49 protein-coding genes and 3 pseudogenes (1 of these 52 running past the window's edge) are annotated in these 57,671 nt (G+C 53.3%); 26 read left to right on the top strand and 26 right to left on the bottom strand.

Features of this window, described 5'->3' with window-relative positions; translation table 11 throughout:
* The 4 genes in view from UC15_RS05195 to tssG are tightly spaced (each overlapping or abutting the next) and all read left to right on the top strand, a layout consistent with a single transcriptional unit that may run on beyond the window.
* On the top strand, positions 1-718 hold the end of the coding sequence (locus UC15_RS05195; protein WP_112287444.1) for an ImcF-related family protein. The gene continues 2,651 nt to the left of window position 1, outside the view; only the last 718 of its 3,369 coding nucleotides appear in the window; its start codon lies beyond the left edge, outside the window; it ends in the stop codon at positions 716-718.
* Positions 684-1,238 (top strand): type VI secretion system lipoprotein TssJ, encoded by a 555-nt coding sequence (gene tssJ, locus UC15_RS05190; protein WP_232829818.1) that lies wholly within the window; start codon positions 684-686, stop codon positions 1,236-1,238. Before UC15_RS05195 ends, tssJ begins: the two co-directional genes overlap by 35 nt.
* Entirely contained in the window at positions 1,238-3,013 is a 1,776-nt protein-coding gene (gene tssF, locus UC15_RS05185; RefSeq protein WP_112287442.1) for a type VI secretion system baseplate subunit TssF, read from the top strand. Before tssJ ends, tssF begins: the two co-directional genes overlap by 1 nt.
* Positions 2,977-4,062 (top strand): type VI secretion system baseplate subunit TssG, encoded by a 1,086-nt coding sequence (tssG, locus tag UC15_RS05180; RefSeq protein WP_112287455.1) that lies wholly within the window; start codon positions 2,977-2,979, stop codon positions 4,060-4,062. The genes tssF and tssG overlap by 37 nt, the downstream gene beginning before the upstream one ends.
* Before the next feature lie 44 nt (positions 4,063-4,106).
* On the opposite strand, the gene UC15_RS05175 is transcribed toward tssG, so the two are convergent.
* The 6 genes and pseudogenes from UC15_RS05175 to UC15_RS05150 form a co-directional block, all read right to left on the bottom strand.
* The gene (locus tag UC15_RS05175) at positions 4,107-4,877 is read right to left on the bottom strand and encodes an ABC transporter ATP-binding protein (protein ID WP_112287454.1); all 771 of its coding nucleotides are present in this window, start codon (positions 4,875-4,877) and stop codon (positions 4,107-4,109) included.
* 24 nt (positions 4,878-4,901) lie between these two features.
* Positions 4,902-5,768: an ABC transporter ATP-binding protein gene (locus UC15_RS05170; protein ID WP_112287453.1), complete on the bottom strand. Its 867-nt coding sequence runs from the start codon at positions 5,766-5,768 to the stop codon at positions 4,902-4,904.
* On the bottom strand, positions 5,740-6,645 hold the full coding sequence (locus UC15_RS05165; protein ID WP_112287441.1) for an ABC transporter permease: 906 nt from the start codon (positions 6,643-6,645) through the stop codon (positions 5,740-5,742). Before UC15_RS05165 ends, UC15_RS05170 begins: the two co-directional genes overlap by 29 nt.
* Complete coding sequence (locus tag UC15_RS05160) at positions 6,642-7,658, bottom strand: ABC transporter permease (RefSeq protein ID WP_112287452.1); 1,017 nt, start codon at positions 7,656-7,658, stop codon at positions 6,642-6,644. The genes UC15_RS05165 and UC15_RS05160 overlap by 4 nt, the downstream gene beginning before the upstream one ends.
* Before the next feature lie 41 nt (positions 7,659-7,699).
* Complete coding sequence (locus UC15_RS05155; protein WP_369964171.1) at positions 7,700-9,343, bottom strand: ABC transporter substrate-binding protein; 1,644 nt, start codon at positions 9,341-9,343, stop codon at positions 7,700-7,702.
* A gap of 52 nt (positions 9,344-9,395) precedes the next feature.
* Positions 9,396-10,549, bottom strand: a pseudogene (locus UC15_RS05150) (mandelate racemase family protein).
* A 400-nt stretch (positions 10,550-10,949) separates the two neighbouring features.
* Between UC15_RS05150 and exoX the strand changes: the two are divergent.
* Positions 10,950-11,612: an exodeoxyribonuclease X gene (exoX, locus tag UC15_RS05145; RefSeq protein WP_112287440.1), complete on the top strand. Its 663-nt coding sequence runs from the start codon at positions 10,950-10,952 to the stop codon at positions 11,610-11,612.
* Positions 11,613-11,627: 15 nt separating this feature from the next.
* Here the strand turns inward: exoX and UC15_RS05140 are convergent, their stop codons facing one another.
* A complete protein-coding gene (locus tag UC15_RS05140) occupies positions 11,628-12,533 on the bottom strand; it encodes a LysR family transcriptional regulator (protein ID WP_112287439.1) in 906 nt (301 codons plus the stop codon).
* Between the two features lie 134 nt (positions 12,534-12,667).
* Between UC15_RS05140 and UC15_RS05135 the strand changes: the two genes are divergently transcribed.
* Genes UC15_RS05135 through UC15_RS05125 form a run of 3 tightly spaced genes read left to right on the top strand, consistent with a single transcriptional unit; the run spans position 12,668 to position 15,049 of the window.
* Positions 12,668-14,086, top strand: coding sequence for an MFS transporter (locus tag UC15_RS05135; RefSeq protein WP_112287438.1), 1,419 nt, complete (start codon positions 12,668-12,670; stop codon positions 14,084-14,086).
* A 31-nt stretch (positions 14,087-14,117) separates the two neighbouring features.
* Positions 14,118-14,357 carry a DUF1272 domain-containing protein gene (locus UC15_RS05130; protein ID WP_112287437.1) on the top strand — a complete coding sequence of 80 codons (240 nt, stop codon included), beginning with the start codon at positions 14,118-14,120 and terminating at the stop codon, positions 14,355-14,357.
* Between the two features lie 47 nt (positions 14,358-14,404).
* Entirely contained in the window at positions 14,405-15,049 is a 645-nt protein-coding gene (locus UC15_RS05125) for a hypothetical protein (protein ID WP_112287436.1), read from the top strand.
* A 75-nt stretch (positions 15,050-15,124) separates the two neighbouring features.
* Here UC15_RS05125 and UC15_RS05120 read toward each other — a convergent pair whose 3' ends face one another.
* The 6 genes from UC15_RS05120 to rhaS (UC15_RS05095) all read right to left on the bottom strand — a co-directional run bounded on the left by UC15_RS05120 (position 15,125) and on the right by rhaS (UC15_RS05095) (position 24,982).
* Complete coding sequence (locus UC15_RS05120; protein WP_112287435.1) at positions 15,125-17,524, bottom strand: glucose/quinate/shikimate family membrane-bound PQQ-dependent dehydrogenase; 2,400 nt, start codon at positions 17,522-17,524, stop codon at positions 15,125-15,127.
* A gap of 181 nt (positions 17,525-17,705) precedes the next feature.
* The gene (gene pqqU / locus UC15_RS05115) at positions 17,706-19,859 is read right to left on the bottom strand and encodes a TonB-dependent receptor PqqU (RefSeq protein WP_112287434.1); all 2,154 of its coding nucleotides are present in this window, start codon (positions 19,857-19,859) and stop codon (positions 17,706-17,708) included.
* Positions 19,860-20,709: 850 nt separating this feature from the next.
* On the bottom strand, positions 20,710-21,753 hold the full coding sequence (locus tag UC15_RS05110) for a hypothetical protein (RefSeq protein WP_112287433.1): 1,044 nt from the start codon (positions 21,751-21,753) through the stop codon (positions 20,710-20,712).
* 140 nt (positions 21,754-21,893) lie between these two features.
* The gene (locus UC15_RS05105; RefSeq protein ID WP_112287432.1) at positions 21,894-22,475 is read right to left on the bottom strand and encodes an LUD domain-containing protein; all 582 of its coding nucleotides are present in this window, start codon (positions 22,473-22,475) and stop codon (positions 21,894-21,896) included.
* A 54-nt stretch (positions 22,476-22,529) separates the two neighbouring features.
* Positions 22,530-23,969 (bottom strand): aldehyde dehydrogenase, encoded by a 1,440-nt coding sequence (aldA, locus tag UC15_RS05100; protein WP_112287431.1) that lies wholly within the window; start codon positions 23,967-23,969, stop codon positions 22,530-22,532.
* 194 nt (positions 23,970-24,163) lie between these two features.
* Positions 24,164-24,982, bottom strand: coding sequence for an HTH-type transcriptional activator RhaS (gene rhaS, locus UC15_RS05095; protein WP_112287430.1), 819 nt, complete (start codon positions 24,980-24,982; stop codon positions 24,164-24,166).
* A 411-nt stretch (positions 24,983-25,393) separates the two neighbouring features.
* On the opposite strand from rhaS (UC15_RS05095), the gene rhaS (UC15_RS05090) reads away from it, so the two are divergent.
* The 6 genes and pseudogenes from rhaS (UC15_RS05090) to UC15_RS05065 form a co-directional block, all read left to right on the top strand.
* Positions 25,394-26,386, top strand: a complete 993-nt coding sequence (rhaS, locus tag UC15_RS05090; protein ID WP_112287429.1) for a rhamnose ABC transporter substrate-binding protein — start codon at positions 25,394-25,396, stop codon at positions 26,384-26,386.
* 67 nt (positions 26,387-26,453) lie between these two features.
* Positions 26,454-27,968, top strand: coding sequence for a sugar ABC transporter ATP-binding protein (locus UC15_RS05085; RefSeq protein WP_112287428.1), 1,515 nt, complete (start codon positions 26,454-26,456; stop codon positions 27,966-27,968).
* Positions 27,965-28,978 carry an ABC transporter permease gene (locus UC15_RS05080; RefSeq protein WP_112287427.1) on the top strand — a complete coding sequence of 338 codons (1,014 nt, stop codon included), beginning with the start codon at positions 27,965-27,967 and terminating at the stop codon, positions 28,976-28,978. The genes UC15_RS05085 and UC15_RS05080 overlap by 4 nt, the downstream gene beginning before the upstream one ends.
* Positions 28,979-29,034: 56 nt before the next feature.
* Positions 29,035-29,997 carry an ABC transporter permease gene (locus UC15_RS05075; RefSeq protein WP_112287450.1) on the top strand — a complete coding sequence of 321 codons (963 nt, stop codon included), beginning with the start codon at positions 29,035-29,037 and terminating at the stop codon, positions 29,995-29,997.
* A gap of 173 nt (positions 29,998-30,170) precedes the next feature.
* Complete coding sequence (panE, locus tag UC15_RS05070; RefSeq protein WP_112287426.1) at positions 30,171-31,094, top strand: 2-dehydropantoate 2-reductase; 924 nt, start codon at positions 30,171-30,173, stop codon at positions 31,092-31,094.
* A 43-nt stretch (positions 31,095-31,137) separates the two neighbouring features.
* Positions 31,138-31,233 (top strand): annotated as a pseudogene (locus UC15_RS05065) (type VI secretion system tube protein Hcp); the annotation flags it as partial.
* Between the two features lie 21 nt (positions 31,234-31,254).
* On the opposite strand, the gene UC15_RS05060 reads toward UC15_RS05065, so the two are convergent.
* Positions 31,255-31,599, bottom strand: a complete 345-nt coding sequence (locus UC15_RS05060; protein ID WP_112287425.1) for a DUF1493 family protein — start codon at positions 31,597-31,599, stop codon at positions 31,255-31,257.
* Complete coding sequence (locus tag UC15_RS05055) at positions 31,584-32,048, bottom strand: STM2901 family protein (protein ID WP_112287424.1); 465 nt, start codon at positions 32,046-32,048, stop codon at positions 31,584-31,586. Before UC15_RS05055 ends, UC15_RS05060 begins: the two co-directional genes overlap by 16 nt.
* A 210-nt stretch (positions 32,049-32,258) precedes the next feature.
* On the opposite strand from UC15_RS05055, the gene UC15_RS05050 reads away from it, so the two are divergent.
* Positions 32,259-32,741, top strand: coding sequence for an Hcp family type VI secretion system effector (locus UC15_RS05050; protein WP_112287449.1), 483 nt, complete (start codon positions 32,259-32,261; stop codon positions 32,739-32,741).
* Positions 32,742-32,764: 23 nt separating this feature from the next.
* On the opposite strand, the gene UC15_RS05045 is transcribed toward UC15_RS05050, so the two are convergent.
* From UC15_RS05045 to UC15_RS05025, 5 genes are all read right to left on the bottom strand, one after another.
* Positions 32,765-33,070, bottom strand: a complete 306-nt coding sequence (locus UC15_RS05045) for a DUF1493 family protein (protein ID WP_232829817.1) — start codon at positions 33,068-33,070, stop codon at positions 32,765-32,767.
* Positions 33,070-33,519: an STM2901 family protein gene (locus UC15_RS05040; RefSeq protein WP_112287423.1), complete on the bottom strand. Its 450-nt coding sequence runs from the start codon at positions 33,517-33,519 to the stop codon at positions 33,070-33,072. The genes UC15_RS05045 and UC15_RS05040 overlap by 1 nt, the downstream gene beginning before the upstream one ends.
* A 163-nt stretch (positions 33,520-33,682) precedes the next feature.
* The gene (locus UC15_RS05035) at positions 33,683-34,216 is read right to left on the bottom strand and encodes a cytochrome b (protein ID WP_112287422.1); all 534 of its coding nucleotides are present in this window, start codon (positions 34,214-34,216) and stop codon (positions 33,683-33,685) included.
* A gap of 210 nt (positions 34,217-34,426) precedes the next feature.
* Positions 34,427-34,834 (bottom strand): H-NS family nucleoid-associated regulatory protein, encoded by a 408-nt coding sequence (locus tag UC15_RS05030; protein ID WP_112287421.1) that lies wholly within the window; start codon positions 34,832-34,834, stop codon positions 34,427-34,429.
* Between the two features lie 535 nt (positions 34,835-35,369).
* The gene (locus UC15_RS05025; RefSeq protein WP_112287420.1) at positions 35,370-36,254 is read right to left on the bottom strand and encodes a LysR family transcriptional regulator; all 885 of its coding nucleotides are present in this window, start codon (positions 36,252-36,254) and stop codon (positions 35,370-35,372) included.
* Positions 36,255-36,354: 100 nt separating this feature from the next.
* Between UC15_RS05025 and UC15_RS05020 the strand changes: the two genes are divergently transcribed.
* From UC15_RS05020 to UC15_RS05010, 3 genes are all read left to right on the top strand, one after another.
* The gene (locus UC15_RS05020; protein ID WP_112287419.1) at positions 36,355-37,746 is read left to right on the top strand and encodes an aldehyde dehydrogenase family protein; all 1,392 of its coding nucleotides are present in this window, start codon (positions 36,355-36,357) and stop codon (positions 37,744-37,746) included.
* A 284-nt stretch (positions 37,747-38,030) separates the two neighbouring features.
* The gene (locus UC15_RS05015) at positions 38,031-38,336 is read left to right on the top strand and encodes a DUF1471 domain-containing protein (RefSeq protein ID WP_112287418.1); all 306 of its coding nucleotides are present in this window, start codon (positions 38,031-38,033) and stop codon (positions 38,334-38,336) included.
* A 281-nt stretch (positions 38,337-38,617) separates the two neighbouring features.
* The gene (locus UC15_RS05010) at positions 38,618-42,331 is read left to right on the top strand and encodes an autotransporter domain-containing protein (protein WP_112287417.1); all 3,714 of its coding nucleotides are present in this window, start codon (positions 38,618-38,620) and stop codon (positions 42,329-42,331) included.
* 63 nt (positions 42,332-42,394) lie between these two features.
* Here the strand turns inward: UC15_RS05010 and UC15_RS05005 are convergent, their stop codons facing one another.
* From UC15_RS05005 to UC15_RS25910, 3 genes and pseudogenes are all read right to left on the bottom strand, one after another.
* Positions 42,395-43,303, bottom strand: a complete 909-nt coding sequence (locus UC15_RS05005; RefSeq protein WP_112287416.1) for a LysR family transcriptional regulator — start codon at positions 43,301-43,303, stop codon at positions 42,395-42,397.
* An 81-nt stretch (positions 43,304-43,384) separates the two neighbouring features.
* Positions 43,385-44,413, bottom strand: coding sequence for an aldo/keto reductase (locus tag UC15_RS05000; protein WP_112287415.1), 1,029 nt, complete (start codon positions 44,411-44,413; stop codon positions 43,385-43,387).
* Positions 44,414-44,535: 122 nt separating this feature from the next.
* Positions 44,536-44,703 (bottom strand): annotated as a pseudogene (locus UC15_RS25910) (LysR family transcriptional regulator); the annotation flags it as partial.
* 100 nt (positions 44,704-44,803) lie between these two features.
* On the opposite strand from UC15_RS25910, the gene UC15_RS04995 reads away from it, so the two are divergent.
* Positions 44,804-45,526: a putative quinol monooxygenase gene (locus tag UC15_RS04995; RefSeq protein ID WP_112287414.1), complete on the top strand. Its 723-nt coding sequence runs from the start codon at positions 44,804-44,806 to the stop codon at positions 45,524-45,526.
* A 444-nt stretch (positions 45,527-45,970) separates the two neighbouring features.
* Entirely contained in the window at positions 45,971-46,231 is a 261-nt protein-coding gene (locus UC15_RS04990; protein WP_112287413.1) for a helix-turn-helix transcriptional regulator, read from the top strand.
* Positions 46,232-46,302: 71 nt separating this feature from the next.
* Here UC15_RS04990 and fabV read toward each other — a convergent pair whose 3' ends face one another.
* Positions 46,303-47,499, bottom strand: a complete 1,197-nt coding sequence (gene fabV / locus UC15_RS04985) for an enoyl-ACP reductase FabV (RefSeq protein WP_112287412.1) — start codon at positions 47,497-47,499, stop codon at positions 46,303-46,305.
* A 306-nt stretch (positions 47,500-47,805) separates the two neighbouring features.
* Between fabV and UC15_RS04980 the strand changes: the two genes are divergently transcribed.
* From UC15_RS04980 to UC15_RS04965, 4 genes are all read left to right on the top strand, one after another.
* Positions 47,806-49,317, top strand: coding sequence for a sugar porter family MFS transporter (locus UC15_RS04980; RefSeq protein ID WP_255563907.1), 1,512 nt, complete (start codon positions 47,806-47,808; stop codon positions 49,315-49,317).
* 215 nt (positions 49,318-49,532) lie between these two features.
* Positions 49,533-49,826 (top strand): helix-turn-helix transcriptional regulator, encoded by a 294-nt coding sequence (locus tag UC15_RS04975; RefSeq protein WP_112287411.1) that lies wholly within the window; start codon positions 49,533-49,535, stop codon positions 49,824-49,826.
* Complete coding sequence (locus tag UC15_RS04970) at positions 49,811-50,122, top strand: HipA N-terminal domain-containing protein (RefSeq protein ID WP_112287410.1); 312 nt, start codon at positions 49,811-49,813, stop codon at positions 50,120-50,122. Before UC15_RS04975 ends, UC15_RS04970 begins: the two co-directional genes overlap by 16 nt.
* A complete protein-coding gene (locus UC15_RS04965; protein ID WP_112287409.1) occupies positions 50,119-51,147 on the top strand; it encodes a type II toxin-antitoxin system HipA family toxin in 1,029 nt (342 codons plus the stop codon). Before UC15_RS04970 ends, UC15_RS04965 begins: the two co-directional genes overlap by 4 nt.
* A 28-nt stretch (positions 51,148-51,175) precedes the next feature.
* Here UC15_RS04965 and UC15_RS04960 read toward each other — a convergent pair whose 3' ends face one another.
* Both UC15_RS04960 and UC15_RS04955 read right to left on the bottom strand, forming a co-directional pair.
* On the bottom strand, positions 51,176-52,630 hold the full coding sequence (locus UC15_RS04960) for an NAD-dependent succinate-semialdehyde dehydrogenase (RefSeq protein ID WP_112287408.1): 1,455 nt from the start codon (positions 52,628-52,630) through the stop codon (positions 51,176-51,178).
* 8 nt (positions 52,631-52,638) lie between these two features.
* Positions 52,639-53,907, bottom strand: a complete 1,269-nt coding sequence (locus UC15_RS04955; protein ID WP_112287407.1) for a 4-aminobutyrate--2-oxoglutarate transaminase — start codon at positions 53,905-53,907, stop codon at positions 52,639-52,641.
* Positions 53,908-54,053: 146 nt separating this feature from the next.
* Between UC15_RS04955 and UC15_RS04950 the strand changes: the two genes are divergently transcribed.
* Positions 54,054-55,598 (top strand): PLP-dependent aminotransferase family protein, encoded by a 1,545-nt coding sequence (locus tag UC15_RS04950; protein WP_112287406.1) that lies wholly within the window; start codon positions 54,054-54,056, stop codon positions 55,596-55,598.
* A 105-nt stretch (positions 55,599-55,703) separates the two neighbouring features.
* Positions 55,704-56,824, top strand: a protein-coding gene (locus tag UC15_RS04940) for an IS3 family transposase (protein ID WP_112287405.1) whose coding sequence is annotated in 2 segments (ribosomal slippage) — positions 55,704-55,962 and positions 55,962-56,824 — 1,122 coding nt in all. Because the reading frame shifts where the segments join, the coding sequence is not laid out codon by codon here.
* Positions 56,825-57,671: the final 847 nt, after the last annotated feature.

Here is a 57,671-nt window from a genome sequence, read left to right as displayed (position 1 = left end):
CGGACGCTACCCGTTCGATAACACCAAAAATGACGCGGATTTCACCCAGCTGGCTCACTATCTGACGCCGGATACCGGCCTGATTGACCAGTTTATTACCCAGCAACTGGCCGGCGTGCTGGAAAAACAGGGTGACAGCTGGGTACCGAATCCGCTCAACACCCAGGGAATGAGCATCAACCCGGACTTCCTCAGCGCAGTTAACCAGCTGAGCCAGCTCGGCCGCCGCGTCTTCCCGCAGGGTAAACCCGGCGTGACCTTTGAGCTGCAGATCCGCCCGACGCGCAACGTGGTGGAAACTGACCTGCAGATAGACGATGCCACCCTGAAGTACTTTAACCAGCTGCCGGGCTGGCAGACGTTCCGCTGGCCAGACGCCGCCAGCGATCATCCACAGGTGTCCCTGACGTACTCACCGGTCGCGGCATCGGGGAAAAGCGCCGACGCCTTCCAGAGCTATTTTCAGGCGGACGGCGGCTGGGCCTGGCTGCGTTTACTCGATAAGGCGCAGGTTGAACAGCTCGACAGCAGCCGCTATCGCCTGAGCTGGCAAACTGTCACCAGAGAGACGCTGAACGTGGTGTTACGCACCCAAAGCGGCGGTGGCCCGCTGGAACTGCTGACCCTGCGACGCTTTACGTTGCCAGCCCAAATATTTAACTCTCCGGGCATGGCCACGGACAATGCGGAGGACACAACGCGCCATGACGCCCAATAATTTGCAGCGACTAAGACGCGGCACCGCGCTGTTATTACTGCCCTTACTGATAAGCAGCTGCGGCCTGACGCAGCACGTGGGCAACGGCGCCTCTTCGGTCGCAGAGGCCCTGTTCTACCGTAAAATAGATACTCTGCACCTGAAGCTGACCTCCCGTGCCGCGCTCAACAGCAACGAAGGCGGCGAGGCGCTGCCGACGGTGGTGCGCGTTTATCAGCTCAAAGACCGTAAAACCTTTGATACGGCCAGCTACGCCGCCCTGCTCAGGCAGGACAACACCGTGCTGGCCGCTGACCTGCCCGACCGGCAGGTTGTCCAGGTGATGCCGGACGCAGAGGCGACGGTGGCCGTGCCGCTGCATGCCGACGCAAAGTTTGTCGCCGTGGTGGCCCTCTTTATGGCACCGGATGTCACAAACAACACCTGGCGGCTGGTTCTCGAACGCAATGACCTCGATGACAGTAAAGACCGGATCGTTGAGCTCAATGACAACCGGCTGCAGCTCAGGAAAAATCAGTAATGGAAGACAATTTCTTAAAATATTTTGACGGCGAAATGCGCTACCTGAAGGAAGCCGGGCTGGAGTTTGCGCAAGAATTCCCGGAACTGGGGCGGGCGTTAGGTCTGGACAGCAGTCCGGTTCCGCGCGATGACTCGGTGGAGCGGTTGTTTCAGGGCTTTTCGCTGATGATGGCGAAACTGCGGCAGAAGATTGATGACGATATTCCCGAGCTCACTGAGCCGCTGCTCTCGCACCTGCTGCCGGTGATCAACCGCACCCTCCCCTCCACGGCGATTGTCGAACTGACACCGGCGGCGCCGGAGCTGCACGTGCGTGAGGAAATATTGCCTGCTGAGAGCGATCTGTTAACCCGGCCGTCAGGCAACGCCCGTCAGCGTTGTATCTACCACACGACCCGTGACCTGCAGATGCATCCTTTTGCACTCGACAACGTTTCGTTATTCACCCTGCCCGAAGGCCAGCAGGCGCTGAAACTGCGCTTTACCCTGCCCGCCCTCACTGAAATCCGCCGCGCCGACTGGCAGAACATCAGCCTGTACCTCAACGGCGACCGCGTGCTGCAGTCGGCGCTGTATCTGGCTCTCAGCCGTCAGGTAAAGCGGGTGAACGTGCGGTTCTGGCAGGAATCGACAGAGCTGATGCAGGTAGACGTGCAGTTTTTGCCGCGCTGGCAGGCAGAAAACGACGCCTCAATCTGGCCGGAAAGCGACAGCCCGGCACTGTGCGGCGAGGTGCGCCCGTGGCTGGAGTATTTCACTTCCCCTGAGCGATATTTCTTTATCCAGCTGCGCGGACTGGAAAACCTGACCTTTCCGGCCAACACTACCTCCTTTGATATCGAGGTGACGCTCAGCGAACGCTGGCCGTACGATTTAGCCGTACCGCCGGACGCCATCCGCATGCACTGCGTGCCGGTGATTAACCTGTTCCGTCTGCTGGCCCAGCCGCTGTCCGTGACCACCGCGGTCAGTGATTACCGCCTGCGGCCACACCGGCTCAGCGACGGCAACACCGAAATCTACGCGGTTAATGAGGTCGCGGAAGTGACCGAAGACAACGCCGAATTCAGCTACGTGCCCTACAGCCAGTTTCGTCAGAAAGGCGGGATGCTGAAATACGCTAAAAACTGGCCCGACCGTTATTATCACACCCGCATGTACCGCGGAACGTCCGGGCTGAACGAGACCATTTTAATGCTCGGAGGCCGCACTCACGAGGCGCAGAACGGCCTGAAAATGCGCCTGAACATGACCTGTACTAATGGCGCCTGGCCGCGTATGGCGTTGCAGGAGAGCGTATTCGACGGTGAGACCGCCCTGGGTAATCTTGAGCTGAAGTGTGCCACCCGCACGCGTCCCTCCATGCCGCATTACCCGCCGACCGCTGAACTTTACCAGTGGCAGGTGCTGTCACTGCTGCATCCGCAGGCCATCGCCGGTCTGATGGAAACCGACACGCTGCGTCACGCGCTCAGCCTGCTGGACTGGACGCATGACCCGGACAATGCCCGACGCATTGCGGGCATTACGCAGGTGAGCTATACGCCGTCTCACTACCCCGCCGAAGGCTGGCACGGCGTGGCTATCCGCGTAACGCTTGATGAACATCAGTTCTGTGGCCAGGGCGATGCATTGCTGTTTTGCGAAATTCTGGAGCAGTTCTACACCCAGTACGCCGATGTCCGCCGGTTCATTCAGCTGACGGTGACGCTCAGTCAGTCCGGGATACAATGGGCATGGCCGGAACGCCGCCTGACGCGGGTGCTGTTCTGATGATGCCAGATGATTTTGATGACCATGCTAAAAAGAAAGAGAACGTCCTGAAGGAATTCTGGCGGGACAAGGACGGTAACGACCGGGTGCACGCCTTTAACTTCTACCGTTTCTGCCAGTTGCTGGAAAAACAGCTGACCGGGAGTAAACCGCCTGGCAGCACCTTCTCGCCGAAAAACGACGCGGTGCGTTTTCGCCCGCATCCCGGGATGGGATTCCCGGTCAGCGAACTTAAAGCCGTAGAAACGAGCGAAGAACGCCCTGATGCGCCGCCGACGGTACGCACCACCTTCATGGGACTGTACGGCGTGGACTCGCCGCTGCCGACCGGCTACATCGATGACATCGCTCAGCAGCGCGAAGGTCACGAGGCACTGGAAGCCTTTTTAGACATCTTTAACCACCGGATGATGATGCAGTTTTACCGAATCTGGAGAAAGTACAGCTACCCCGCCACCTTTGAGGACGGCGGTACCGACAAAACGTCACGCAGCCTGATGGCCCTGACCGGCATCACCGACAGCGGCGACGTGCCCGCCTCGCGTTTACTGGCATTGCTACAGCCGCTGGTCAGAACTACCCGCACGGCGGAAGGTATCACCAGCGTGATCCGCACGCAGGCACCGAATACGCAGGTCACCGTGAAACCGCACATAGTGACCCGGATGCTGGCAGGCAAACGGGCGAGATTCTCGTTTTCAGAGCAACAAAAGTTAGGCGATCATCTGGTTCTTGGCAGTCATACGGAGGACGCCAACTATTGCATCGGCGTGGAAATGTTTACCGAAGACGCGGCTGAGGCTAAAGGCTGGTTGCCAGGCGGCCAGCTGCGGGAAGACGTGTTTACCCTGCTGCGCGTGTACCTGGGGTGTGATTACGACGCCAGCCTGACACTGACGATTCCGATGAAGCTCGCACCGCTGCCACGCCTGGGTGACCCTATGCTGATGGCGGGGTATAACGTGGTGATGGGGTTACGGGAAGATAATCTGGATGACATGCCGGAGCAGGTGATAATGAAACTGGGTAGGATCAGGGCTAAGAGATAAAAAGGCCGCTGCATCACTGCCGCTATAGTGGCCTTTCCTCCTTCCTACAGCATCACTTTCGCCGCCATTTCACGGCTGTAGTCGCGGCTGGCGTCGACCAGCACGCGGGTGTAATCATCCGTAATATCGCCGCGCAGCAGGGCATCGGTTTCCAGTGTTTCGAGGATTTTGCCGTATTTCATCACCGCGACGCGCTGGCAGAGATGGGCGATCACACCCAAATCGTGCGTGACCATCAGATAAGTCAGCCCTTCCTCTTTTTGAAGATCGAACAGCAAATTGAGGATTTCCGCCTGTACCGACACATCCAGTGCTGAGGTCGGTTCGTCGAGAAGTAACACGCGCGGTTTGAGGATCAGTGCCCGCGCAATCGCCACGCGCTGGCGCTGTCCGCCGGAAAGCTGATGCGGATAGCGGCTGCGGAATGCGCGGTTTAAACCGACTTTCTCCAGAATGGTATTAATGCGTTGATCACGCTGGTCGATACGGTGAATTTGCAACGGCTCTTCCAGAATATCGCCGATGGTGTGGCGCGGATGCAGCGAACCGTACGGATCCTGAAACACCATCTGCACCAGACGGCAGCGGTCGCGACCAATGCGGTGTTCGAGCTGCTGGCCATCGATTTCCAGCTCGCCCTTCCAGTGAGTAAACAACCCCGCCAGACATTTCAGCACCGTGGTTTTACCGGAACCGGATTCGCCCACCAGCCCGAAAATCTCGCCTTCACGCACGGCGATATTCACATCCGTCAGCACCTGCGTGGTTTTCGCGCCTTCGCCAAACGTCAGGTTCAGGTTACGCACGTCAATCATGGTTTTAGCTGTCATGTCGGCTCCTTAGTCTGTCAGCCAGCTGGCCTGCCGTTGCATTACCGGCAGCGGATAACGACGGTTATCCATGTCCGGCAGCGCGTTCAGCAGGCCACGCGTGTACGGGTGCTGCGCGTTATCGAGATCAGTGGCGGCGATGGATTCCACGATGCGTCCGGCGTACATCACCAGCACACGGTCGCAGAAACTGCGCACCAGATTGATGTCGTGACTGATAAATATCAGTCCCAGACCGCGCGTTTTCACCAGGTCGTCGAGCAGCGCCAGCACCTGTAAACGCACGGACACATCCAGCGCCGAGGTCGGTTCATCGGCGATCACCATTTCGGGGTCGGTGATCAGCATCATTGCAATCATGATGCGCTGTCCCTGCCCGCCGGATATCTCATGCGGGTACAGGCCGTACACCCGTTCCGGATCCCGGATGCGCACCACGTCGAGCATGTTCAGCACTTTGCGTTTGGCATCCTGATACGAACATTTGTGGTGCGACCGCCACGCTTCGGCGATTTGATCGCCCACGCACAGCACCGGATTCAGTGAGTATTTTGGGTCCTGCATAATCATCGAAATCCGTTTGCCGCGTACCTGACGCATCTGCTTCGGGCTGGCGCGCAGCAGATCGACATCGGCGAACTGCATTTTGCTGGCGGTGATCTGCGCTTTTAAGGGATGCAGATGCAACAGCGCACGACCGACGGTGGATTTACCCGAGCCGGATTCGCCGACAATCGCCAGTTTTTCGCGTCCGAGCTGGAAAGACACGCCGCGTACCGCCTGCGTCACCTGACGGCCATTCACAAAGCTGACGTGCAAATCCTGCACATCGAGTAACGCCGGAGCGTCAGTCATTTCGGGGATCGAGGATGTCACGAAGGCCATCTCCTAAAAAGTTGAACGCCAGGCTGTTAATCAGGATCGCCAGACCGGGAATGGTCGCCACCCACCAGCACTCCATCATGTACGTACGGCCACTGGAAATCATCGCGCCCCACTCCGGATCCGGCGGCTGTGCGCCAAGCCCGAGAAAGCCCAGACCGGCGGCAGTCAGAATGATACCGGCCATATTCATGGTGATACGGATGATCACCGACGGCAGGCACAGCGGCACAATGTGACGCCACAAAACCCGCAGCGGACTCGCGCCCTGCAACCGCACCGCCGAGATAAAATCAGCCTGTCGCAGCGAGAGCGTTTCGGCACGTGCCAGACGCGCAATCGGCGGCCACGCGGTGAGCGTAATGGCGATCACCACATGTTCCAGGCCGGGACCCAGCGCGGCGACAAACGCCAGCGCCAGCACCAGACTCGGGAAAGAGATGAAAATATCGGTGACGCGCATCAGCACCATGTCCGTTTTGCCGCCGAAATACCCGGCGGTGACGCCGAGCAGTAAGCCGAGCGGCCCGACGGTGACCGACACCAGCAGCACGATATACAAAGTGATGCGCGAGCCATACACCAGACGGCTGAAGATATCGCGGCCAAACTCGTCGGTGCCGAACCAGTGCGCCGCCGACGGCGGGCTGAGCGCGTTGTTTAAATCCTGCACCAGCGGATGAAACGGCGCGATCCATGGCGCAAAAATCGCCACAATCATCAGCACCAGAACTATCGCGCCGCCGATGGCCGTCAGCGGATTACAGGCCATCTGCCACAGAAAATGGCCCACGCGGCCAAACGCCCTTTTCACGCGCTGACGTTTTTCATCGCCTGCGCTGAGCGTGACGGAATCGAGGGAAATCGTCATACTTTTGTCCTCGGGTCAAAGACCTGATAAAGCAGGTCAGAGAGCAAATTCAGCACCACGAAAATCATCCCCACCACCAGCACACAGCCCATCACCGCGTTCATGTCGCCCAGCATGAGGCTGCTGGTGAGATACGAACCAAAGCCCGGCCACGAAAACACGGTTTCTATCAGCACCGCGCCTTCCAGCAGTGAGCCGTACGCCAGCGCCACCACGGTCAGCAACTGAACCAGGATGTTGCGGAAGGCGTGATTCCACAGCACATGCCATTCGCTTAGCCCTTTGACGCGGGCAGTGATAATGAATTCCTGTGAAAGTTGCGCCAGCATAAAGCTGCGGGTCATACGGCTGATGTAGGCCAGCGAATGAAAGCCGAGCAACGACGCAGGCAGGATCAGGTGATTTAGCGCGTTGCGGAACACTTCCCAGTTTCCGGCGATCAGCGCGTCGATCAGCATAAATCCGCTGTGGCGCGTAACCTGTCCGTCAAGGCTGAAATCTACCCGACCGGCACCGCCGACCCAGCCGAGCCAGGCGTAAAACACCAGTAAGCCCATCATGCCGACCCAGAATATCGGCGTGGAATATCCGGCCAGACTGATGATACGCACTACGTAATCCGCAATACTGTTGCGTTTTGCCGCCGCCAGCACACCTAACGGTATACCGACGCCTGCGCCGAGAATGATCGCCAGCGTCGCCAGTTCCATGGTGGCCGGGAACACGCGCAGAATGTCCTGCGTCACCGGTTTGCCGGTCAGCAGCGCGTTGCCTAAATCGCCGTGCGCCAGCCCGGAAAGGTAGATGCCGAACTGCGTCCACAACGGTTTATCAAAACCGAGCTGGTGGTAAACCTGTTCATAGGTGCTGTGGTCGGCGTCCGGTCCGACAATCGCCAGCACCGGATCCACCGGCATCACGCGGCCAATAAAAAACGTCAGCAACAGCAAGCCAAAGAGTGTGACCGCCACCTGCACCAGCCGTTTGCCGATACGTCCGGCGGGGAATGACATCCGCGCCGTTTGCTTTGAAGCGGGAGCCGGAATTTGCATGGTCATAACCCTTTACCTCCGGTTGGCTGGACGTCAGCAGGTTCGTCTTTCCGGACGTCGCGCAGGAACGTGGTCGCAGAAGGATGCGGCAGGTAATTTTTGACGTCCCTGCGCACCACAATGGAATCAACCATTTGCGAGAGCGGCACCAGCGCCGGGATCAGCGCGTCATAGCGTTCCTGAATGGCGAAGTAATCCTGTTTTTGTTTCTCCGGGTCACGTTCGAGCAGCGCCTGATCGATATCCATGTTCAGCTGTTTATCGTAAAAACCGGTGCGCCAGCCCTGAAAGTTGGTCAGCCGCGCCGCGTCATTGTTATCCGGGTTATAAACCAGCGCACGCAGGCTGGAATGCGGATGCGGTTCCACGCCGCTGCCGCCGCGCCCGACCAGCATGTCGAACTTACGTTCACGCATCGCGCCGTAAATCTGGTTACCGGTGCCGGTGACAATTTTGGCGCGAATGCCTGCCTGCATCAGCGTGGACTGCACAGCAATGGCGATATTGAGGAATGGCTGATCGGCCAGCACCCGCAGCGTGGTATCAAAACCGTCGGGATATCCGGCTTCCGCCAGCAGGGTTTTCGCACGTGGGATATCCAGCTGGTAACCCGGATCCGGCAGCGTGGCAGGCATCCCGACCTGTATCGGCCGCTGATGCACAATGCCGTAACCGTTCATTAGCGCCTTGCCGATGCCCTGATAATCAATCAGATAGCGCACCGCTTCGCGTACTTTCGGGTTAGCAAAATGCGGCTCTTTCATGCTCATCGCCACGTAATAAATGGTGCCTTTTTTTACCTGATCGACCTGCATCGCCGGGTCGTGACTGAGCGCGGTAACATCCGATACAGCCATGTTATTGGCAATATCCAGATCGCCTTTTTCAATCATCAGGCGCAACGTCTGCGATTCCTGAAAATGGCGGAAGACTACGCGCGAAAGCTTAGGTTCACCGCGCCAGTACTGCGGATTACGGCTCATGTTCAGCACGTCTTTCGCCTGCCAGTTATCGAGGCGAAACGGCCCGGAACCGGCTTCGTTGGTGGTCAGCCAGCGGTTACCCCAGTCGCCATTCACTTCATGCGCCTGCACAGTTTTGCTGTCCAGCGCTACCACGCTGCCGAGCGCCGCCAGTGAGTAAATCACCAGTTTCGGGTCATTGGGTTTAGGTAACTGAATTTCGACGATACCGGGAGACGGCGAACGCACCATCTCATCGACATTCTTTTTGCTGAAACCGTAGGATTTCCACACCGAGGCCTGTGCCAGATTGAGGTGCAGAATGCGGCGCATCGACCACACAACATCGTCCGCGGTGACCGGATTGCCGGAGTGGAATTTCACGCCGTCGCGCAGATGAAACGTGATGAGATTACGGGCGTCATTGACCTCCCACGAGGTCGCCAGCGCCGGGCGCACGTTGGTGAGTTGTTGCGGATCAAGCTCAATCAGCGGATCGTAAAGATTGACCACGATGCCGACAATATCATTGCCGGTCATCGCTGCCGGATCGAGCGTTAACAGGTTATTCATGTTCATGCCGATGATCAGCTGGTCGGGCGGCGTTTTCGCCTGCGCCGTCCAGCCACCGGTCATCAGCAGGAGCGCGAAAATCCACGCGCCCCACGTTTTGCCAGAGTTCATGATGTACCTTCCGGGTAGAGTCAGAGGTTTATTATTTTTTTCTGCCCGCAGGTCAGTCGCGACTGACGGTATGGGTTTCTATGTAATCAAAATTGATGTCCTCACCCAGGCCTGGCGGTCAGAAAGATGCACAAAACCGTGCTCATCCATCGGGTCAACGATGCTGTTCAGATACGCAGCGGGTTCGTCGTATTCGAGGAACGGATGCAGCAGACCGCGCTCGTACCAGCGGCAGTTGCGGATAGCCCCTACCACCGCCAGACTCGCCGCGCCGTTGCCGTGGACTTCACAATCCATGCCAAAGGCTTCTGCCAGACTGGCGACTTTCATACACGGCGAGATACCACCGACGCCGTTAGCACCTGCACGTAAAATGTCGCAGGCTCCGGCTTTCACCCAGTCCGCGCGGCTGTGATGCTTACCGCCGAGACTTTCCGGTCCGATCACGTCAATCGACAGGTTTTCCGCCAGCCATGCGTAGGACGCCATGCTCTCTTCTTCCATCGGTTCTTCGAACCACGCAAAGTTGAGTTTTTCCAGCGCCTTACCAATGGTCAGCGCCTGACTGCGGCTGTACCAGTGATAGCCGTCAAGCATCAGTTCGATGTCCGGCCCGACGGCTTCACGCACGGCGGCGCAGGCTTTGATGTCCATTTTCGGATCCGGTGCAAACGCCACCGGCGGCATCCAGGTGTGCAGTTTGATAGCCTGATAACCGCGCGCGACCAGTTTTTCGGCAAACTGGCCGAACTCGTCAGGTGTCGATAATCCGCCTTTCAGCTCATCGCCGCACATGGTGCTGCCGTACGCCGGTACTTTCTCGCGGAATCCGCCCAATAATTTGTGCACCGGCATGTTCAGTTTGCGGCCAATCAGATCCCACAATGCCTGTTCGACAAACGACAGGGCCCTTTCGGTCAGCTGATGCGCACTGCCGCGCTGCCAGTGCACCAGATCCTGCCAGAGACGTTCACGGTCGAACGGATTCTGACCGATCAGTACTTTTCTGAAAAAAGCATTCACTACGTGCGGACGCACAACTTCCGGCGGTGCAAACGAATAGCCGCAATCGCCTTCATCAGTGGTGATGGTTAACATCGCCATTTTCGCCTGACTTTCTTCACCCGGATGCGAATGACCCGCGCTGTCAGAAACGCGACGGGTCGGATAAGTAAAAACAGAGACTTCAACGGAACTTATTTTCACAGCGATACCTGCCATTACTGAGTGAGTTAACGCCCTTCAGGGCGCGCCGCAATTGCGTGTTCATTCAGCAATGTGAGCGCACTCACACTTCCTTAAAACCGCAATCCAACAATAATAAAATAGCGTTTCAATAATGAACTTAGCCAGTTTGTGATCCCTTTTCCACAGCTAAAAGCCGAAAATTTCCGGGTTTGTTTGGGCATCTGCACGGATGAATGTGAGCATTTTCACGAAAGAGAGGCGAACTGTGATCTGTACAGGAAATAGACGGAGTGAGTGCAGGGAGATATCCAGCCTTTGTTTGTGATGAAAAAAGTTGTGATCAGAAAAGTGGGCACAGGAAAGCCATTCCGTTAGGCTAGCGGTATTGAAAGTATTTGGTGATCAGCCGGAGTAGAAAATGTTGCGTGTTATTGATACGGAAACCTGCGGATTGCAGGGTGGCGTGGTGGAAGTGGCCTCCGTCGATATTGAGAACGGGAAAATCGTTAATCCGATGAGTGATCTGGTGCGCCCGGATCGTCCGATCAGCCATCAGGCGATGGCCATTCATAAAATCACCGAAGCAATGGTTGCCGATAAACCGTGGATTGAGGAGATCATTCCGCGCTATCACGGCAGTCAATATTATGTGGCGCACAACGCCAGTTTTGACCAGCGTATGCTGCCAGAAATGCCGGGCGAATGGATTTGCACAGTGAAACTTTCCCGTCGTTTATGGCCGGGGATCAAGTACAGCAATATGGCACTCTACAAATCTCTCAAGCTGCAAGTTGCCACGCCTGCGGACTTGCATCATCACCGTGCGCTGTTTGACTGCTATATTACTGCCGCGCTGCTGATCCGCATCATGGATGAATCAGGCTGGACGCCCGAAGAAATGGTGACCATTACCGGACGCCCGGCCCTGGTCAGCACCATGATGTTCGGGAAATATCGCGGCCGGAAAATTGCAGAAATCGCCGAGGATGATCCGGGGTATTTGCGCTGGATGCTTAATAACATCAAAGAATTAACGCCCGATTTGCGGATGACGCTCAGACATTATCTCGACGCAGAGTAAGGGACTGAATGTGAGTTAATCCGGGATTTTATTCCTGCAAATACTCAGCACCAGTTGTCGCAACCAGCGGTGCGCCGGATCGACTTCTGAACGCGGATGCCACATCTGAGAGATAGTGATTTCGCGGGTGATCACCGGCAGTTCAAACGCATGTAACCGGTCTGGCTCAGCAATCAGAAATGAAGCGGGGATCAGCGCCACCAGATCGGAGTTTTGTGCAATCGCCAGCGCGGCAGAAAACCCCGGCACGACGGCGGCGATTTTCCGTTTCAATCCGACTTCCGCCAGCGCGTCATCGACAGGTCCATAGGTGCTGTTGCGGCGCGAAACGACAACATGTCCGAAAGACACATACTCGTTCGCGGTAATCATTTTCTCACCTGCCAGCGGATGCCCTTTTCTCACCACGCCCATAAACCTGTCGCGGAACAACGTCTGTAAACGAATTTCCGGCCCCATTTCGCCTAAAACGCCAATCTCAAGATCGACCCGCCCTTCACGCAATGCATTCGAGGTTTTTTCCGGTTTTGGCATAAATCTCAAACACACAGAAGGGGCGACCTGCGCCGCCGCGGCAATCATCGCTGCGCCGAAGGCCACCACAAAACCATCATTGGATCGGATCAGGAAAGTGCGCTCAAGTCTGGCGACATTGAAATCTGCCGACGAAGGCCGCAACAGCGCGCGGGCTTCAAAACTGGCATTACGGGCACGCTGGCGGATTTCTTCGGCGTAAGGCGTCAGCACCATATTTCGTCCGGCACGCACCAGCAGCGGATCGCCGGTACTTTCGCGCAGGCGACCCAGCGTACGGCTCATGGCAGAGGCGCTTAATCCCAGACGTCGGGCAGCAGCGGCTACACTTGCTTCAGCCAGCAGCACATCAAGTGCAATAAGTAAGTTCAGATCGGGTTCAGTCATCTGCACAGAGTAACGCAACAGCAATAATGAGAGAAGGCGTTTGGTGCAGGTATTAAGTGCAGATGCTGCGCCTTCCGCACTATATCACCTGCCGGTATAGTTACCTGACTCAATATCAATAAGGCGAATGCGTTATGGAATTATTTTCCGACAAACCAGGCGATGAAGGATTACCGGGCCATGAACGGGGACTGGCAATGGCCGCCGTGATGATCATGGCGACGATGGCAGTGTTCGACGGCTCGATGGTTAACATTGCCCTGCCGCAAATCGCGCAGGCACTGGACATTTCTGCGGGCGCAGCCGTATGGGTGTCGAACGGGTATCTGCTTTCAGCATCCATGACGCTGGCGATATTTGCCGCGCTCGCCAGCCACATCGGCTTTCGTCGGCTGTTTGCCGCCGGATTGACGGTCTTTACCCTCGCCTCTTTGGGTTGTGCGCTGTCGTCATCCCTCGACATGCTGATTATCATGCGTGTGCTTCAGGGTATCGGTGCGGCGGCCACGCTCAGTATCGGCCCGGCGATTTTGCGCTCGGTGTTCCCCAACCGTTTACTCGGGCGAATACTGGGGCTTAACGCCCTGATGATCGCCACCAGCACCGCCGTCGCACCGGTGCTGGGCGGGACAATACTTTCGGCGATGAGCTGGCAGTGGCTGTTCGCCATTAATATTCCGCTCGGTATTGTTGCTGTGATTATTACGCTGCGCGTGGTGCCCTCCAATCCGGCTGGCACGCGTCAGCCATTTGATACGGCGGGCGCAATTCTGTCGGCGGTGGCGCTGGGCGCGCTGATTATGGCCGCCGAATCCTTCGCGCATCCGGGCAGTGACGAACTGGCGACAGCCTTAACGTATGGCCTGACAGCAGTGATCGCAGGCGCGGCCTTTGTCTGGCGTCAGCGTCGTGCACCAAAACCACTGCTGCCGCTTGTCATGTTTGCTTCCAGCCGGTTCACGCTGGCGGCGTTCACTTCGCTGGCCTCTTTTGTCAGTCAGGGCATCACTTTTGTCGCGCTGCCATTTCTCTTCCAGAGTGTTTACGGTTACAGCGCGTTTGTTTCAGCACTGCTTTTCACGCCGTGGCCGCTGGGGATTATTCTCGCCGCTCCGCATGCCGGACGCCTTGCTGACCGCTATCCGGCAGCGATCATTTCGACCGCAGGATTGTGCGTTTTCGCGCTGGGTTTATTGCTGCTGGCAAAACTGCCGCCACACCCGCAGATGTGGGATATCGGTCTGCGAAGCTTTATCTGCGGCCTGGGCTTCGGCTGCTTCCAGAGCCCGAATAACCGTGAAATGCTCTCCAGCGCCTCACGGGAAAACAGCGGTTATGCCTCCGGTGTGCTGGCGATCATGCGTACCTTCGGTCAGTGTCTGGGAACGGCCTGTGTCGGCATTATCCTGACCATTTATTCGGCCAGCACTGTGTTACAGGAAGCGCAAGCGGTGAAGGTCAGTTTGTGGGTGGCGGTGATTGCTACGGTGCTGGCGATGCTGATCAGTCTGAGCCGCTTGCGAAACCCTTCCACTCACCTGCAAAATGGCTAAAACTTACACATGCTGATCAAGGATAAATTCTATGCTGGAACTGAGACCCAACTGCGAGTGCTGCAACACCGATCTGCCCCCGGCTGCTGACGCCAGAATTTGTTCGTTTGAATGTACATTCTGCGTGCCCTGTGCAGAAAACAAACTTGGCGAAATTTGCCCTAACTGCGGCGGCGAATTGGTGGCCCGCCCGCGCAGACCGGCGAATAAACTGGCAAACAATCCGGCCTCCACCACCCGGGTGTTTAAGCCACAGGGTTGTGCTTCTTAGTAATGGCTGAATGAAATCTGGATCATCATTATAAATAAAGGATTTTTATGCCCCGCTATTTTTCTCTGGTTTCTTCATCTGCACTCATTGGTTCGGTTTTTATGCTCACCGGATGTCCGCCTCCGCCTGATTTAACGCAGTGGCAGCGCCCCGGCAGCAACATAGATGATGCGCGTGTTGCGATGGGGCAATGCGGCGTCCCGCTTCCGGGGCCGGAACCTTCTTTTACCGATAATGAATCGGTGCTGTATTACCAGTGCATGGAGGGGAAAGGATTTACCTATAAGGGGGGGTTTCACATTTGCGATTACTACAAAAACACCCCTGCCTGCATCGAGAAACAACAGGGTCACCCGCTCAGTCAGCGACAGCTCGAAGCACTGCCTTTTGTCGCTGATGAGGGTTTTCATCCGATCAAACCGGATTCAGGCCGGAATGAATACCAGCTCATCAGCTGGCGTAAAGCGGGTGCCTCACGGCATTTTTCGCACGCAGCTGAGAATGACAAGCTCGCGTTACAGGTGATGTATGAATGCGGATATCCGAAACCGCTAGGCTCGGTTCCTTACGTTCCGACCGTCCTGAAAGCCGCCAAAGTTCAGCAATGTATGCTCGATAATGGTTTTGAACCGAAACATAAACTCATGCTGGTTTGCCGCAACTATCCGCAAGTGACTGGTTGCAAGAAATAGCAGCCACTGCTGAAAAAATCCCATAAAAAAGGCCGCTTGCGCGGCCTTTCAGATTTCAGAGCTTATGACGGCTAATTATTTAGCGTGAGCGTCTGGCAGTGCGTAAGCGATGATGTAATCGCCCAGTTTGGTGCCGAACGAACCGTGACCGCCTGCTGCGATAACAACGTATTGTTTACCGTTCACAGAATAAGTCATCGGCGTCGCCTGGCCGCCTGCTGGCAGACGTGCTTCCCACAATTTGTCACCGTTGCTCATATCGAACGCGCGCAGGTAGTTATCTGCGGTCGCGGCGATGAAGAACACGTTACCGGCGGTAGAAATCGGTGCGCCAAGCATTGGCATACCCATTTTGAACGGCAGCGGTAATGGTGAGCTGTCGCGCACGGTACCGATACGTTTTTTCCACACGATATCGTTGGTTTTCAGGTCAACGCCTGAGATGTAACCCCATGAAGGCTGTTTACAAGGGAAGCCCAGCGGAGACAGGAACGGATTCAGCGTCACGCCAAATGGCACGCCGTACTGTGGCTGAATGCCCGTCTCAGTACCGGAACCGCCTTTATCGTTCTCGTCTGGCTCCATCGGGTTGCCAGGACCACGTGGGATCAGTTTAGACACGAATGGCAGAGCAATCGGGTTAGCGATAGCCACCTGACGATCGGTATCAACAGAAATACCACCCCACTCGAACATGCCGAGGTTACCCGGGAACACCAGAGTGCCCTGCTCGGATGGCGGTGTGAAGGTGCCTTCATAACGCAGTTTGTGGAAGATCACACGACACATCAGCTGGTCATAGATCGTTGCGCCCCACATGTCTTTACCGGTCAGTTTGGCTTCCGGACGGAAAGTCAGTTCGGAGAATGGCTGAGTCGGAGAAACGTGGTCGCCTTTCGCTGCGCCTTGCGGAACAGGTTTTTCAGGCGCATCAACAATCAGCTTACCGTCACGGCGGTCCAGCACGAAGATGTTACCGGTTTTGGTCGGAACATAAATCGCAGGAACTTTGTTGCCGCTCTTGTCAGTGATATCAGCTAAGGTTGGCTGCGCCGGAACGTCCATATCCCACAGGTCGTGGTGAACAGTCTGGTAGAACCAGGCCAGTTTACCGGTGGTTGCGTTAAGCGCCAGCAAGCCGCTCGCGTAACGTTCCATTTCCGGAGTACGGTTGCCGCCCCAGATATCTGGTGTCGCTACGCCGATTGGCAGGTAAACCAGATCCAGCTTGTCATCATAAGCCGCTGGTGCCCATGAGTTCGGGGAGTTCGGTGTGAAATGCTGACCATCCGCAGGGATTTTGTTTGGTTCAGCAGCACCCGGATCGAATGCCCACAGCAGTTTACCGGTCTCAACATCAAAGCCACGGATAACGCCGGAAGGCTCGCGGTTTGAGTAGTTATCAGTAACCGCACCCGCCACGATGATCACAGATTTAGTGATGATTGGCGGTGACGTTGGCTCGTAGTGACCCGGGGTTGCGTAAGGCATGTTGCCTTGCAGGTTCAGCTCACCATTGTTACCGAATGCCGGGCAACGTGCGCCGGTTTCAGCGTCCAGTGCGAACAGACGGCCATCATTAACAGGCAGAATGATACGACGTGAACAGACAGCAGGCGCCGCGCCCTTAGCAGCATCACCTTGTGCCGCAGGCGTAGTCTCATGATAAGACACACCGCGACAGGTCACGTGCTGGAAGGTCGGGTTAGAATTGAGCTGCGGATCGAATTTCCACTTCTCTTTACCGGTCGCGGCATCCAGAGCAAACAGCTTCTGGTGTGGCGTACACAGGTAAAGCATGTCGCCGATCTTAATTGGCGTCACTTCGTCAGTGATTTCGCCCGGATCGTTCGGAGTCTTCAGATCACCGGTACGGAAAGTCCATGCCACGTCGAGTTTGCTGACGTTTTTATCGTTGATCTGGTTCAGTGGCGAGTAACGGGTACCGCCCTGAGTACGGCCATAGGCCGGCCAGTCACTGGCAGGAACGCCGGAATCAGTCGCTGCAGGTGCAGCATCGGCAGCTTTGATGGTGCCGTTGATTTCCTGCGGATCGTTGAAGACGGAGTACGCCAGCACAATCACGGTGAACAGCAGGGAAACGGCCAGTGCGCCACGGGCGAAGGCATTTTTCGCCAGCATCTGGTTATAAACGACTGGCAGCAGGATCCACAGGCCCAGGAAGAAGGTGACGTCTAAACGCGGCGTCAGTGCCCAGAAGTCTGTGCCCACTTCCCACACAGCCCACACCGTGGTGCCGAACAGGAAGATGGCGTACAGCAACAATGCAGAAGAGCGACGGCGATACAGCAACCACGCGGTAACCAGCGAGATAACACCGGCAATAATGTAATAAAGAGAACCACCTAATTTTGCCAGCCAGATACCGCCGACAAGAAGATAAATCCCGCTTAACGCGGCGAACAAAGCGGTAATTATGACGACGATGCGTGATAACGAGGCTTTCGTTTCCATAGTTGATGACCTTACTGATTTTTATAATCGTCGATTCAGTGTGACCCGAATCTTCAAGAACATCCGGTTCTCACCGGGTGTCATTCCTTGCATGTGCCGCCCTGCTTGACTCAGTGCAGGCGCCGGGCAACACCGCGTGGTTCCTTGTTCTTACTGACTAAAAACGCTTACTTTATGAAATCTATTCGAAACTATAAGAAAGCGTAGCGCCGCCACCGTAGTTTCTGCCAGGTGCCGGTTCGAAATAGCGACCGTTACCTTCATTGACGATGACAGAACCGACGTAATTTCTGTCGAACAGATTGTCGACGCGGGTAAACAGGTCGAGCGTCACTTTGTTCCAGTTGAAGCGATAACCCGCATTCACGCTGGCGACGGTATAAGCCGGTGCCTGTTCACTGTTTTCGTCATTCACTTCGATGTCACTCATGTAGCGCACATCAGCGCCAGCATGCCAGCCATCAACCGGTGCCCACTCCAGAGAAGCGTAGCCCATGTTGCGTGCGATACCCGGCAGACGGTTGCCCGCTGGCGTGCAATCCCCGGCGCCGCAGGTCTCATTGCGGAAGGTGGCATCGAGTAAAGTCCAGGCCATTTTGACGCGCCAGTTTTCTTCAATCTGCTGATCTAACGACAGTTCCAGTCCGCGACGACGGGTCTTACCGGCGTTGGTATAACTCGAACGTCCGCCGACACTTTCTGCAACAATTAACTCGTCGTCGGTATCAGTCTGGAAGACCGCGGCGGTAACTAAACCATTGCCGACGCGCCATTTGCTGCCCAGTTCAACCGTGTTGCTGGTCGAAGGTTCCAGCCCCAGGTTCAGGCCAGACTTGCCGTCAGTGCGGTAAGAAAGCTCATTAATGGTTGGCGTTTCGAAACCGCGACCGGCAGTGATATAGGTGTTCAGCGCCGGCGTCACCGCATAATTCAGTGAAGCCATTGGCAGCAGCTTGTGATAACGACGCGAACCGCTGTCATCCGGATTACTGCCGGTAATGTAGTAATCCTGTGAGTCAAAACTCACGGTGCTGTAGCGCGCACCGGCATCCAGCGTCCAGCGCGACGTCAGGTTCCACGTGGTTTGCAGATAGGGATCGAGGTTCCACATCACGTTCTTTTCATTGCGACGTTCGTCGCCTTTCACGCCCAGATCGCCTTCATCATTGAAGTTTTCATAACCAAAGCGGCGTTCGGTCATGGTTTCATAATCCAGACCGCCGGTAACGGAGAACGGCACAGAACCTATCTGATCGTCATGTTTCCAGCGGGTATCCACGCCGGAGTATTTACGTTCCAGAACGATCACCCCGCCTGCGTTCAGCGGATTCTTCTGCGATGCCGCCGGAATGGTCTGGTATTGCGTGGTGTGGCGCTCGCCGTGATAGGTCATCAGGCTGAACTCATCGTTCTCGCCCATCTGACGCTGATAACGCAGGCCAACCTGAGTCTGATCCAGCGATTTGCGCGCATTGTATTGATCGGCGCGTTTCGCCTGCGTCGGGTCATCGTGCCATTCGGATTCAGTCAGACCACCCGGATCGTTCGCATCGACAGAGACGCTGTTAAACATCAGCGTCAGGGTGCTGGCATCGTCAATGCGCACACCCAGTTTGCCGTTACCGAGGTTTTTCTGCGTACCGCTGTGGTCGCGGTAGCCGTCAGTGGTGAAACGCGAGCCGGAAATCAGGTAATTCACATCACCCGCATGCGTGCCGTCGCCGGTCGCACCGCTGGCTTTTACGCTGTTACGAAACGAGCCGTAACTGCCAAAATAAGTGCCTGCTTCCAGTTTTGCAGGCTGAGAACCGGTCTGGGTATCCACGTTCACCACGCCGCCGGAAGCATTGCCGTACAGCGCCGAGAACGGTCCGCGCAATACTTCCACGCGTTCTACCGAGTTCAGATCGATATTGGAGGTCTGGCCCTGCCCGTCCGGCATCGTGGCCGGAATACCATCAACGTAAATACGCACACCGCGCACGCCGTACATCGAACGGCTGCCGAAGCCACGCACGGAAAGTTGGAGATCCTGCGCGTAATTCTGGCGGTTCTGCACCTGTAAACCCGGAACGCTGCCGAGGCTTTCTGACAGGTTGACCTGCGCTTTGCTGTTTCTGAAATCGTCGCCATCCACCACGCTGACCGCTGCGGGGGTGTCCAGTTCTGACAGACCGCCGCTGATTTCGCGTTTAATGATCATCAGGGAAGAAGAGTCTGATGAATCGTCCGTATCGCCCTTAGAGGCGTCGGTCGCTGACTGCGCGTAACTGACTGAAACCGGGTTCAAAAATGACAAGAACGTGATGATAAAAGCAGAGGTTTTGGCGTTCACTTTATGAGTTCTTTTGTTTTGTGTTAAAAGGCTGGGTCAAAAACAAGACACATCTCTCAATTTTAGACATTAGAAGTAGACATAAATCGACCGTTCTGATTGAGAGCCGTAAGGGGGCTCACTATAGATTTTTTCTTCCTGTTAGTACATACGCAACTTTACAAATATAACTTTTTAACAAAATACCGCACGCAGTGTGCATCATGATGCGATTTCTCAATTAAATCCCCGCGTAAACTTCGTGGATTAATTGGCCTGATACCATTTTGAAGGCCGGACAAAATAAAACACCGCTTTCATTTGAAAATTCACCGGATAAATCGACACGTATAATAAGCCGGTGAATGGTAACGGTTACATTTTAGTTAATGCACTGATAATAAACACATAAAATAAAACCACAACATGCTCATTTCGTGTATTAATCATGCACTGCTTACGGTTGAGTAATTTGCCTTTCATCTTTCGAAACTGCACAGGCCGAATCAAAGTCAGAATAAATATAGACCACTATTCTAAGACAAGAGAATATTCTCTGACGTTTTTTCACCCAATTGGTTCCGGGTAATGAAACCTCCCCTTCTTTACATAAGATATAAAATCAAAATCCATTCCACTGTTTAAAATATCCACAACCCGCTCAGGGAAAACGCTTCCATGACCTTAGCCGCCCTGCCCTGATGACGTTTTTGTCATCAGCACGTCACTTCTCTGTCAGACCGTCAGGCTCACAGTGGCCTCACAGACTGATGTTCATTCCGGTTTAAAACGAATAGAGGAAGTGCCACGCGTTTACGTTTCGCTTCAACATTGTTGGCCGCCACGGCGGCGTTGGGTTCACAGACAGCCGCTACGCCCGGCGAGTAAACGCAATCATCAGGGAAAGTGCGTAGACGACGCTGCCGAGAAAAGCAGCGGGGGCGAGATTATCGAACAGATGCCCCGGCTGGGCATCTGAGTACAGCACCAGCGCGACGACGGAAATCCCCATCATCGCGCCGGGAATGTGGATCCAGCGGGTTAAGCGTTGCTTTTGCGCTTTATAGGCAGCGAATTCCTGATTCGTGCGTTCCAGCGCCTGGCTCAGGCGTTCGCAATCTTCTTCGTTATCGCGAAAACGTTCTGCCAGACGGCTGTTTTCATTCTGAAGCTCAGCGAGCTGCTTTTTCAGTTTCGCCCTTTCGCTCTTCGTGTTTTGCGCTTCGTACTCTTCCAGTTTCAGGCTGGCACGCAGTTGCGTGACCTTACGGTTAGCCTCAGCCGTCAGTTCTTTCTGCTGTCCGAGCAGCGCGTAATTACCGTCCGCACGGCGGTTGGCAGCGTGACGTTTGTCTTCTTCCTCAACGATCTGGCCCTGTAGCTTGTCGCGGGCGGCGGCCATCGCCGCCATCTGACTGCCCATGTAAGCGACAAGATTTCTGGACTCTTCCAGCTCGGCGGAGGCAGAGTTTCCGGCAGTTTGCTGACGGGATCGCATCAGCGCCAGTTCGTCGGCGTGCTGCTTTTTCTGTATTTCAGACTGGCGCAGCAGTTCGCTGACCCGCGTGTTCAGACGGTACAGCTCGCCTTCAAGTCGCTGAACGTCTTCTTTATTGCCGCTGCTGGTTTGGTTGCGGGCAACGGCCAGTTCATGGGTCAGGCTGCGCACCTGCTTTTCCAGTGACGCCAGTTTTTCCAGCGTGACGGCGGTGTCTTTAAAAACGGTTTTGACTTTGGCTTTATCGCCTTCGGCACGGCTGAAACTGACGCCTCTGAGCGCGCTTTCCACTTCGCGGGCGATAGATGTTTTATCCATTGCCTTCATCCGGTTGCACGCGCTGGCCAGAAAAGTGGCCGCTTCATTGCTGTTACCGGTGCCAAAGGCTTGTTTGATAAGGCTCTGTATCACGCTCATGGTTGTCGCGCTCACCTGCAGTAAAAGTCAGGACACTCCCGTTGTGACCCCGTTTACTTATTGTATCAGATAGGATTTATTTTATTTACAGGAGTTATTTTAAGCGAAGTGAGTACAGCAGGATCCGTGGATTTTAGGACTTAAATCGCGATCACCCGCAGACTCTGCACCCCTTTTGCGCCGAGCATCAGCGCACTTTCGCTGTCGGCCATCGCGGCGGGCCCCGTCACCATCACCGTATAACGGGCATTGAAGGGTTGCGGCTGGCGATGTGCAAGATGCAGATGTTCAATGATCTGATTTACGTCGAGCAGCACCACCAGATTTTTCGCCATCGCGCTGAGGGAATTCACGCAAAGTTGCGGATCGCTGAGAAACACTGCACCGGTTTCAGCCACACCAAAGCAGGCGCGAACCACGCCGACATCCACATCTTTAAGCGCTGCCGCCTGCGTGCGGGCGCTGAAATCCACTTCCGCGATAATTTCCGGTGTGGCGGAACAAAACAGGGAATCCACCGGATACAACCCGCGCAGATAGGCGTTCAGCGTGGTGTAGCCATTCTGCGGCGTATGCAAAAACGTATCGTCCCAGACGCCGCCCATCAGGGTCAGCGCGCGGCCAAATTCTTCAGGCAGATTGGGAATTTCAGTCTGTGGCGGAAACAGCGTTTGCATGATTTTATGCTGACGAATGCCGGTGAGGAAATCGTTGCGACTCATGATATGTCCTTATAAGCCGGAGTCAGGTTGCCCCGCTCCGGCCGTTACTGCTGATTAGTGGAATTGCAAATACGCGACGTGCGTTTGCAGATATTCCTGCAAGCCGTGTTTGCCGTCTGCACCACCGACGCCTGATTTACGCCAGCCCGCGTGGAAGCCCTGCATCGCTTCAAAGTTTTCACGGTTGATGTACGTCTCACCGAATTTCAGTTGTTTCAGCGCTTTCATTGCGGTGTTGATGTTGCTGGTGTAAATCGACGACGTCAGGCCGTATTCACTGTCATTGGCCATCGCGATGGCTTCGTCCAGCGTTTTAAATGTCGCGACAGGCAACACCGGACCAAACACTTCTTCGTGCATGATCGGCATGTCCTGCTTCACATCCACCAGCACCGTTGGCTGATAGAAGAAGCCTTTGTCGCCGTGACGCTTGCCGCCCAGCAGCACTTTCGCGCCCTGTGAGACGGCTTTCGCCACCTTCTCTTCCACGCGCTGCAAGGCTGCACCGCTGATCAGCGGGCCCATATCCAGCTCTTTTTGTTCGGCAGTATTGCCAAACGTGACTTTTTTCATCGCTTCGCCGATGCGCGAAATGAATTCGTCGTACACGCCTTCCTGAACGTAAACACGTTCGGCGCAGTTACACACCTGCCCGGTATTGATGACGCGGGAGCTGACTATGGCTTTTACCGCCAGATCCAAATCGGCGTCATTCATCACGATAGCCGGGGCTTTACCGCCCAGTTCCAGCGAGACTTTCGTGACGTTCTGCGCTGCGGCGGTCATGGTGGCGATACCCGCCGCCACGCTGCCGGTCAGGCTGACCATGCCGACTTTCGGGTTGGCTGCCAGTTCCTGACCGACCGTCGGACCGTAACCGGTCACAATATTCAGCACGCCCTTTGGCAGACCAATTTTGTGGATGATTTCAGCAAAGATCACCGCGTTGTTCGGCGTGATTTCACTCGGTTTGATCACGATAGTATTACCGGTAATCAGCGCCGGTGCCGCCTTACGGGCAATCAGGAAGAACGGGAAGTTCCACGGCAAAATACCGGTGGTCACGCCGATAGCTTTTCGGAATACAAAGATGTTTTCGTTGGGACGGTCGCTCTGAATGATTTCGCCTTCGTAACGGCGCGCCCATTCCGCCATGTAATCGAGATAATCCGCGGTGAACAGCACTTCGGTTTGCGCCAGCCCGTAGGTTTTGCCACCTTCAGCAATAATGGTGTCAGTCAGTTTGGCTTCGCGCTCGCGGATACCGGCGGCGATTTTATGCAGCCATACGCCGCGTTCAACCGCAGGTAATGCTTCCCAGCCTGGTTGCGCAACTTCAGCGGCATCAATGGCTCTTCTGGCATCTTCTGCCGAGCCTTCAGGGATCTGCGAAATCACCTGTTCCGTTGCCGGATTCACAACGTCAATCCACTTACCGCCGGTGTTTTCAACGAATTCGCCGTTGATGTACATACGTTTCTGAACTGTGCTCATGTAAGGAGTCTCCAAGGTACGGATAGAGGTGATGAACGAGTTGTTAATAAAAAAGCTCTTTTTTGTGAAGTTTTAACAGCCTGTTCTATCCGTCTGGTTTTTACCTTTCCGTGATTGCCATTTAATTTTGAGAAATGGCAAAAATGTCATGGTCGGGTTGCCCGACATAACATTTCTGCAAATTGTGGTGATATCTACTGACGGACACTTCTTGGCGCATAGCCAAATTCGCGTTTGAACAATGTGGAGAAGTAATTGCTGTCGCAAAAACCGCAGTTGTGGGCGATCTCGGTAATCGGGCTGTCGCTGAAACGCAGCATATTGCGCGCATTAAGCAGGCGCAGACGGTTGAGATAATTGAGCGGCGTGCAGCCGGTTTGCTGTTTCATCTGCCGGTGCAAGGTGCGCAGCGACATCGAGAACTGCGCGGCCAGCTGCGGCCAGTCGATATCTTCGTCGTAATGTTCGTTCATCCAGTCCAGCAAATTATTCAGGTCACCGCCCTGCCCGCGATAACCCACGTCGCGGCTGCCTTTACGCAGCAATAGCAGGAGTTGCATAAAGTACAGCTCCTGCTGCGCCTGATTTTCCGGTGACAGGCTGAAGGGCTTACGCGCGAGCAGGTCAATCAGGGTTTTGGCCTGAGTTATCTGATTCGGACTGATGCGCCAGTGCGCCGGATAAATTCCGTCCACTTCCTGCGGTAACAAATCGCTGACGCCATTCAGGAAACGAAACGCATTCGGGCTGCGGTACAGCACGTTGGTCAGATGCAGATTGTCGGTATCTTCATAAAGATGGTGGTCGCTGTGACGGACAAAACAGACACTGCCGGCACTGAGGATCAGCGGCTGGTCGTTGAAAACGTGCGTGCCGGTACCCTGCTCGACCAGCACAATTTCATTGAAATCCTGATGATGATGTTCGGGAAACGTTTCCTGCGGATAACGGGGTTCAATGGCGACCGGAAAATCCCCTGAGGAAAAATACTCACTACTGCGTAGCACGGTCATTTCCAACTCCTTATTAACATTATCGTAATATCTTAGTCGTCACCGGCGCGTCTATAAGGCTGAAACTGTGATCCGCCAGCCGCTTTTGAACAAAACATTTCCCTCCTTACGAAATCCTGCGCCATCCGCCGTACCGCGTGGCTTTACACCTTATTTAAGTACGGACTTCAGAGACCGGTAAGGTGTGGTTTTCTGACCGTTTGGCATGACCGAAACAAAATTGTTATCAAATTGTGAGGTTGTACGTTTAAAACTTTGCGTCTTTGCCATAGTTAGCGCTGAACTGGCACTCGCGGAAAGGTCAGTCTGACGGCAACCTCCTAGAGTCGTGATCATGCGCCTGGCGCGTCGGCAACTTTTCGTCGTTAAACTTTTTGCAGATTTATGCGAATAGCATGCGGAGTACCAACAATGAAATTAAAACACGTACTGAGCCTTACCCTGATGGCGAGCAGCATCCTGCTGGCAGGCGCGGCATCGGCAGAAGTGAAAATTGCGCTGGTAGCGAAATCGCTGGGCAACGGTTTTTTTGAGGCGGCTAACGTCGGTGCGCAGCAGGCAGCCAAAGAACTGGGGGACGTTACGGTAATTTATACCGGCCCGACCACCACCACCGCCGAAGCGCAGATTGAAGTGCTGAACGGCCTGATCGCGCAGGGCGTCGATGCCATTGCCGTCTCCGCAAACGACCCTGATGCGCTGGTGCCGGTACTGAAAAAAGCCATGCAGCGCGGGATTAAAGTGGTGTCGTGGGATTCCGGCGTTGCTAAAGATGGCCGTCAGATCCACCTCAATCCTTCCAATAACGCGCTGATCGGCGAAACTAACGTCAAACTGGCCGCCGATGCGCTGAAAGCCCTGAACGTCGAAAAAGGCGATGTGGCAATCCTCAGCGCCACGCCTACCTCCACTAACCAGAATCTGTGGATCGCAGAGATGAAAAAGGTGCTGCCGAAATACCCTTCGGTGAATCTGGTGACTGTCGCTTATGGTGATGATCTGTCGGATAAAAGCTACCGTGAAACCATCGGATTGCTGAAATCCTACCCGGATCTGAAAGTGATTATTTCTCCGTCTTCCGTCGGTATCGTGGCGGCGGCACAGGCGGTGAAAGATCAGGGCAAAATCGGCAAGGTTTACGTAACCGGCCTGGGGTTGCCGTCTGAAATGGCGGGTGCGGTGAAATCCGGGGCAACGAAAAGTTTCGCCATCTGGAACCCGATTGATCTGGGCTACGCCGCAACGTATCTGGCAGACGATTTAGTCAAAGGCACCGCCACCAAAACCGAAGCCAGCATGGGCCGTTTAGGCAAAGTGAAACTGGATGCGGACGGCAGCGGCGCGATGGCAGAACCGTTTGTTTACGACGCCAGCAACATCGACAAATTCTCCAAAATCTTCTGATCCTGAACGCGGCTCATCGTGATGCGGTGAGCCGTTTTGTTGTGCTTAGCCAGACAGGGGAACTGAAATGACAGACTCAACGACGCCGCTTTTATCATTAAAAGGCATCAGCAAAGTCTTTCCGGGTGTCAGGGCGTTAAACAACGTTCACGTGGATTTGTATCCGGGAAAAGTAACCGCCCTGATTGGCGAAAACGGCGCGGGAAAATCGACGCTGGTGAAAGTCATGACCGGCATTTATCAGCCGGAAGAAGGCGAACTGCGTTATAAAGCGATTCCAATCAAACTGCCAAATCCCGAATCCGCACACAAAGTTGGCATTACCGCCATTCATCAGGAAACCGTGCTGTTCGACGAGCTTTCCGTCACCGAGAATATTTTTGTCGGCCATTACATCTATCGCGGGCTGTTTAAACGCCTGAACTGGCCGGTTATGCATCAGCAGGCACGCGATATTCTGACGCGCCTGGAAGTGAACATTGACCCGCACGCCACCCTGAAAGACCTGAGTATCGCGCAGCGTCATATGGTGGCGATTGCCCGTGCGCTGTCGTTTGATGCCCAGGTGGTTATTCTCGATGAACCGACCGCTGCGCTGTCGCAGCATGAAATTGTTGAGTTTTATCAGATTGTTGAACGCCTGAAACGCGAGGGTAAAGCTATCCTGTTTATCTCGCACAAGTTCGACGAGATTTTCTCCATTTCCGATTACTACACGGTTTTGCGTGATGGCAGTTATGTCGGTTCCGGCAAAATCAGCGACATCAGCGAACAACAGATGGTGACCATGATGGTCGGTCGTGAAGTGAGTCAGGCTTACCCGAAAGTGAACTGCGAGCCGGGTGACACCGTGCTCGAGGTGCAAAACCTCAGCCATCCGACCGAATTTGCAGACATTAACTTTTCACTGCGTAAAGGGGAGATCCTTGGTTTTTACGGTCTGGTCGGCGCGGGAAGAACCGAGCTGATGCAGGCGCTGTTTGGCGTCACGCAGCCAGGCGGCGGAAAAATTCTGATCAATGGCAAAGAACAACATTTCTCCCGCCCTTCCCAGGCGATCCGCGCAGGGATTGTGTACGTGCCGGAAGAGCGCCAGAAACAAGGCGCGATTATTGATCTGCCCATCAGTCAGAACATCAGCCTGCCGCAGCTCAGTCAGCTGAATCCGCGTGGGGTACTCAACGACAAAAAAGAGTGGGCGCTGGCGGATGATTACGCCCGACGTTTGCAGGTAAAAGCATCCAGCTGGAAACAGGCGGTGGGTACGCTTTCCGGCGGTAATCAGCAAAAAGTGGTGATAGCCAAATGGCTGGCGACCAAACCGGACATCATCATTCTCGATGAGCCGACTAAAGGTATAGATATCGGTTCGAAAGCGGCGGTGCATCAGTTTATGTCTGAACTGGTCGGGCGCGGGCTGGCGGTGATTATGGTGTCATCCGAATTACCGGAAGTGATGGGCATGGCCGATCGCATCATTGTGATGCATGAAGGGCTGATGGTGGCGGAATTTAATGCCGGTGAAGCCAGCGCAGAAATGATTGTCAGTGCCGCCAGCGGCGCAGGCGAGGAGGCAGCATGATCAAAAACCTGCTCAAATATCGCGAGCTGTTGCTGGCGGTGGTAATAGTGCTGATGGTGCTTGGCGTCGGCGCACGTTCGCCGGAGTTTGTGGGTGCCGGAAACCTGCTTGAAATGTTCAACGATACCTCGATTCTGATCATCCTCGCCCTCGGCCAGATGATGGTGCTGCTGACCAAAGGGATCGACTTATCGATGGCCGCCAATCTGGCGCTGACCGGCATGATCGTCGCGCTGATTAACTTCCATTATCCCGATATTCCGGTGTGGTCGCTGGTTGTGCTGGCGACAGTTCTCGGACTGGTGATGGGCGCGATTAACGGCCTGCTGGTGTGGAAAGTCGGTATTCCGCCGATTGTGGTCACGCTTGGCACCATGAGCATTTATCGCGGCATTATCTTTCTGCTTTCCAACGGCGGCTGGATCAATGCTCACCAGATGAGCCCGCAATTCCTCAGCCTGCCACGTGCCACTTTTATCGGCCTGCCGCTGCTCGGCTGGTGTGCGATTGCAGCACTGATTCTGGTGGCCTATTTCCTGCGTTACAGCCGCACCGGACGCGCTTTGTATACCGCAGGCGGCAACGCCACGGCGGCATATTACACCGGCATCAACGCCGGTAAAATGCAGTTCGTCAGCTTCTGTCTTTCCGGCGCGCTGGCCGGTTTTTGCGGCTATCTGTGGATTTCACGCTTCGCTGTCGCTTACGTCGATGTTGCTAACGGCTTTGAGTTGCAGATTGTCGCGGCGTGCGTCATCGGCGGGATCAGCACCATGGGCGGCATCGGCTCGGTGGTCGGCTGCCTGCTCGGCGCGCTGTTCCTCGGCGTCATCAACAATGCCCTGCCGGTGATTGAAGTGTCGCCGTTCTGGCAGATGGCGATTTCCGGCGGCGTGATCGTGATTGCCGTCATCCTCAACGAACGCGCCAATAAACGTAAGGGACGGCTGATCCTGCGCCATTCTCCTGCCGTCCAGCCTGTGCGAACTGAAACCGGAGCAAGATCATGAGTAAGACCTTAACTTCGCGCAACACGCCGCATTCAACTGCCGGAGAAAAATCCACCATGTCCGTCACGCCGTTTTTCCGCCGCCTGATGTGCTGGGAAGGATTTTTGCTGCTGGTAACGCTGCTGGTGTTTGTGGTGAATGCGTTCGCTTCGCCGTATTTCCTCAACATCTGGAATCTGTCGGACGCGACGTTTAACTTCACCGAAAAAGCCATCATCGTGCTGCCGATGGCGATGCTGATTATCGCCCGTGAAATCGACCTGTCGGTCGCCTCCACCATGGCGCTCAGTTCCACCGTGATGGGATTCTGCGCGCAGGCCGGTTTACCGACACCCGCGCTGGTGGGCGTCGGGCTGAGCGTGGGATTGTTATGCGGCCTGATCAACGGGCTGCTGGTGACGCGGCTGAATCTGTCGTCAATCGTGATTACTATCGGCACCATGAGCCTGTTCCGTGGCATCACGTATGTGCTGCTCGGTGATCAGTCGCTGAATAAATATCCCGCCAGTTTTGCGTGGTTCGGTCAGGGATATGTCTGGGGGCCGCTGTCGTTTGAATTCGCCCTGTTCCTGGTACTCGGCGCGGTGTTTTATTTCCTGCTGCATAAAACCAACTTTGGCCGCCGTACGTATGCCATCGGCAACAATCCGGTCGCGGCGTGGTATTCCGGGATTAACGTGAAACGCCACAACCTGACGCTGTTCGTGCTGGTCGGTGTAATGTCCGGACTGGCGGCAGTGCTGCTGACGTCGCGCCTCGGCAGTACGCGTCCGACGCTGGCACTCGGCTGGGAACTGAGCGTGATCACCATGGCAGTGCTCGGCGGCGTCAGCGTGCTCGGCGGATCCGGCAGCATGACCGGCGTGATCATCGCCGCGTTCCTGATGGGCTTGCTGACCTTTGGACTCAGCCTGCTGAATGTGCCGGGGATTGTGATGTCGGTGATTGTCGGCGCGATGCTGATCGTGGTGATTTCATTGCCGGTGTTGTACCGCAAGGTGCTGGCGCGGAGGAAATGACTGTCTGGCTCTCCGTCTCCGAGCGGAGAGCCAGTTTTTTTTACCCGCCCTGTCCTCCGACAATAACCCCACAGGATTTATTTCTCCTTGCAATACTTGCTTCCCGCCGCCCTCCTCCCGTAGTTTAAAACCAAATGTCTGTTTCTGAATGTCTTGAACAATGGGGAAAACATATGCGGATTTTAGTTGTGGGTGCTGGTGCGACCGGCGGGTATTTCGGGGCACGTCTGGCGCAGGCCGGGCAGGATGTGACGTTTCTTTTACGTGAAAAACGCGCGCTTGCGGTTGAGCAAAACGGGCTGACTGTCCACAGTCCGCACGGTGATTTCCATTTCCAGCCTAATGTCTTACAGGCCTCGCAGCTCACCGGTCCCTATGACCTGATTTTACTGACCGTGAAAAGCTTCGGGCTGGAAGCGGCGATGAAAGACATCGCGCCGGTTGTCGGTGAAAATACCATGGTGATGCCGGTTCTTAACGGCATGAAGCACATGGAGACGCTGAGTCAGCGTTTCGGCGAGCACGCCCTGATCGGCGGATTATGCAAAATCAACGCAACACTGGATGCGGATGGGCATATTCACCAGATGACGCCATTGCACCAGATTATTTATGGCGAACTCTCCGGCGAAAAAACCGAACGTATTCTGAAAGTCGATCAGGCGTTTCAGAGCGCAGGCGTTGAAGCCATCCTTTCTGAAACGATTATCACGGATTTGTGGGAGAAGTGGCTGCTGCTTTCAAGCCTCGGCGCCATCACCTGCTCCATGCGCGGCAATATCGGTCAGGTAGCTTCAGCACCGGGCGGAACAGAGTTCGCCCAGGCTATTGTCACCGAAGCCCTGACCACCATGAAAGCCTTTGGCTACGCGGAACGCGCGGCGGCGGTCGCAAAAGTCAGGGAAGCGGTGACGGATAAAAACTCGCCACAAACCTCGTCCATGTACCGCGATATGATGCAGGGTTACCCTATCGAAGCAGAGCAGATTGTTGGTGATTTAGTAGAGCGCGCAACGCGTGTGGGGATCAGCGTACCGCATTTGCAGGCCGCTTATACACATTTGTGTGTTTATCAGAAGAACTACTTAAAACAGTAAAACCTTTCCGCCTGTTCATGCAAATTTCAACGCTGAACGGGCGCATTCTGTTGAATTACGCTACGAGAAGATTACGTGGAAGCACAATGATGGGAACATCATATTTTCTGACTCGTGGAATGATCGCCAAACTGCATAATTAAAAAGGGTAAAATGCCCCTTAATCATAAAGCCATTTACCCGCCCTAGCCGATTCTGCAAACATTCTCACCGTTAAAGGCTTTCTGATCTTTTCAACATCCTTACGCTTAGCCTTAAACCAGCGAGTTAAAAAAGGAAGGTTTTCCCAAGGAAAATAGTGGGACCAATTTACGACTGAAAGATCCACTTTAAAGGTTTTTTCATAGGCTTCGAGAGCACATATGAAATCATCACCCGGAGCAAAATCCTGTAGCTCAGTATCAAACTCAAGCGACACTTCCCTTTTTAAATCGAAATCGTAGTATCCAGGTATTTCCTCGCGGAACATTAACAAAACTTTTTCGTCCATTAAAAGTACGTCCATTCAATACGATCTTCTGGATGGGCGATTAAGTTATATTTCGATCTGGTTTCAGTTGCCACCTGCTGGACTAATATGATTGCCATTGCATATCCAACAAAGGGCACATATCTATCAATCAATGCAGCCCATTTAGTGGTTCTACGCATAGCCAGAGTATTGAAAGTCTTACCAACCGGCGTCCACGCTTTAAGGCTAAAGGGTAGTTTGGCTTGCTTTAAAAGTGCTCTTGTTAGCTTTGACGCCACGCTGGTTCCCGTTATTGCAGTTACCATTTTGCCCGGAACCGGAATGTAAGGCAGCCCTGTAATAATGAGAACTGTAGCCGTAGTGTCTAAGCCGAGGTGGTTCGCTAAGCTTTCAATAAAAATTAATCCGAATAACTCTTGATTACTCAGACTCGCATGACCGTGGTAGAAGTACGTCCCGTTTAGCGTTTCGGTAGTATCCATTTTCAATGTCCATTTTATTAGAAGGGTTTTAGAATACTGCTGTGTTCATAAGCAGGCAAAGGGAATTCTATGTGCGGACGCTTCACGCAGCAGGAGCCCCGCTAACAGTAATAAACATCTGAAAATCAGACTATTACGACCTTCGATAATTGTGCCCCGCTGGATAAAGGAATACTTTGAAGCCTCACTTTTAAAATGGATTTTTTGAAAATGGCTATACCAGCTTATTTATGGCTTAAAGACGATGGCGGCGCACTGATTAAAGGCGGTGTGGATGTTATCGGGCGGGAATACAGCATCGAAGTAAAAGGATTCCATCATAATCTGATGACGCCAACTGATGATCGTACAGGGAAAATTACGGGAACACGTATTCATTCCCCTATGATGCTGGTGAAAGATTTTGACTGTTCAAGCCCATATATCTACAAAGCAGTGGCAACGGTTCAATGCCTTGCTTCGGCTGAATTCAAATGGTATCGGATTAATGATGCAGGTCAGGAAGTTGAGTATTTCAACAAGCTGTTAGAAGGTGTGCGGATTGTCTCTATTTCCCCAGTAATGGGTCATTCAAGCAATCCTAATGAAAACCATATGGAATCTGTTGAATTACGCTACGAGAAGATTACGTGGAAGCATAACGATGGCAATATCATCTATGCTGATTCATGGGATGACCGCCAGACTGCATAATGTGAAAAGGGGCATACCGCCCCTTAATCATATAGCCAATGACCCGCCTTTGCTGATTCGATAATCATCTCGACCGTAAGCGGCTTGTAAACTCGACGTTGTAATTTCTTCCACCATAACCACACAGGCCATTCTGGTTCAAAATAATTATCTAAATTAAAGTTATCGTACGAAATACCGTACCGGGTAAACAAATCTACTAACATTTCTTCTAATTCTTCCTGAAGATAATTAAAATGCTCCTGAAAGGTCCATTCTTTAAGAACTTTTTGCTTTCGTACGCTATATTTATCAGTGATGTAACTTAAAATCTCTTTCTCATCGACCATCAGAAATACGTCCATTCAATACGGTCTTTCGGCCGTGCAATCAGATTATATTTATTCCTGGTTTTTCTGGCTATGATTCCAAATATGATCATGGCAGGAATTGTTCCTCCGACATACGGCGCATAACGCCCGACAGCAGCACCAACACTTTTTGTCATGCGGGTTTTCATGAAACCTACAGGTGTTGCCACTGGTTCAACAAAGCGCATATCTTTAAAAATTCTTCGAGAAAGTTTTGAAGCGACGCTGGTCCCCCAGGTTGAATCCCCCAATCCCTTCGGTTTTGGAAGAATTGGCCAGCCTGCAATGATCATCGCAGAGGTTTCTATAGCGAGCCCTTGATGCTCAGCAAAGGACTCCGCAAAAATCAACCAAAATAACTCCTGAGCGCTTACATTGGCATGACCGTGATAGAAGTACGTCCCGTTTAGCGTTTCGGTAGTATCCATTCTCAATATCCATTTGATTCGCAGGGCTTTAGAATACTGCCGCATTCATAAGCAGACAATGTGCCCCCTCGCACTGAATATCATCATTGCTCCTTCCATCACGTTAATCGGTCTGTTGATACCAGAACCTTGCAACGGTTTCATTGATCCACGCATCCGCGGGCTATTTTTTTCCCGGTAACATCCTGATCAGCGTGTTATCGCGCCGGCGATAGTGATGCCAGAGAGCCGCCAGAGTATGTAATCCGATGAGGTAATACCCCGCGTTAGCGAGCCATTCATGCAGCGTTTTTAATAGTTTCTGTAACGGTAAATTCGGAAACACGCTTTTCGGCATAAGGATGTTAAACATCGTCCAGTCATGCCCGCCATAATATTGTGACAAAATACCCATCACCGGTAAGCTGAGAAACATCAGATATATAAGAATCTGCGCGCCACCTGAAAAATAATGCTGCCAGCGCGGCAACGCGGGTTTGACCGGTGGCGTAACATACATCCCGCGAACAAACAGCCGTATACACATCAGAAATAATACGCAAAATCCCAGACTGTAATGCGTCAGGGCTAATAACTCCCGCAAGGGCGTGCCTTTTGCAAAACACCCTTTTATATCCATCGTGGTATAGGTCATTACCACTAAAACAAACACCAGCCAGTGGAGCAAAATTTGAACGGAAGAATATCGGGTACGCATAGCATTTCCGGTAAACGAAGAGACGTTAACCATACTTGCTGAGACTTAAGCTTACATTAAGAGGAATGAGCACCGGCGAGAAATGATCGGATACAGGGGTATTACGATGTTAAAAAAGGGAATAGCGCAGTGAGAAAGAAGAGGCAAAAAAGTGTGTTATCTGCCCCGCAGTTTGCAGGGCAGAAAACACTGAACACATCAGTAGCCTGATTAACGCGCGATCAGGAAACTCTCTAATGTTGCACCACCATCCAGCGCCGCTTTAATGGCAGAAGGAGTGCGGCCCTGGCCGGTCCAGGTTTTTTTAGAACCGTCGGTATCGGTATACTCATAGATTGCCGGGCGTGGTTTACGCTTGGCTTTACCGGATTCTTTGGTTGTCTGGTGACCCAGCAGGTCATCAATAGCGATGCCGTCGTTTGCCAGCATTTCACGGTATTTCAGTAATTTTTCGTCACGTTCCTGCTGCTGCGCACTGCGCGCTTTCACATTTTCGCGTGATTCTTCAACAATTGCAGTCAGCTTCTCGAGAATTTCTTCCAGAGTGCTGAGTGGCATTTCACGAGCCTGTGCCCGAAGTGTACGGATATTATTCAAAACGTTTAACGCGTTGTCCATGATGTGCTCACTTTAGAGGGGTATCATTAAATTAGTGACCCTGATTCTACACAAAGAAATAATGATATCAATTGCGCCAGCAGAATATTATGCACCGTGACACAACGGTGGCAGTCACCACTCTTTTTCTTTAATTGTTAATACTCCCTCTCATAACAACTTGTTGTCGCTGAGTAATTAAAACTTTTACGAAGAAATCACTTTAAACACCTAAAAAACGCCAGAAAAATATTATTAATCACAATTTGCACACTTTGATAATAGTGTCAGTCCGTGAATAAACTATGTTGTTATTATGTACAAATTTGTCAAAGTCTGGTCTTTAGGTGCGAAGCATTACTCTTTTCTGAATAATCATTTCGGTAAAACGGGTTAGAAAAAGCATCTTCTGCACCATTTTTTAGAAGCGATTAAACAACTCCGACGGTAAAATGAGACTTAAATCACAAAATAAGACCCCTGACCGTTATGTTCAAAACCATTTTTGTTGTTTGTGCTGGCTGTGTAGCGCTGAAACTTGCGCTGGACTGGCAGATCATTTTGCAGGTAGCTGAAGGCTGATTGTCAGTTCCCTGGCCATCTTCGCAAACTCAGACAAGTTTCTGGTCAGGATCCCCCGCCGCCACACCAGCCAGGTCATCAGATAACGATAATTGTCAGCCAGCGGCCAGATACTCACCGTACTGCTGCCCGGCATACTTTCCAGCATACTGCGTGGCATCAGCGCCAGTCCGCCGCCTGCAATGACGCAGGCCAGCATGCCGTGATAGGACTCCATCTCGTAAATTTTCCCCGGCGCTGCACCATCATCCGCGAACCAGCTTTCAAAATGACGCCGGTAAGAACAGTTGGAGCGAAATGCATACACAATTTCTCCGTTTACGTCCTGCCCGCGTGTGACCGGTGCATGATGCAGCGGCGCAACAATCACCATTTCCTCCGGATATACCGGCACACCATCCAGCACAGGATGCAGGACGGGCCCGTCGACAAACGTTGCCTCCAGCTCGCCCTCGAGCAATTTATCCAGCAATTCACCCGACGGACCTGTACTCAACGCCAGTTCAACTTTGGTGAACTGCTGATGATATCGCGCCAGCAACGCCGGAATACGCACGGCGGCGGTACTTTCCAGCGCCCCCAGTGCGAAAATCCCCTGCGGTTCTGTTCCGGCCACCGACAACCGCGCTTCTTCCACTAAATCCAGGATCCGGTTGTTGTAATCGAGAAAATTACGCCCTGCTGGCGAAAGACGTAACCGCTGATTCTCGCGGATGAATAATTCGACGCCCAGCTCCGCCTCAAGCTGCTTAATGCGTGTTGTCAGATTCGACGGAACACGATGTACCCGCTGTGCAGCGGCGCTGATACTGCCGGTTTCAGCAACGGCACGGAACATCTCAAGCTGTGAGAGATTCATAAGCTTTCTCAAAAAGTGAATGGTTTACTTATTTTTATTCATTTTTATTAAAACACGCAACCCTCTATTCTGAACGCACTGGTTTAACGAGGAATAAACAATGACGACGACAAATTCGCAAACACATGCCATTTCGCAAAATCCGTTCACCGGCGAACGTATCGCTGAATATCCTTTTGACACCACGCTGGCACTGGAAGCGGCGGTTTCGCAGGGCAGCGCGGCATTTAAGCAATGGCGCAAAACTGACGTCCAACAGCGGGCAAAGCTGCTGGTCAATCTGGCCGCCGAACTGCGCTCCGCCAGCGAAGACATCGCCCGCATGATCACCCTCGAAATGGGCAAGCCGGTGAAACAGGCGCGTGCTGAAGTGGAAAAGTCAGCCGGATTGTGTGAGTGGTACGCTAAAAACGGTCCGGCAATGCTGGCTCCGGAACCGACAATGGTCGATAACGGCGAGGCGCACATTCATTACCGCCCTTCCGGAATGATCCTGGCGATTATGCCGTGGAATTTTCCGGTGTGGCAGATTTTGCGCGGTGCCGTGCCGGCGTTGCTGGCGGGTAATACTTTCCTGTTAAAACCGGCGCCGAACGTGATGGGCACCACGTATCTGGTGAAACAGGCCGCGCTGAAAGCTGGTTTTCCGGCCGGTGCGTTTGGTGTGATTAATGTCGGAAATCCGGCAGTGGCAGAACTGATTGCTGACCCGCGCGTCGTTGCCGTGACGGTGACAGGCAGCGTGCGTGCCGGTGCGGCAATTGCAGAGCTGGCAGGTAAGTCTCTGAAAAAATGTGTGCTGGAACTGGGCGGTTCAGACCCGTTCATCGTACTCAATGACGCCAGTCTGGATGAAGCCGTAAAAGCGGCGGTCGCCGGTCGTTATCAGAACACCGGGCAAGTCTGTGCTGCGGCGAAGCGCTTCATCGTGGAAGAAGGTGTGCTGGAAGCCTTCACTGCGAAATTTGTGGCCGCCGCACAGGCGCTGGTGACGGGCGATCCGCTGGATGACGCGACCTATATCGGCCCGATGGCGCGTTATGATTTGCGTGATGAACTGGATAAACAGGTTCAGGATACGCTGGCAGAAGGCGCAACCCTGCTGCTCGGCGGCGAGAAAATTGCCGGAAACGGTAATTTCTATGCGCCGACTATTTTAAGCAATGTGACGCCTGAAATGACCGCATTCCGCCAGGAACTGTTCGGTCCGGTCGCCGCCATTACGGTCGCGCGCGATGCTGACCATGCCGTCGAACTGGCTAATGACAGCGATTTTGGTCTGAGTGCGACGATCTTCACGACTGACCTTGCGCGGGCAGAAGAGATGACGAATGAACTGGAAACCGGCGGTGTGTTTATCAACGGTTACAGTGCATCCGATCCGCGTGTTGCGTTCGGTGGAGTGAAAAAAAGCGGCTATGGTCGTGAGCTTTCACACTTCGGTTTACGCGAGTTCTGTAACGTGCAGACCGTGTGGAGCAACCGGAAATAACACCCGCCGCGATCCGTAAAGGGTATAAAAGAAATCTCATCCGGGCGCGAAAGTGCCCGTTATCTTTTCCCTTCCTTTTATTCATGTCAAAAATAACGAACCTGTAACGAAATGAAAGCATCTTCTTTTAAAATCGCGTTAATTGTGGCGAAACCCTTCTTAACAAGAAATTAGCAATTAAAGCTAAAGTTCGTCACATGAAAAGGTGTTTATTAATGTTGTGCCGATGAATTGACGGCAACGTAATATCCGATTCAGACAGTGAACTCTTAAGGGATAACTCCATGAAAGGCTTAGTAAATGATGTTTTATCCATATTCTATCCGAAGTCTGTTAAGCCTGTTTTGATCCGCAGCGGATTATCACATCGTGAAATAGCCTCCCTGCAAGCTGTTGGTGTAACAACGGTTTCCTGGGCTACCTCCATGGAAGAACTCAACAATGCGATTGTTAAAAAAGCGTTAGATGCAGGTGCGGTCGGTTATCACATTACTAATGTGGAATCCCATAAACCGGGTAAAGAGGAACAACACGTCATGGCAGCCACCGCGACGTTTTATCATATCAACCATAAAGTGGCCTATGACTGATGTTTCCTGACAGTTTAAGTAAAATATAAAAAGCCGCATACCGGACAGGTCTGCGGCTTTTTTATTTAATTCGCCTTTCAATATCATTTCTCTGAACGCCCTTCTGACTACTCATCCCCCGATTGCGACTGACACACCCTGACGTCATCCCTTTTGATCTCACCGGAATTAGCCGTTTTTTACTCGCTATTTGAGCAATGGCATTAGGAACATTCTTATAACATCACCAAAACAACCACACAAAAAGACGCCTGCACGTCAGAATATCTCAGGGAATTTACATGACTCGCCATCGCCGCGCGACCGGGCACTTTGCCCGTTTTGTCTGTGCTTTTCTTTTGTTATCACTCTTCTCTGTATCCCAGGCCATTGCTCAATCGGCAGGGTGTACGGCGCTGAATAACCGCACGTTTTCTACCGCGAACTTTTCAAGTCAGGCTTATCAGGCCAGCCAGTTTGATACCAGTGATACCTTAACGCTGACGTTTTCAGATTCTGGCGCCGGTGTGAACAGCGAGATGACAGATACGGACAGCTTTGGCCTGACGAATTATGCGCAGTCGACATTCTCAACCTACTACGTCACCGGCGGCACGGCAGGTACTCATTCTTATACCGTGACAGGGTCACAACTTGCGAGTGCGGGAGTTCGCTTTCGCATCACCACCAGCCACGGCTACCTGAGCCCTCTCAGCGTTTCCTGTACCTCACCGGTCAGCGCATCCACCGATGCCAGCCTCTCGGCGCTGTCACTTTCAACCGGTTCGCTTTCCCCGACCTTTTCCAGCGGGACAACCTCTTACAGCGCAATCGTCGCCAATAACGTGACCAGCATTACGCTGACACCAGTGACCACCGACAGCACCGCAACCGTAAAAGTGAATGGAACTTCCGTCACTTCCGGCAGTGCGTCAGGGGCGATCCCGTTAAGTGAAGGCAGTAACACGATCACCGTCACCGTGACGGCTGCCGACGGCACCACCACGTCCGGCTATTCTGTTCAGGTTCAACGCAACGGTTTAGCACCGGTCGCCGGTTCTGCCAGCGCCAGCGTGGCGTTTAACAGCACTAACAATACGATTACCCTGCCCCTTTCCGGTGGCGCAGCGACATTGGTGGCACAGGGTGCGGCACCTGCACACGGTTCGGTCGTATTCTCAGGCTCAACTGCCCTTTATACGCCGTTGCAAAACTATTTCGGTACGGACACTTTCACGTATACCGCCAGCAACAACTGGGGCACATCCGCGCCAGCGACCATCAGCGTGAATGTCGCCGCACCGGTAATTACACTGTCGCCTGTCACCTTACCTTCTGCCACATCCGGCACCGCTTACAGCCAGACACTGACGGCAACCGGCGGGTCAGGCAGCTATCAGTTCACGACCGGGGATGCGTTACCTGCCGGATTAACACTGGCATTAAATGGCGAAATTTCGGGAACGCCGACTGCAACGGGCAGCTTTAACATTACCGTCGTGGCGCATGATACGGCGAATGCTGCCACCGGAAACCAAAGCTATACGATAACCGTTAACGGGCAGGCACCGGTCGCGGGTGCGGTCAGCACCACAGTTGCCGGTAACAGCAGCAACAATGCCATTGTGCCGGCACTGTCTGGCGGCGTCGCAACGTCAGTCACCGTTACGACCGCACCGCTTCACGGCACGGCAACGGCTTCGGGTACCTCACTGAGTTACACCCCTGCGCCCGGATATTCAGATACCGACAGTTTCACTTACACCGCCAGCAATAACTGGGGAACTTCATCCGCTGCAACGGTGAATGTGACCGTAGCCAGCGTGACGCTCGGCTTCACGCCTGCGAGCGGCGCATTACCCGCAGCCACCGCAGGTACGCCGTGGTCGCAGATCATTACTGCCAGCAACGGCACCGCCCCATACACCTACAGCGCATCCGGCCTGCCTGCCGGACTCTCCGTCAGCGCCAGCACGGGTGAAATTTCCGGTACACCCGCCGCTTCCGGCACTTATACCATTCAGGTAAGTGCCGCGGACAGTCACGGGATCACCGGCACCGTAAACTACGCACTGACCGTTGCCGGACAGGCACCGGTGGTCAGTGCGGTATCCTCGAGCGTGGCGGCCAATACCAGTGAGAATCTGATCGAGCCGGTGCTGTCGGGCGGCGCAGTCACGTCACTGGCGATTGTGCAGCAACCCGCACACGGCACGGCGCGCATCCAGAATCTTAAAATCCGCTACACGCCGGTTGCAGGTTATTCCGGTAGTGACAGTTTCATTTACAGCGCTTCCAACAGTTTTGGCGCAGCACAGGCGACGGTCACGCTGAATATCACTGCCGTATCGCTGGCCTTTACGCCTGCCAGCGGCGCGTTGACCGATGGTCGCGCTGGCACGCCTTATCGCCAGATGTTCAGCGCAACCGGCGGCACGGCACCGTATCAGTACCGCGTGTCAGGGACATTGCCTGCCGGATTAACACTGAGCAGTGACACCCTGAGCGGAACCCCTTCCGCAGCGGGGAACAACAGCTTTACGTTGATCGCCACCGACGCCAGCGGCGTAACGGCTCAGGTCGCGTACACGCTAAACGTCACCAGCGCGCAGCCGGTGGGCGTCAGCCATGCGGCCTCCGTTCTGGCTGGCAAATCCGTGCGGGTAAACCTGACAGAAAATGCCACCGGCGGGCCGTTCACTGGTGCGCGTCTTGTCGATTCTCCGGCGGCAACGCTCGGCAGTGCGGCGCTGGAGCAAAGCGACAACAGTATTTATCTCGACTTCCAGACTACGGCTCAGGCTTCCGGCACGGTGGTACTGCGTTATGTGCTGCTGACGCAAGACTCGCAATCTGCGCCAGCGACCGTCACGCTGACCATCGCAGGACGTCCTGACCCGTCCAAAGATCCGGATGTGCTCGGCCTGGTCAGCGCGCAGATTCAGTCGGCGCAAAATTTCGCGCGTGCGCAAATCCGCAACTTCAGCGATCGTCTGGAAACGCTGCACAACCCGGCCAGTGCGCGCAGCGATATGAACGGCATCCGTTTCAATATGCCAGCGTCTAAAAAGGAACGCGGCAACGATGACACGCTGTGGGACACCGCATGGGAGCACAATCGTCCGCAGCCTGAACTGCCGCAACTGACCGATAAAAACGCCGCGCAGCATCCGCTTAAGGGTGCGAACTCGCGTATCAATTACTGGACCGGCGGATTTGTTGACTTCGGCCACTCAGGGAAAGACGGTGTGAGTTTCAGTCACACGCTGGTCGGCATCAGCACCGGCGCGGACTACCAGTTCACCCCGACTTTCACCGCAGGTATGGGGATTGGTTTTGGCAGAGACGTCAGTGATATCGGTGACAGCGGTTCCCGCAGCAACGGCCAATCCATCAGCTCGGCGCTTTATGGCAGCTATCATCCCAGCCGTTTCTTTATCGATGGTTTGCTCGGATACAGCCGTCTGGACTACGACAGCCGTCGTTATGTGACAGAAATAGATCAATTCGCCCGCGGCGACCGTGGCGGTTATCAGGTATTTGGGGCTCTGACATCGGGTTATGACTATCGTCTGCCCGACCTGCTGATTTCGCCATACGGACGCCTGCAATTGTCTCGCACCCGGCTCGACAGCTACAGGGAATCCAGCGCCGATGCCTACGATCTGGCTTTCGCCTCCCAGGTACTGAATGATGTGACCGGCGCGCTCGGCGTTCGCACCCAATACGCACTGCCACTGACGTGGTCGGTGCTGCGCTGGCAAAGTCGTTTCGAATACACGCAGGCTTTCAGCGATCCGGGTCGCGCCCGTCTGGGTTACGCCGATTCCGGCAATGATACGTGGAGTGCGGATGTCTACGGCGACAGTCAGGAAAATCTGGTGTTAGGCATGGGGCTGGATTTCCTGCTGCCGCATAACATCACGCCGGGCATCGCCTATCAGGGCACGCTCGGGCTGGATGAGGCACGCAGCCGCTCGCAGATGATCATGATCCGGGTGAATATCGGGTTCTGATAAGGAAGCCAGGCCTGTTTTTAAGTAACCGACTTATGTAACCGACATGGCTCCACCACACGACTACAAACCCAGAGGCCTGACTTCACGGATAAAATCAATCAGCAGGCGTAATCCGGTTGGCAACTGCCGGCGGCTGGAATAGTAAATGTAGAACCCTTCTCCGGCTGGCGCCCAGTCTGTCAGCACCAGCCGGAGACGCCCTTCTTGCACATAATGGGCGACAAGTGGCTCCGGCAAATACATCAGACCAGCCCCGCCGAGCACTGCAACCAGCCCGGTCTGGGCCTGATCGACCGTAACCGATCCCGGTACGGTGATTTGCAGAGCCTCGCCATTACGTTCCAGCTCCCAGCGGTAAATGCGGTCATCGCCAAGGCGATTGCTGATGCAACGGTGGTTCATCAGGTCGTCAGGATGTTCAGGTGTGCCGGACCGCGCCAGATAATCAGGGGAAGCGGCGATCACCCAACGGATATCCGCCGAAAGCCGCCGGGCAATCATGTCTTCAGGCACAGTGCCCCCATAACGGATACCGGCGTCAAATCCGGCATCGGTGACATCGATCAGCCGGTTGCTGGCCACGAGATCAATTTCCACATCAGGGTAGCGCGCCATAAAGGCCGGAATGACCGGAGCAATCAAAAGGTTCGCGGCTTCAACCGCTGCATTAATGCGGATCCGGCCGCTCGGCGTATCGCGAAACCTGTTGAGTGTCTCGAGCGCGTTATCAATCGCCTCAAACGGCTGCCCCACCGACGTTGCCAGTGCTTCACCGGCGGTTGTCAGGGTCACGCTTTTTGTCGTGCGGTTAAGTAACCGGACACCCAGACGGCTCTCCAGCCCTTTCAGCGCGTGGCTCAGCGCCGACGCACTGACACCCATTTCAACTGCCGCGCGACTAAAACTGCGGTGCCGGGCAATAGCCAGAAAGTAAATCAGATCGGCCACGTCAGAGCGGTTGGTTTGCATACGCGAAATACCTTTTTAGTTAACGCATTCCGCCTTATCCGCTCACCGTGATAATCGTCGCGCCAGTCTGCCCCGGGGGAGTTAAATTCCGCAAGGCGGTGTCAGCGCGGGCGCTGCGGCAGGCAGCGGCGGGATCACGCCATCGACAGGGTGTGGCAGATAAGGCGCTTCAAGTTCTTCAATTTCTGTAGTACTCAGCCGGAAGTTTAACGCACCAATGGCTTCAGCAAGATGTGCAGGTTTCGTCGCACCGACAATGGGTGCGGTGATCACCGGTTTCGACAGCAGCCAGGCAAGTGCTATGTGTGCACGGGATATGCCATGCTTCTGAGCAATACGCGCCACCACATCCACAACCGGCTTATCCAGCTCGGCGGCGTTCTGGTACATTTTCAGCGCAAAGGCGTCGTTTTCGCTGCGTGTTGTGTTCTCATCCCAGTCACGCGTCAGCCGCCCGCGAGCCATCGGACTCCAGGGGATAACACCCACGCCCTGATCCAGACATTGCGGCAACATTTCGCGCTCTTCTTCCCGATATAGAAGATTGTACTGCGGCTGCATGGACACGAAACGCGTCCAGCCATTTTTCTCCGCGGTATGCTGCATTTTGGCAAACCGCCATGCCTCCATCGATGAAGCGCCGATATACCGCGCTTTGCCCGCTTTCACGATGTCATGCAGAGCTTCCATCGTTTCCTCAACCGGCGTGCTGTGGTCAAAACGATGGATCTGATAGAGGTCAACATAATCCATACCCAGGCGACTGAGGCTGTCATCAATTGCCTGAAACAACGCCTTGCGCGACAGAAAACCGTTATTCGGCGCATTGCGCAACGGGAAAAACGCTTTGGTGGCAATCACCACTTCATCTCGCTTTGCCATATCGCGGATGGCGCGCCCGACAATCTCTTCCGAACTGCCGCCGGAATAAACGTTCGCGGTATCGAAGAAATTGATGCCCGCCTCGAGTGCCTGCCTGATCAGCGGACGTGAATCATCCTCTCCCAGCGACCAAGGCTGCGGCAACCGGTCGGGTTCACCGTAGCTCATACATCCGAGACACAGCCTGCTGACCTTCAGTCCGGTACGGCCTAAATTGATATATTCCATGTGCTTCTCCTGAGTTATATCAGTTACCGTAACCGGCAGAACTCACTGCGTGAAGGGCGTTTTAATGCATGGCGCATTGAGTAAAATTCATTAATGGCCGTAATTTGGGCTGATATCTGCCCTCACTTTTGCATTTTACTCAGCAGAAAGTCGATCAGGTTTTTGACTATTTTGGTCTTTCCGGTACTTTTCAGATAGTACAAATAGACCGGCGGATAGGTTTTCCTGCAGGACTTCATGGCAGGAATAAACTGTTCACTATTAGGTTGCAGCGCATAAATGGGTATAAACCATTGATACCCTAAAAAACACAATCAGGATCCACTATACTTTATAGTAAATTAAGCAACCCGCTGTAAAAGAAGAATAAATCCTCTGAACAGGTACACTATGAAAAACATCCTTATTTTTACTCTTGCGCTGAGCAGCGCGGTTGCCGCTCAGGAGCGGATCACGCCTGCGGCTCCCGTTTTTTCTATTTTTGAGCTGGGTATTCAGCAAGGAAAAACGGCCACTTACGAAGAGATGGCAAAAAAGAATATTACGGCTTCCATCGCTGACGAAGCGGGAACGCTGGGCATGTATTCCATCAGGCAGAAAGCCAACGTGAATATTGCTTATATGGTGGAAATTTACGCAGACAATGATGCTTATAAAAAGCATCTTGAGTCCCCACAATATAAAGCTTTTATTCAGAACACCCCGGATATTATTGAAACGAATCACAAGCGTAAGATCGATACTGTCCCTCAGTTTCTGGGCGATAAAAAAGTGGTACAAAATGATGCAACGATAAACAACTTCGTTATCGTCGATGTGAAACCTGAATTCAGCCAGGCCTTTAAAGACATCGTTCTTCCCGAAATGATGGAGTCGCTTAAAGTGGAAGATGGCGTACTGGCAATGTATGCAGCAACCGATAAAGAAAACAGCAACCGCTGGTATTTCTACGAGATCTACGCCAGTACAGCGGCTTATGAGGCGCACCGCCAGACCCCGCATTTCATCGACTACCTGAAACAAACAGCAAATATGACGACCAATAAAGAAGCCGTGCCCGTAAGCCCGGACCTTCTGCTGAACAAAGGGGGTTTAAGATTTACAAGGCCGTAAGGGATGTAACCCACTGCAACGCGTGAAATTTCTCTGGAAAGCGCACCTCATTTTCGCGGTTAGCCCGTTGGTTTAGCTTACTCAATTACGCTATAGTGCGCCCGCTGCGGCAAAATCCGCAGCCGGGTTTCGCAGCCTGAATACCACACCAGAAACACATATGTCATAATTATGTGTTGAGCTTCCCTGTACCTGTCAAACGCAGATATCGTGTTTGTACATTCAATGGTGGCTCAGGCAAGGCAACCTTCGGGTTGGCCGGGTTTCTGGTTTGTGCCGGTACTGCGAACCTTGTCTGAGCTACCACCAATAAGAGTTTCGCAGCTCTGGTGGTGGTTAAATTCACAAACCAGAGACTCCAAAAAATGAAACTATCACATCGCCCCACATTTCTGCCCTTCCGCTCTGCTGTTCCTGTGCTGTCCAAAACAGGAGCACTCCGTCATGAATAATCACGACTGGCATCAGGCAGATATCATTGCCGGATTACGTAAGAAAGGTACAACGATGGCCGCCGTCTCCCGCGCTGCCGGTCTGAGTTCCTCTACACTGTCTAACGCACTTTCAAGACCCTGGCCGAAAGGCGAGATGCTTATTGCGCAGGCACTGGATATGCACCCGAGCGCCATCTGGCCAAGCCGGTATTTCGATTCAAAGACGCGTGAACTTATTCAGCGGAAGGTGAGATCTGCAGGCGGCGTGTAGAAAGTTATAAAAAACCCCACACCCGCTTCTCAGCGAATATGGGGTTTTAGCAATCTAAGCGTTAATCCAAATTACATCTGGATCAGATGTTTGATTTTCACGTCTGGATTAGTATCGGCTGCGTAATCAACGCCGTTCAGGCCAAAGCCGAACAGACGCATGAACTCGCTTTTGTAGCCCGAGAAATCTGTCAGCTCAGGAATATTGTCATTGGTGACTTCATCCCACAGCTTGCCGACTTCTGCCTGCACTTCTGGCGCGATCTCTTTCAGGTCAGCGCGCAGACGGCCTTCGTTGTCGACCAGCGGCTCAGCGCCGTACAGGCTGTCTTTGTACAGACCGTAAACCTGCTCAATACAACCTTCGTGAGTGCCCTTCTCTTTCATCACTTTGAACAGCAGGGAAAGGTACAGCGGCATCACAGGGATAGCAGAACTCGCCTGAGTGACAACGGCTTTCAGTACGGAAACACGTGCGTCGCCGCCCTGCTCTGCCAGTGTGCTGCGGATATCCAGAACACGTTTGTCCAGATCCTTCTTCGCTTCACCGATAGAACCGTTCCAGTAGATGTCCTGCGTCACTTCTTCACCCAGATAGGTGAACGCCGTGGTTTTCGCGCCTTCAGCCAGTACACCGGCGGCTTTCAGATCGTCGATCCACATCTGCCAGTCTTCACCACCCATGACCGCAACGGTGCCCGCGATTTCTTCAGGGGTTGCCGGTTCCAGCGTGGTTTCGTTGATAGTTTCTTTATCGGTATTGATGCCACGAATGGTGACTTGCTTACCGATTGGTTTCAGGGTGGAGTTGAACACTTCACCGGTTTTCGGATGGGTACGGCGCGGCGCGGCCAGGCTGTAAACCACCAGATCTACCTGACCTAAATCTTGTTTGATCAGCTCAATGGTCTTTTGCTTCACTTCATCAGAGAACGCGTCGCCGTTGATGCTTTTAGCGTACAGACCTTTTGCGTCCGCAAATTCTTCGAAGGCTGCAGAGTTGTACCAGCCTGCGGTAGCGGTTTTGGATTCATCGCCCGGACGTTCGAAGAAGATGCCCAGCGTTGCTGCGTCAGAACCGAAAGCAGCTGAGATGCGGGCAGCGAGGCCGTAACCGGTAGAAGCACCGATCACCAGGACTTTTTTCGGACCGCCTTCGATTTTGCCTTGCGCGGTAACGTAGTCGATTTGTTCTTTAACGTTCGCCTTGCAACCTTCCGGATGGGCAGTAACACAGATAAAGCCACGGATGCGTGGTTTGATAATCATATAGACCTCATTGCAACTGTCTCAGTAAATTGGCCGATAGAATATAGGTTTGCGCCGTTTCAGGCAAAACCTGCTGCTTTTTCCCATCGTAAACAGACTTCTCTGAAGTAAAAACAGCGCTTATTTTACCCGAATGGATAAAAAACGAACCGCGATATCCTCTTTGAGAAAGTGTAATGCACTTCCCGTCTCACTCCTGCGCGGCATTCAGTATTTTCCGAAATTTTTGTGTCTGCGTTGTAATCCATGACTAATTTCCCCCGCCGCCTACCAAAATCCTAAACATGGGTTAGATTTAGAGGTTGTGTGATCTGCATCACACAAAAATATGACAACAATAATGAAATACAGGGAGCACTTGTGACTGAGAAACTCAACAGCGGGCAGGAAAGCGAGGCGAAGAAAACGCCGCCGCCGACCGAACCGCTGGTAAAAGTAATTGCGTTTATTGCCACCCTCGGTGGTTTATTGTTCGGCTACGATACAGGTGTGATTGCGGGCGCGCTGCTGTTCATGAAGCACGATCTGCATCTGACGTCGGTGACCACCGGTATGGTCACCAGTTTCCTGATACTGGGTTCTGCTATCGGCGCGGTCTTTGCGGGTCGGGTCGCTGACCGGTTCGGGCGCAAAAAAATCATTCTGGTGATGGCGATCATATTCATGGCCGGTTCGCTGGGTTGCGCCATGGCACCCAACGTCGTGCTGATGATTATGTTCCGCTTTATTCTCGGACTGGCCGTCGGCGGCGCGGCGGCGATTGTGCCGATTTATATTGCGGAAATCGTTCCTTCTAACCGCCGCTGGCAGTTCGTCACCTTGCAGGAACTGATGATCGTGTCCGGCCAGCTGATTGCTTACACCAGTAACGCGGCCATTAACGAAGTCTGGGGCGGCGAAACCACCTGGCGCTGGATGCTGGGTGTCGCCTGTGTTCCGGCGGTGATTTTATGGGTCGGTATGTTGTTCCTGCCTGACACACCGCGCTGGTACGCCATGCATGGCCGCTATCGCGAGGCGCGTGACGTGCTGGAACGCACCCGTAAAGCAGGCAAGGTTGAGAAAGAACTGAGCGAGATCCGCAGTTCCATGAGTTCTAAAAGCGAGAAACATTCCCGCCGCCAGAAGACGATTTCCGTCTGGATGAAACGACTGGTATTTCTGGGGATTGGTATCGCCATGCTGCAACAGCTTTCTGGCGTGAACACCATCATGTTCTACGCACCGACCATGTTGCAGGCCACGGGATTAAGCACTAACGCGTCTCTGATGGCGACCATCGCCAACGGAGTGATTTCGGTGATCATGACGTTTGTGGGCATCATGCTGCTCAGTCGCTTCGGGCGCCGTCCGCTGCTGCTGACCGGTCAGATCGGCTGTACCCTGACGCTGCTTGCCATCGGATTAGTCACCTGGCTGATGCCGGAAACTGTCAACGGCCATCCCGATGCGGTTCGCAGCTATCTGGTTCTTGGCGGTATGCTGATTTTCCTCTGCTTCCAGCAGGGCGCGTTGTCGCCTGTTACCTGGCTGCTGCTGTCGGAAATGTTCCCGATGCGCATCCGCGGTATGGCTAACGGCGTATCAGTCTTTGCTATGCAGATGACCAACTTCTCCATCGCCTTTATGTTCCCGATCATGCTGGATACCATCGGACTGACGATGTCCTTCTTCTGCTTTGCCGCCATCGGTGTCGCAGGGGGCATTTTCGCGATCATCTTCGCACCGGAAACGCAGGGCAAAACGTTAGAGCAAATTGAGAAACACTTCAAAAAGCACTTACAGGATGACCCTGCTCCGCAGGAAGCAAGAAGTTAAGGCTGTGATGTCATAACCTTACCGGTCAGGCTTTGGTCTGGCCGGTAAAATATGCTAAGAACAAAGTGTCATATTTGACCTTTTCATCCCTGTTTACACAACGCTTATGCTAAAACTGCATCTTTATTCGCCAAGAGGTTCAAATATGACACTTTCCGTCATATAATGAGATAACTTGCTTAATTTCTCACCGACCGAGCCTGATAGAGTCAAATATGACCCCGAGCAGCGTAGAAACTTTCCTCTCTCAGCTTTCCGAAAATGAAAGGCGGTTATTTATTGAACGGCTAAGTGCCGTTCAGCGTCTCCCTTTTGAGCCATCCGGGCTGACAGCACTCATCATTCAAAAGATGAAACAACAAAACATTACCTATCAGGAAATGGCTCTGCAAATTGGCGTATCTTTATCAACTTTTAAAAGAATAGTTGCAGACCCTGCGGGTTCGAAAACTATCAATCTCAATGCCTTACTAAAAGAACTCGGGATAAATGTATGGCTCGAGAAATAGAAGTATGGTTGTACGATGAAGCCGCCGGCATATTGAGCGAGCTTGAAAACAAGTATGAATTTTCGTATTTCACCGGCTATGCGGGTCCCGCCCTCTCCATCAGTATGCCGGTCAGAACAGAGCCTTACATAAGTCAGGACTTACATCCTTTCTTCAAAGGATTGGCACCTGAAGGGTGGTTGCGCAAGCGCTATTCAGAAATCCAGAAAATCGACTCAAGGGACTTATTCGGATTACTCATGCATAACGGTGATGATTTGCTGGGTGCCATCGTGATTAAAGAGAGGAAATCGTGAACTCAGAACACTGCCTGATCAATTTAAGCCGATTGAAAGGTGTCGAAATTGGGAGCGGATATTCCAGAAAAGGCATCAAACAATTACTTCTACATCCCAAAATGATGCCAGATTTACCTTTTACACGCAGACAGTTTATTCAGGAACAGCCAAAGCATCAGAAAGGCATGAGCATATCGGGCTATCAACCAAAACTATCATTAGCCATTGAGGATAATGAATTTAGGGTGGTAAGCAATGATGGGACGTACATACTGAAACCCTCTCCGGAAGAGTATCCTCATCTCGCCGAAAATGAACACGCGACAATGACTGTAATGGCTCGCCTCAAATTCAGGGTTCCCCCTTTTGGCCTCGTCCGTTTTCGGAAAGAGGATGAAGCGCAACAGTGTGAGCTGGCCTTTGTGATAAGAAGATATGACCGCGGACAGACTGGTGAAGACCGAACGCATCAGGAACAGCTCGATGGTGCGATGGGAATTAATGATAAATATGGCACTATCAACGATAAAAAAGCGATCAGTTACCAAAGAGCCGCCCGTTTTTTGCTGGATAATCTGGGCAATAATCTGACGAATAAACGCGATATTTTTCTGCGCATCGTTTACGCCTATGTACTCGGTAACAACGACTTTCACCTGCGTAATTTTGGCATTTTGCTACCCCGAAATGCTCCAGCTTCACTTGCTCCTGTTTATGACTTTATCAGCGTTGTTCCTTACCCCGCAGCGTTTGGCGAATATCTCGCGTTGCCACTTCTCGAAAGGGAAGAAAACGATCAGGATAGCGCCCCGGGCCTTGACTCACCTTACGGCGAGTATACAGGCGCTGATTTTGTTGCCCTGGGTGAAGGGATCGGGATCCAAAACCCGCTCGCCAGAAAATGGTTAGCTGATGTCATCAGGAGCCACCAGCTCATTATTGATACTTACCATGAAAGTCATATGCCTGAAGAACAGCGTGACAAAGTTCTGGAATATGTTTCCCGCAGAATGCACCTGCTGGAGGTGATGGATTTACCCTGAACGATCAGGAAAACAATTTCCAACTCCCTTATTCACCCAGCTCAATACACAAGTATTTCATTTCCAGATAATCGTCCATCCCGTGACGTGACCCTTCACGCCCCAGGCCGGACTGCTTGATCCCCCCGAACGGCGCGACTTCGTTGGAAATCAGGCCAGTGTTAATGCCCACCATGCCGTATTCCAGCGCTTCCGGCACGCGCCACTGACGCGCTGCGTCACGGGTAAAAATGTATGCGGCAAGGCCAAACTCTGTATCATTTGCCATCGCCACAGCCTGCGCTTCATCGGTAAAGCTAAATACAGGTGCTACCGGACCAAAGGTTTCTTCACGCGCAAATTTCATCGCTGAGGTAACATTTCCGATAACTGTCGGCTGGAAAAAAGTTCCGCCCAACGCATGCGGCTGCCCCCCGGTCAGTAACGTGGCGCCTTGCGATAACGCATCTTCTATATGTTCCTGCACTTTGCTGACCGCAGCCTGGTCGATAAGCGGCCCCTGCGTGATGCCGGATTGTGTGCCATCACCCACGTTGAGTTTTTCCACTTCTTCGACCAGTCTGGCGATAAGCGCCGGATAAATGCCCTGCTGGACATAGATCCGGTTAGCGCAAACGCAGGTTTGCCCGCTGTTACGAAACTTCGAGGCCATGATCCCGGCCACAGCACGCTCCAGATTGGCGTCATCGAACACAATAAAGGGTGCGTTACCGCCCAGTTCCAGCGAAAGTTTTTTCACCGTCGGCGCACTTTGCGCCATCAGGATGCGCCCCACCTCAGTCGAACCGGTAAAGCTCAGCTTGCGCACCACCGGACTGTCGCACAACACCTTGCCCGTGGCCTGCGCTGAACCGGTGATCACCTGCAAAACGCCCGCCGGAATACCGGCTTCCATCGCCAGTTGTCCAAGCGCTAACGCAGTCAGGGGTGTCTGTTCGGCTGGTTTAACAATCATTGCGCAACCCGCAGCCAGCGCCGGTGCCGTTTTACGGGTGATCATCGCCGCAGGGAAATTCCAGGGTGTGATGGCCGCACACACGCCAATCGGTTGTTTCAGAACCAGCATCCGCTGCGACGCCTGCACAGGAGCCAGCACGCTGCCTTCGACGCGTTTGGCTTCTTCGGCAAACCATTCGATAAAGGAAGCGGCGTAGACGATTTCGCCCCGCGCTTCCGCCAGCGGTTTACCCTGTTCCGCCGTCAGCAATGCCGCTAAGTCGTCAGCGTGTTCCAGCATCAGCTGTGCCCATTTCTGCATCAGCGCAGCGCGTTGTTTTGCCGTCTTGTCTTTCCAGACTCGCTGCGCCTGTTCTGCATACACGATGGCCTGCGCCGTTTGCGCCGTGGTGATTTGCGGAACGTGACCTATTACCTTTCCGTTTGCCGGATTAATCACATTGTCGAACTCACCGTTTTCACTGTCATACCATTCGCCATTAATGAGGCACTGCTGGCGCAGAAGGCTTAGATGTTTGAGTTGCATAGGTTGCCTCAGTCAGCCAGAACGCGGGATAAAATCGCCAGTGCGTCTTTAAACTGGGCGTCGGGAATGGTCAGCGGATACAGGAAGCGGATCACGTTACCGTGTACGCCACAGCTCAGCATCAGCAAACCGGCATCCAGCGCTTTGCGCAGATACTGTTTAGTCAGCTCAGCAGATGGTTTTCCGGTCGCGGGATCGTTAAATTCGGCAGCGACCATCGACCCGCGAGCGCGGACATCCACCAGCGCCGGGCATGTCGTTTTGGCTTTTTCCAGCACTTCCACCAATTCCGCTCCTAACCGGCTTGCGCGGTCACACAATTTTTCTTCTTCGATGATGTCGAGCACAGCAAGGGCTGACGCCACTGCCAGCGGATTACCTGCGTAAGTTCCGCCCAGACCTCCCGGCTCAGGTGCATCCATCAGCTCAGCGCGTCCCGTTACGCCGGATATCGGGATCCCGCCGCCGAGGCTTTTCGCCATCGTGACGATGTCTGGTTTAGCATCCGGATAATAATCCGAAGCAAACATTTTGCCGGTACGGGCAAAACCGCTCTGGACTTCATCAGCAATCATTACAATGCCGTGGCGGTCGCAGATTTCACGCAGCCCTTTTACGAAATCTTCCGGCGCAATATTGAAACCGCCCTCGCCCTGCACTGGCTCATACATAATTGCTGCAACTTGCGAAGGGCTAATATCACTGCGGAAAATACGCTCGATGCTGTCGAGTGCGATTTCAGTGGTGACGCCATGCACGGCATTTGGATATTGCGCATGGAAAACGGAGGCAGGGAAAGGACCGAACCCGACTTTATAAGGTACCACTTTGCCGGTCAGCGCCATGGTCAGCAGCGTGCGTCCGTGGAAAGCGCCGGAGAATGTCAAAATGCCAGGGCGGCCGGTTGCCGCGCGGGCAATTTTAACCGCGTTTTCTACCGCTTCCGCGCCGGTGCTGAAAAAGGTCGTTTTAGCTTTACCATTGACCGGAGCAATCGCATTGATGCGCTCTGCCAGATTCACAAAGCTGGCGTACGGGACAATCTGATAGGCCGTATGCGTGAAAAGGTCGAGCTGTGTGCGGATCGCTTCAACAATTTTCGGGTGACGATGCCCGGTGTTCAGCACAGCAATCCCGGCAGTAAAATCGATGTATTCCCGTCCCTGCTCATCCCACAGCGTGGCATTTTCCGCCTTCGCCGCGTAGAAATCACACATCACGCCAACACCTTTTGGGGTCGCTTCTTTACGGCGTTTTTCCAGTTCACTGTGACTCATCTTTCGCTCCTGCATAAAGGTTGATGTTTTATAGATTGCCGGTTGCAAGATGAACAATTTGACGAAATAGCAATCCGTTCTTGTGTTTTATCGCGCCAGCGGTTCTATAATCCAGAACCAGTTTGAATTATTTTGAGGTACCACTTTTGCGTTCACTGCTTTCTGACCTCATTTCGCAACGCCTGACCGGCCTTTCCGACACGTCTAAAGGCACGTTGAATAAGCGCGTATATCAGGCGTTACAACAGGCAATTTTCGATGGCAGTATCACGCCAGGCAGCCGTTTACCGGCTTCGCGTGATCTGGCGAAAGAGCTGGATATTTCGCGCAATACCGTGCTGGCGGCGTATGACCAATTGCAGGCGGAGGGTTATATTCAGACCCGTACCGGAAGTGGGACTTTCGTCACATCTGATTTGCCCGAGGACGGTGTAATTGCCGATAAAACTGCCCGATATTTTTCACCAGTTCGCAGTCATGTTGCGCTTTCCAAACGTGGCACCCGGTTGCTGACGCGCACAGGCGTTGCCTCGCAACAATGGGGCGCGTTCATGCCGGGCGTACCCGACGTGACCAAATTTCCACATGAAATCTGGCGCAAAATTCATAACCGCCTGAGCCGCCGCCTGCACCCGGAATTCCTGACTTATTCCCGCCACGGCGGATGCCCGCAGCTGCAACATGCACTGGCGGATTATCTTCGTGTTGCACGTTCAGTTGATTGCACGGCTGACCAGATCCTGATCACCACAGGCACGCATCAGGCGCTGGATCTGCTGGCTAAAATGCTCTGCGACCCCGGCGATACCGCATGGATTGAAGAGCCCAGCTACTGGGGAATTCGTAATGTATTGACCATTAATGGCGTGGATATTCAGCCGGTTCAGGTAGACGACAACGGAATGGATCCACCGGACAATCCGCCTGACAATCCGTCTAAAAAACCACCGGATTGCCGTGTGCCGAAACTGATATGCGTGACACCGTCACATCATTATCCACTCGGCTCGGTGATGAGTCTGGCAAGGCGCCAAAAAATTCTCGCAATGGCCAGTGAGCAAGGCAGCTGGATTGTGGAGGATGACTACGACAGTGAATTCCGTTACTCGGGCAGTCCGATCCCGGCACTGCAGGGACTGAGCAGCGATGCGCCTGTGATTTACGTCGGAACATTCAGCAAGACGCTGTATCCCGCGATGCGCATCAGTTACATGGTTCTGCCCCGCCCGCTGGCATCACGCCTAAAAATTGCGCATTCAGAACTGTACCGCGGGGGAAATGGACTCACGCAACTGACGCTGGCGGAATTTATTCGCGAAGGACATTACGCCGCGCACATTCGTAAAATGCGGCTGATTTATGGTAAACGCCGAAATGCGCTGACCCGGATAATTGGACAGGAACTTGGACCAGAATATCTGTGTGAAGACAGCAATGCCGGACTTCATCTGATCCTTTCGCTGCCGGATTTTATTGATGATGTGGCGCTGAGTGCAGAGCTTGAGCAACTTAATATCTTGACCCGCCCTCTCTCAGCTTATTATTTGCGCCCGGCTATGCGTCGCGGATTGTTGCTCGGTTATGGCTGTGTACCTGAGGAAGAAATAGAAACTGCATTCAGGCATATCATCGAGTGTCTGCGACGTCGGTTGCTTTCCTCTGGTACAACCGGGCCAGAGGTAAGTCAGTAAATCTCAATCCCATAATCATGTGATTGCGTGATTTTGACCTGCTCCCCGTTGATTAGTACACCCCGATGTTAGTAATGTCTTCATAAGCCACATGAGGACACCCCCATGAAGAAGCGTTTTTCCGACCAACAGATCATCAGTATTCTCCGCGAGGCTGAAGCCGGGGTATCCGCCCGGGAACTCTGCCGCAAGCACGCTATTTCCGATGCCACGTTTTACACCTGGCGTAAAAAGTATGGCGGCATGGAGGTGCCCGAGGTTAAGCGCCTGAAGTCGCTTGAGGAAGAGAACGCACGACTCAAGAAGCTGCTGGCCGAAGCCATGCTGGATAAGGAGGCGCTTCAGGTGGCCCTGGGCCGAAAGTACTGACGACAGACCAGAAGCGCGAAGCCGTGGTGTTGATGTGTGATGCGACCGGTCTGTCGCAACGTCGTGCCTGCAGGCTGACAGGTTTGTCCCTGTCGACCTGCCGTTACGAAGCGCAGCGTCCGGCATCGGATGCGCATTTATCCGGGCGCATCACCGAACTGGCGCTGGAGCGCAGGCGTTTTGGTTACCGCCGCATCTGGCAGCTGCTGCGCCGCGAAGGGCTTCATGTTAATCACAAGCGAGTATACCGGCTCTACCATCTGAGTGGACTCGGCGTAAAACGCAGACGTCGTCGTAAAGGGCTGGCAACAGAACGTCTGCCGCTGCTCCGCCCGGCAGCGCCGAATCTGACCTGGTCGATGGATTTTGTCATGGATGCGCTGGCCACCGGTCGCAGGATCAAGTGCCTGACCTGCGTGGATGACTTCACGAAGGAGTGCCTGACGGTCACCGTTGCCTTCGGGATTTCAGGCGTGCAGGTCACGCGTATTCTGGACAGCATTGCGCTGTTTCGTGGCTATCCGGCGACGATAAGAACCGATCAGGGCCCGGAGTTTACCTGCCGCGCGCTCGATCAATGGGCCTTTGAGCATGGCGTGGAGCTACGGCTCATTCAGCCCGGCAAGCCGACACAGAACGGATTTATTGAGAGTTTTAACGGACGCTTTCGCGATGAATGCCTGAATGAACACTGGTTCAGCGACGTCAGCCATGCCAGGAAAACCATCAGTGAATGGCGTCAGGATTATAACGAGTGCCGCCCGCACTCCACGCTGAATTATCAGACGCCGTCTGAGTTTGCGGCGGGCTGGAGAAAGGGTAATTCTGATAGTGAAGGATCCGACATTACTAAGTGAGCGTTGTATCTAATCCTGGGGGCAGGTCAATTTACAATTCTAAGAGCATAGAATTAAAAAATCATTGAATCCCATTATCTTGTAATCAGCCAAAAATCTTTGAATCCTGATACTTTCTGCATCCTGAAATCATAAGATAAAAATGTCAGGATTTTACAATCACAGAATCTCTGAATCTTAAGATTTCGGCTACTTACATCCTATAATCTTGTGATTACATAATCCCATCCTGACCACACAGAATCACAGGATAAGAATCCTAGCATCCTATAATCCCTCCTTAATCTCAGGATTATATAATCCTCACCTTCGCCTATAGAATCTCATATTCCTGAAATACGGACATGAAATCATATAATCCTGAAATCCCGTTATAATCCTGAGATTCTAAAATCCTTTTATATTGAGTCGGTAATTATAATTAAGTCATTGATATACTTAGCATGATTATATAATCTCATAATCCTCATATCCACACATAATCCCATAATCCTGTAATCACCTATTCAGCTATAATCTCAGGATGATAAAATCCCAGTATCCTACCCACGATCTGGCTGCTACAAAAACACTAATACGGGATGTAAAAATCACAGGATTCCATCATCTCAGAATGATACTTAAGTATCATGTGATTCTGGGAGGTTAGAATCCGGGTATGCTATCAGTGTTCCGCTTCGAATATTTTAAAGATCAATCCTGTAATCCTGACGCTTCTCGAATCCTGAAATCCGACAGATCATATCATGCTATCTCCGGAGCATAAGATGTTGAGATGTTGAGATGTTGAGATGTTGAGATGTTGAGATGTTGAGATGGTGAGATGTTGAGATGGTGAGATGGTGAG

This window comes from Rahnella sp. AN3-3W3 (assembly GCF_003263545.1).
GTDB lineage: Bacteria > Pseudomonadota > Gammaproteobacteria > Enterobacterales > Enterobacteriaceae > Rahnella > Rahnella variigena.
This window is presented reverse-complemented; position numbering and strand designations above follow the sequence as displayed.

Excerpts from the sequence above, each read along its gene's own strand:
- tssJ (WP_232829818.1), top strand. The coding sequence starts at position 684 with ATGCGGAGGACACAACGCGCCATGACGCCCAATAATTTGCAGCGACTA.
- tssF (WP_112287442.1), top strand. The coding sequence starts at position 1,238 with ATGGAAGACAATTTCTTAAAATATTTTGACGGCGAAATGCGCTACCTG.
- tssG (WP_112287455.1), top strand. The coding sequence starts at position 2,977 with ATGGCCGGAACGCCGCCTGACGCGGGTGCTGTTCTGATGATGCCAGAT.
- UC15_RS05175 (WP_112287454.1), bottom strand. The coding sequence starts at position 4,877 with ATGATTGACGTGCGTAACCTGAACCTGACGTTTGGCGAAGGCGCGAAA.
- UC15_RS05165 (WP_112287441.1), bottom strand. The coding sequence starts at position 6,645 with ATGACGATTTCCCTCGATTCCGTCACGCTCAGCGCAGGCGATGAAAAA.
- UC15_RS05160 (WP_112287452.1), bottom strand. The coding sequence starts at position 7,658 with ATGTCATTCCCCGCCGGACGTATCGGCAAACGGCTGGTGCAGGTGGCG.
- UC15_RS05155 (WP_369964171.1), bottom strand. The coding sequence starts at position 9,343 with ATGAACTCTGGCAAAACGTGGGGCGCGTGGATTTTCGCGCTCCTGCTG.
- exoX (WP_112287440.1), top strand. The coding sequence starts at position 10,950 with ATGTTGCGTGTTATTGATACGGAAACCTGCGGATTGCAGGGTGGCGTG.
- UC15_RS05140 (WP_112287439.1), bottom strand. The coding sequence starts at position 12,533 with ATGACTGAACCCGATCTGAACTTACTTATTGCACTTGATGTGCTGCTG.
- UC15_RS05135 (WP_112287438.1), top strand. The coding sequence starts at position 12,668 with ATGGAATTATTTTCCGACAAACCAGGCGATGAAGGATTACCGGGCCAT.
- UC15_RS05130 (WP_112287437.1), top strand. The coding sequence starts at position 14,118 with ATGCTGGAACTGAGACCCAACTGCGAGTGCTGCAACACCGATCTGCCC.
- UC15_RS05125 (WP_112287436.1), top strand. The coding sequence starts at position 14,405 with ATGCCCCGCTATTTTTCTCTGGTTTCTTCATCTGCACTCATTGGTTCG.
- UC15_RS05120 (WP_112287435.1), bottom strand. The coding sequence starts at position 17,524 with ATGGAAACGAAAGCCTCGTTATCACGCATCGTCGTCATAATTACCGCT.
- UC15_RS05110 (WP_112287433.1), bottom strand. The coding sequence starts at position 21,753 with ATGAGCGTGATACAGAGCCTTATCAAACAAGCCTTTGGCACCGGTAAC.
- UC15_RS05105 (WP_112287432.1), bottom strand. The coding sequence starts at position 22,475 with ATGAGTCGCAACGATTTCCTCACCGGCATTCGTCAGCATAAAATCATG.
- aldA (WP_112287431.1), bottom strand. The coding sequence starts at position 23,969 with ATGAGCACAGTTCAGAAACGTATGTACATCAACGGCGAATTCGTTGAA.
- rhaS (WP_112287430.1), bottom strand. The coding sequence starts at position 24,982 with ATGACCGTGCTACGCAGTAGTGAGTATTTTTCCTCAGGGGATTTTCCG.
- rhaS (WP_112287429.1), top strand. The coding sequence starts at position 25,394 with ATGAAATTAAAACACGTACTGAGCCTTACCCTGATGGCGAGCAGCATC.
- UC15_RS05085 (WP_112287428.1), top strand. The coding sequence starts at position 26,454 with ATGACAGACTCAACGACGCCGCTTTTATCATTAAAAGGCATCAGCAAA.
- UC15_RS05080 (WP_112287427.1), top strand. The coding sequence starts at position 27,965 with ATGATCAAAAACCTGCTCAAATATCGCGAGCTGTTGCTGGCGGTGGTA.
- UC15_RS05075 (WP_112287450.1), top strand. The coding sequence starts at position 29,035 with ATGTCCGTCACGCCGTTTTTCCGCCGCCTGATGTGCTGGGAAGGATTT.
- panE (WP_112287426.1), top strand. The coding sequence starts at position 30,171 with ATGCGGATTTTAGTTGTGGGTGCTGGTGCGACCGGCGGGTATTTCGGG.
- UC15_RS05060 (WP_112287425.1), bottom strand. The coding sequence starts at position 31,599 with ATGGACGTACTTTTAATGGACGAAAAAGTTTTGTTAATGTTCCGCGAG.
- UC15_RS05055 (WP_112287424.1), bottom strand. The coding sequence starts at position 32,048 with ATGGATACTACCGAAACGCTAAACGGGACGTACTTCTACCACGGTCAT.
- UC15_RS05050 (WP_112287449.1), top strand. The coding sequence starts at position 32,259 with ATGGCTATACCAGCTTATTTATGGCTTAAAGACGATGGCGGCGCACTG.
- UC15_RS05045 (WP_232829817.1), bottom strand. The coding sequence starts at position 33,070 with ATGGTCGATGAGAAAGAGATTTTAAGTTACATCACTGATAAATATAGC.
- UC15_RS05040 (WP_112287423.1), bottom strand. The coding sequence starts at position 33,519 with ATGGATACTACCGAAACGCTAAACGGGACGTACTTCTATCACGGTCAT.
- UC15_RS05035 (WP_112287422.1), bottom strand. The coding sequence starts at position 34,216 with ATGCGTACCCGATATTCTTCCGTTCAAATTTTGCTCCACTGGCTGGTG.
- UC15_RS05030 (WP_112287421.1), bottom strand. The coding sequence starts at position 34,834 with ATGGACAACGCGTTAAACGTTTTGAATAATATCCGTACACTTCGGGCA.
- UC15_RS05025 (WP_112287420.1), bottom strand. The coding sequence starts at position 36,254 with ATGAATCTCTCACAGCTTGAGATGTTCCGTGCCGTTGCTGAAACCGGC.
- UC15_RS05020 (WP_112287419.1), top strand. The coding sequence starts at position 36,355 with ATGACGACGACAAATTCGCAAACACATGCCATTTCGCAAAATCCGTTC.
- UC15_RS05015 (WP_112287418.1), top strand. The coding sequence starts at position 38,031 with ATGAAAGGCTTAGTAAATGATGTTTTATCCATATTCTATCCGAAGTCT.
- UC15_RS05010 (WP_112287417.1), top strand. The coding sequence starts at position 38,618 with ATGACTCGCCATCGCCGCGCGACCGGGCACTTTGCCCGTTTTGTCTGT.
- UC15_RS05005 (WP_112287416.1), bottom strand. The coding sequence starts at position 43,303 with ATGCAAACCAACCGCTCTGACGTGGCCGATCTGATTTACTTTCTGGCT.
- UC15_RS05000 (WP_112287415.1), bottom strand. The coding sequence starts at position 44,413 with ATGGAATATATCAATTTAGGCCGTACCGGACTGAAGGTCAGCAGGCTG.
- UC15_RS04995 (WP_112287414.1), top strand. The coding sequence starts at position 44,804 with ATGAAAAACATCCTTATTTTTACTCTTGCGCTGAGCAGCGCGGTTGCC.
- UC15_RS04990 (WP_112287413.1), top strand. The coding sequence starts at position 45,971 with ATGAATAATCACGACTGGCATCAGGCAGATATCATTGCCGGATTACGT.
- fabV (WP_112287412.1), bottom strand. The coding sequence starts at position 47,499 with ATGATTATCAAACCACGCATCCGTGGCTTTATCTGTGTTACTGCCCAT.
- UC15_RS04975 (WP_112287411.1), top strand. The coding sequence starts at position 49,533 with ATGACCCCGAGCAGCGTAGAAACTTTCCTCTCTCAGCTTTCCGAAAAT.
- UC15_RS04970 (WP_112287410.1), top strand. The coding sequence starts at position 49,811 with ATGGCTCGAGAAATAGAAGTATGGTTGTACGATGAAGCCGCCGGCATA.
- UC15_RS04960 (WP_112287408.1), bottom strand. The coding sequence starts at position 52,630 with ATGCAACTCAAACATCTAAGCCTTCTGCGCCAGCAGTGCCTCATTAAT.
- UC15_RS04955 (WP_112287407.1), bottom strand. The coding sequence starts at position 53,907 with ATGAGTCACAGTGAACTGGAAAAACGCCGTAAAGAAGCGACCCCAAAA.